Source organism: Sphingomonas sp. (assembly GCF_026460985.1).
GTDB lineage: Bacteria > Pseudomonadota > Alphaproteobacteria > Sphingomonadales > Sphingomonadaceae > Sphingomonas.
In genome coordinates, this window is the sequence record NZ_JAPKNM010000025.1 from 1 (window position 1) to 56,723 (window position 56,723).

49 protein-coding genes and 2 tRNA genes (1 of these 51 running past the window's edge) are annotated in these 56,723 nt (G+C 67.4%); 28 read left to right on the top strand and 23 right to left on the bottom strand.

The annotated features are described in order from the left end of the window. Nucleotides 1-313, bottom strand: a 313-nt coding sequence (locus tag MT490_RS04870) for an IS5 family transposase (RefSeq protein ID WP_297384768.1), incomplete at its 3' end; no start/stop codon positions are given. A gap of 106 nt (nucleotides 314-419) precedes the next feature. Here MT490_RS04870 and MT490_RS04875 point away from each other — a divergent pair. Beyond that, the gene (locus MT490_RS04875) at nucleotides 420-974 is read left to right on the top strand and encodes a recombinase family protein (protein WP_297384770.1); all 555 of its coding nucleotides are present in this window, start codon (nucleotides 420-422) and stop codon (nucleotides 972-974) included. Nucleotides 975-1,020: 46 nt separating this feature from the next. Here MT490_RS04875 and MT490_RS20345 read toward each other — a convergent pair whose 3' ends face one another. Next, nucleotides 1,021-2,277: a DUF4145 domain-containing protein gene (locus MT490_RS20345; RefSeq protein WP_363321726.1), complete on the bottom strand. Its 1,257-nt coding sequence runs from the start codon at nucleotides 2,275-2,277 to the stop codon at nucleotides 1,021-1,023. 751 nt (nucleotides 2,278-3,028) lie between these two features. On the opposite strand from MT490_RS20345, the gene MT490_RS04885 reads away from it, so the two are divergent. Both MT490_RS04885 and MT490_RS04890 read left to right on the top strand, forming a co-directional pair. Further along, entirely contained in the window at nucleotides 3,029-3,637 is a 609-nt protein-coding gene (locus tag MT490_RS04885) for a DUF6250 domain-containing protein (protein WP_297384773.1), read from the top strand. Nucleotides 3,638-3,651: 14 nt separating this feature from the next. Continuing rightward, entirely contained in the window at nucleotides 3,652-6,366 is a 2,715-nt protein-coding gene (locus tag MT490_RS04890) for a Tat pathway signal sequence domain protein (RefSeq protein WP_297384775.1), read from the top strand. Nucleotides 6,367-6,663: 297 nt separating this feature from the next. On the opposite strand, the gene rdgB is transcribed toward MT490_RS04890, so the two are convergent. Both rdgB and rph read right to left on the bottom strand, forming a co-directional pair. Then, a complete protein-coding gene (gene rdgB, locus MT490_RS04895; protein WP_297384777.1) occupies nucleotides 6,664-7,293 on the bottom strand; it encodes an RdgB/HAM1 family non-canonical purine NTP pyrophosphatase in 630 nt (209 codons plus the stop codon). Further along, nucleotides 7,290-8,003, bottom strand: coding sequence for a ribonuclease PH (rph, locus tag MT490_RS04900; protein WP_297384780.1), 714 nt, complete (start codon nucleotides 8,001-8,003; stop codon nucleotides 7,290-7,292). Before rph ends, rdgB begins: the two co-directional genes overlap by 4 nt. Nucleotides 8,004-8,072: 69 nt before the next feature. On the opposite strand from rph, the gene MT490_RS04905 reads away from it, so the two are divergent. The 9 genes from MT490_RS04905 (at nucleotide 8,073) to MT490_RS04945 (ending at nucleotide 17,697) form a co-directional block, all read left to right on the top strand. Further along, on the top strand, nucleotides 8,073-8,594 hold the full coding sequence (locus MT490_RS04905) for a DUF6438 domain-containing protein (RefSeq protein ID WP_297384781.1): 522 nt from the start codon (nucleotides 8,073-8,075) through the stop codon (nucleotides 8,592-8,594). Nucleotides 8,595-8,713: 119 nt separating this feature from the next. Then, a complete protein-coding gene (hrcA, locus tag MT490_RS04910; RefSeq protein ID WP_297384783.1) occupies nucleotides 8,714-9,757 on the top strand; it encodes a heat-inducible transcriptional repressor HrcA in 1,044 nt (347 codons plus the stop codon). 19 nt (nucleotides 9,758-9,776) lie between these two features. Further along, nucleotides 9,777-10,343, top strand: a complete 567-nt coding sequence (grpE, locus tag MT490_RS04915) for a nucleotide exchange factor GrpE (protein ID WP_297384786.1) — start codon at nucleotides 9,777-9,779, stop codon at nucleotides 10,341-10,343. A gap of 229 nt (nucleotides 10,344-10,572) precedes the next feature. Next, nucleotides 10,573-11,019: a DUF1003 domain-containing protein gene (locus MT490_RS04920; protein WP_297384788.1), complete on the top strand. Its 447-nt coding sequence runs from the start codon at nucleotides 10,573-10,575 to the stop codon at nucleotides 11,017-11,019. Nucleotides 11,020-11,312: 293 nt separating this feature from the next. Continuing rightward, complete coding sequence (locus tag MT490_RS04925; RefSeq protein ID WP_297384790.1) at nucleotides 11,313-11,711, top strand: hypothetical protein; 399 nt, start codon at nucleotides 11,313-11,315, stop codon at nucleotides 11,709-11,711. Between the two features lie 41 nt (nucleotides 11,712-11,752). Next, a complete protein-coding gene (locus tag MT490_RS04930; protein ID WP_297384791.1) occupies nucleotides 11,753-12,568 on the top strand; it encodes a ferredoxin--NADP reductase in 816 nt (271 codons plus the stop codon). Nucleotides 12,569-12,744: 176 nt separating this feature from the next. After that, the gene (locus MT490_RS04935; protein WP_297384890.1) at nucleotides 12,745-15,492 is read left to right on the top strand and encodes a [protein-PII] uridylyltransferase; all 2,748 of its coding nucleotides are present in this window, start codon (nucleotides 12,745-12,747) and stop codon (nucleotides 15,490-15,492) included. A 14-nt stretch (nucleotides 15,493-15,506) separates the two neighbouring features. After that, nucleotides 15,507-15,890 (top strand): VOC family protein, encoded by a 384-nt coding sequence (locus MT490_RS04940; protein ID WP_297384793.1) that lies wholly within the window; start codon nucleotides 15,507-15,509, stop codon nucleotides 15,888-15,890. 406 nt (nucleotides 15,891-16,296) lie between these two features. Further along, nucleotides 16,297-17,697, top strand: a complete 1,401-nt coding sequence (locus tag MT490_RS04945; RefSeq protein WP_297384794.1) for a hypothetical protein — start codon at nucleotides 16,297-16,299, stop codon at nucleotides 17,695-17,697. A 204-nt stretch (nucleotides 17,698-17,901) separates the two neighbouring features. On the opposite strand, the gene MT490_RS04950 is transcribed toward MT490_RS04945, so the two are convergent. From MT490_RS04950 to MT490_RS04965, 4 genes are all read right to left on the bottom strand, one after another. Further along, nucleotides 17,902-19,056: a cytochrome c peroxidase gene (locus MT490_RS04950; RefSeq protein WP_297384796.1), complete on the bottom strand. Its 1,155-nt coding sequence runs from the start codon at nucleotides 19,054-19,056 to the stop codon at nucleotides 17,902-17,904. 123 nt (nucleotides 19,057-19,179) lie between these two features. Next, nucleotides 19,180-20,046, bottom strand: coding sequence for a glycoside hydrolase family 16 protein (locus tag MT490_RS04955; RefSeq protein WP_297384798.1), 867 nt, complete (start codon nucleotides 20,044-20,046; stop codon nucleotides 19,180-19,182). After that, nucleotides 20,043-20,576, bottom strand: a complete 534-nt coding sequence (gene infC / locus MT490_RS04960) for a translation initiation factor IF-3 (RefSeq protein WP_297384800.1) — start codon at nucleotides 20,574-20,576, stop codon at nucleotides 20,043-20,045. Before infC ends, MT490_RS04955 begins: the two co-directional genes overlap by 4 nt. 57 nt (nucleotides 20,577-20,633) lie before the next feature. Continuing rightward, on the bottom strand, nucleotides 20,634-21,104 hold the full coding sequence (locus MT490_RS04965; RefSeq protein ID WP_297384801.1) for an acetyltransferase: 471 nt from the start codon (nucleotides 21,102-21,104) through the stop codon (nucleotides 20,634-20,636). 165 nt (nucleotides 21,105-21,269) lie between these two features. Between MT490_RS04965 and MT490_RS04970 the strand changes: the two genes are divergently transcribed. Further along, complete coding sequence (locus MT490_RS04970) at nucleotides 21,270-22,085, top strand: TorF family putative porin (RefSeq protein ID WP_297384804.1); 816 nt, start codon at nucleotides 21,270-21,272, stop codon at nucleotides 22,083-22,085. A 150-nt stretch (nucleotides 22,086-22,235) separates the two neighbouring features. Here the strand turns inward: MT490_RS04970 and thrS are convergent, their stop codons facing one another. Beyond that, nucleotides 22,236-24,236 (bottom strand): threonine--tRNA ligase, encoded by a 2,001-nt coding sequence (gene thrS / locus MT490_RS04975; RefSeq protein ID WP_297384806.1) that lies wholly within the window; start codon nucleotides 24,234-24,236, stop codon nucleotides 22,236-22,238. A gap of 162 nt (nucleotides 24,237-24,398) precedes the next feature. Between thrS and MT490_RS04980 the strand changes: the two genes are divergently transcribed. Further along, the gene (locus tag MT490_RS04980) at nucleotides 24,399-25,436 is read left to right on the top strand and encodes a glycoside hydrolase family 43 protein (protein ID WP_363321727.1); all 1,038 of its coding nucleotides are present in this window, start codon (nucleotides 24,399-24,401) and stop codon (nucleotides 25,434-25,436) included. A 210-nt stretch (nucleotides 25,437-25,646) separates the two neighbouring features. On the opposite strand, the gene MT490_RS04985 is transcribed toward MT490_RS04980, so the two are convergent. Then, nucleotides 25,647-26,465, bottom strand: a complete 819-nt coding sequence (locus MT490_RS04985; protein WP_297384808.1) for an LD-carboxypeptidase — start codon at nucleotides 26,463-26,465, stop codon at nucleotides 25,647-25,649. Nucleotides 26,466-26,638: 173 nt separating this feature from the next. Between MT490_RS04985 and MT490_RS04990 the strand changes: the two genes are divergently transcribed. Continuing rightward, nucleotides 26,639-28,084 carry a Mur ligase family protein gene (locus MT490_RS04990; protein ID WP_297384810.1) on the top strand — a complete coding sequence of 482 codons (1,446 nt, stop codon included), beginning with the start codon at nucleotides 26,639-26,641 and terminating at the stop codon, nucleotides 28,082-28,084. An 87-nt stretch (nucleotides 28,085-28,171) separates the two neighbouring features. Here MT490_RS04990 and MT490_RS04995 read toward each other — a convergent pair whose 3' ends face one another. Then, nucleotides 28,172-28,525 (bottom strand): hypothetical protein, encoded by a 354-nt coding sequence (locus MT490_RS04995; RefSeq protein ID WP_297384811.1) that lies wholly within the window; start codon nucleotides 28,523-28,525, stop codon nucleotides 28,172-28,174. 211 nt (nucleotides 28,526-28,736) lie between these two features. Here MT490_RS04995 and MT490_RS05000 point away from each other — a divergent pair, with 211 nt between their 5' ends. The 3 genes from MT490_RS05000 to MT490_RS05010 are packed head-to-tail and all read left to right on the top strand — an operon-like array spanning nucleotide 28,737 to nucleotide 30,273. Then, on the top strand, nucleotides 28,737-29,159 hold the full coding sequence (locus MT490_RS05000) for a hypothetical protein (RefSeq protein WP_297384812.1): 423 nt from the start codon (nucleotides 28,737-28,739) through the stop codon (nucleotides 29,157-29,159). Continuing rightward, a complete protein-coding gene (locus tag MT490_RS05005; protein ID WP_297384814.1) occupies nucleotides 29,156-29,362 on the top strand; it encodes a helix-turn-helix transcriptional regulator in 207 nt (68 codons plus the stop codon). Before MT490_RS05000 ends, MT490_RS05005 begins: the two co-directional genes overlap by 4 nt. Next, nucleotides 29,359-30,273, top strand: a complete 915-nt coding sequence (locus MT490_RS05010) for an alpha/beta hydrolase (protein ID WP_297384816.1) — start codon at nucleotides 29,359-29,361, stop codon at nucleotides 30,271-30,273. The genes MT490_RS05005 and MT490_RS05010 overlap by 4 nt, the downstream gene beginning before the upstream one ends. 63 nt (nucleotides 30,274-30,336) lie before the next feature. On the opposite strand, the gene MT490_RS05015 is transcribed toward MT490_RS05010, so the two are convergent. Next, nucleotides 30,337-31,191 carry a DUF2171 domain-containing protein gene (locus MT490_RS05015; RefSeq protein WP_297384818.1) on the bottom strand — a complete coding sequence of 285 codons (855 nt, stop codon included), beginning with the start codon at nucleotides 31,189-31,191 and terminating at the stop codon, nucleotides 30,337-30,339. A 230-nt stretch (nucleotides 31,192-31,421) separates the two neighbouring features. Between MT490_RS05015 and MT490_RS05020 the strand changes: the two genes are divergently transcribed. The 4 genes from MT490_RS05020 (at nucleotide 31,422) to MT490_RS05035 (ending at nucleotide 36,310) form a co-directional block, all read left to right on the top strand. Further along, nucleotides 31,422-31,497: transfer RNA gene (locus tag MT490_RS05020), tRNA-Ala, on the top strand. A 78-nt stretch (nucleotides 31,498-31,575) separates the two neighbouring features. Further along, nucleotides 31,576-31,908, top strand: coding sequence for a hypothetical protein (locus MT490_RS05025; protein WP_297384820.1), 333 nt, complete (start codon nucleotides 31,576-31,578; stop codon nucleotides 31,906-31,908). Between the two features lie 84 nt (nucleotides 31,909-31,992). Beyond that, on the top strand, nucleotides 31,993-33,117 hold the full coding sequence (locus MT490_RS05030) for an efflux RND transporter periplasmic adaptor subunit (protein ID WP_297384822.1): 1,125 nt from the start codon (nucleotides 31,993-31,995) through the stop codon (nucleotides 33,115-33,117). Between the two features lie 4 nt (nucleotides 33,118-33,121). Further along, nucleotides 33,122-36,310, top strand: coding sequence for a CusA/CzcA family heavy metal efflux RND transporter (locus MT490_RS05035; protein ID WP_297384824.1), 3,189 nt, complete (start codon nucleotides 33,122-33,124; stop codon nucleotides 36,308-36,310). Here the strand turns inward: MT490_RS05035 and MT490_RS05040 are convergent. Together MT490_RS05040 and MT490_RS05045 are read right to left on the bottom strand one after the other, a co-directional pair. After that, nucleotides 36,298-37,476, bottom strand: a complete 1,179-nt coding sequence (locus MT490_RS05040; RefSeq protein ID WP_297384826.1) for a glycoside hydrolase family 88 protein — start codon at nucleotides 37,474-37,476, stop codon at nucleotides 36,298-36,300. The two genes, MT490_RS05035 and MT490_RS05040, sit on opposite strands and share 13 nt — an antisense overlap. Continuing rightward, the gene (locus tag MT490_RS05045) at nucleotides 37,473-38,750 is read right to left on the bottom strand and encodes an oligosaccharide MFS transporter (RefSeq protein ID WP_297384828.1); all 1,278 of its coding nucleotides are present in this window, start codon (nucleotides 38,748-38,750) and stop codon (nucleotides 37,473-37,475) included. Before MT490_RS05045 ends, MT490_RS05040 begins: the two co-directional genes overlap by 4 nt. Before the next feature lie 164 nt (nucleotides 38,751-38,914). Between MT490_RS05045 and MT490_RS05050 the strand changes: the two genes are divergently transcribed. Further along, nucleotides 38,915-39,982, top strand: coding sequence for a LacI family DNA-binding transcriptional regulator (locus tag MT490_RS05050; protein WP_297384830.1), 1,068 nt, complete (start codon nucleotides 38,915-38,917; stop codon nucleotides 39,980-39,982). A gap of 172 nt (nucleotides 39,983-40,154) precedes the next feature. Here MT490_RS05050 and MT490_RS05055 read toward each other — a convergent pair whose 3' ends face one another. After that, a complete protein-coding gene (locus MT490_RS05055) occupies nucleotides 40,155-42,098 on the bottom strand; it encodes a glycoside hydrolase family 97 protein (protein WP_297384831.1) in 1,944 nt (647 codons plus the stop codon). A gap of 130 nt (nucleotides 42,099-42,228) precedes the next feature. Between MT490_RS05055 and MT490_RS05060 the strand changes: the two genes are divergently transcribed. The 3 genes from MT490_RS05060 (at nucleotide 42,229) to MT490_RS05070 (ending at nucleotide 48,668) form a co-directional block, all read left to right on the top strand. After that, nucleotides 42,229-43,965, top strand: coding sequence for a glycoside hydrolase 43 family protein (locus MT490_RS05060; RefSeq protein WP_297384832.1), 1,737 nt, complete (start codon nucleotides 42,229-42,231; stop codon nucleotides 43,963-43,965). Continuing rightward, on the top strand, nucleotides 43,962-45,368 hold the full coding sequence (locus MT490_RS05065) for a glycosyl hydrolase family 28 protein (protein WP_297384833.1): 1,407 nt from the start codon (nucleotides 43,962-43,964) through the stop codon (nucleotides 45,366-45,368). Before MT490_RS05060 ends, MT490_RS05065 begins: the two co-directional genes overlap by 4 nt. Nucleotides 45,369-45,746: 378 nt before the next feature. Next, nucleotides 45,747-48,668 carry a TonB-dependent receptor gene (locus tag MT490_RS05070; RefSeq protein WP_297384835.1) on the top strand — a complete coding sequence of 974 codons (2,922 nt, stop codon included), beginning with the start codon at nucleotides 45,747-45,749 and terminating at the stop codon, nucleotides 48,666-48,668. A 73-nt stretch (nucleotides 48,669-48,741) separates the two neighbouring features. Here MT490_RS05070 and MT490_RS05075 read toward each other — a convergent pair whose 3' ends face one another. From MT490_RS05075 to MT490_RS05105, 7 genes are all read right to left on the bottom strand, one after another. Continuing rightward, nucleotides 48,742-51,615: a TonB-dependent receptor gene (locus MT490_RS05075; RefSeq protein WP_297384837.1), complete on the bottom strand. Its 2,874-nt coding sequence runs from the start codon at nucleotides 51,613-51,615 to the stop codon at nucleotides 48,742-48,744. A gap of 446 nt (nucleotides 51,616-52,061) precedes the next feature. After that, nucleotides 52,062-52,460: a DUF1801 domain-containing protein gene (locus MT490_RS05080; RefSeq protein ID WP_297384839.1), complete on the bottom strand. Its 399-nt coding sequence runs from the start codon at nucleotides 52,458-52,460 to the stop codon at nucleotides 52,062-52,064. A 31-nt stretch (nucleotides 52,461-52,491) separates the two neighbouring features. Next, entirely contained in the window at nucleotides 52,492-52,923 is a 432-nt protein-coding gene (locus MT490_RS05085) for a DUF1801 domain-containing protein (protein WP_297384841.1), read from the bottom strand. A gap of 4 nt (nucleotides 52,924-52,927) precedes the next feature. Next, nucleotides 52,928-53,149: a hypothetical protein gene (locus tag MT490_RS05090; protein WP_297384843.1), complete on the bottom strand. Its 222-nt coding sequence runs from the start codon at nucleotides 53,147-53,149 to the stop codon at nucleotides 52,928-52,930. Nucleotides 53,150-53,182: 33 nt separating this feature from the next. Further along, nucleotides 53,183-53,614 carry an SRPBCC domain-containing protein gene (locus tag MT490_RS05095; RefSeq protein ID WP_297384844.1) on the bottom strand — a complete coding sequence of 144 codons (432 nt, stop codon included), beginning with the start codon at nucleotides 53,612-53,614 and terminating at the stop codon, nucleotides 53,183-53,185. Beyond that, nucleotides 53,611-53,934 (bottom strand): metalloregulator ArsR/SmtB family transcription factor, encoded by a 324-nt coding sequence (locus tag MT490_RS05100; RefSeq protein ID WP_297384847.1) that lies wholly within the window; start codon nucleotides 53,932-53,934, stop codon nucleotides 53,611-53,613. Before MT490_RS05100 ends, MT490_RS05095 begins: the two co-directional genes overlap by 4 nt. Nucleotides 53,935-54,118: 184 nt before the next feature. After that, on the bottom strand, nucleotides 54,119-54,961 hold the full coding sequence (locus tag MT490_RS05105; RefSeq protein ID WP_297384848.1) for a hypothetical protein: 843 nt from the start codon (nucleotides 54,959-54,961) through the stop codon (nucleotides 54,119-54,121). Nucleotides 54,962-55,070: 109 nt separating this feature from the next. On the opposite strand from MT490_RS05105, the gene MT490_RS05110 reads away from it, so the two are divergent. Continuing rightward, nucleotides 55,071-55,343, top strand: coding sequence for a hypothetical protein (locus tag MT490_RS05110; RefSeq protein ID WP_297384849.1), 273 nt, complete (start codon nucleotides 55,071-55,073; stop codon nucleotides 55,341-55,343). A 4-nt stretch (nucleotides 55,344-55,347) separates the two neighbouring features. Here the strand turns inward: MT490_RS05110 and MT490_RS05115 are convergent. Then, nucleotides 55,348-55,423, bottom strand: a tRNA-Thr gene (locus tag MT490_RS05115). Between the two features lie 208 nt (nucleotides 55,424-55,631). Here MT490_RS05115 and MT490_RS05120 point away from each other — a divergent pair. Continuing rightward, nucleotides 55,632-56,723 carry the 5' portion of a hypothetical protein gene (locus tag MT490_RS05120; protein ID WP_297384892.1) on the top strand. Its footprint extends 156 nt past the window's final position, so the window shows 1,092 of its 1,248 coding nt (coding positions 1-1,092); the start codon lies at nucleotides 55,632-55,634; its stop codon lies off the right edge, out of view.

Here is a 56,723-nt window from a genome sequence, read left to right on the forward strand (position 1 = left end):
TAGCGCCGGCTGAACAATGGTGCGCCCGGATTATTGTGCTGTCGATCATTTGCAGGCTGGGGTTGCCGCCCCCGCTTTCGTTGAGGGCTTCGAGCAGCAACTCCCACAAGCCCGACAGCGTCCAGCGCCGGAACTGGCGGTAAACCGATGACCATTTGCCAAAATGCTCGTGCAGGTCGCGCCAGGCAACGCCCGTCCGTGCGATCCAGAAAATCCCATCCAGGACAAGGCGGTGATCTCTCGGGCGCCGCCCGCTGCGCGCCCCGCGCTCAATCACGAACGGCTCAAGACACGCCCATTCCTCGTCGCTCATCAAACCCCGGATCAAGACAGCCTCCCAAAAGCTACCTTGAATCAGAGCCTACGCGATTTGGGAATCCTCTTTGTCAACACGTCCTAGAACCTATTGGGACACAGCGATGACGACCAAAATCTACGGTTACGCCCGCGTCAGCACCGAGGACCAAGACTGCTCCATACAAGAGAAGGCGCTCTACGGAGCAGGCTGCGACATCGTCCGTAGCGAGCAGAAGAGCGGAGCCACCACTGACGGTCGTCGCGAACTGGAGACGCTGCTCGACTTCATTCGCTCCGGCGACACTCTCATGATCACCCGGATCGACCGGCTAGCTCGCTCCGTCGCGGACCTTGAGGCTATCGTCGGAATCCTGAAGGAGCGTGGGGCGTTCCTGCGGGCGACCGAGCAGCCCATCGATACCTCCACGCCGGCAGGGGTAGCGTTCCTTCAAATGCTCGCAGTCTTCGCGCAGTTCGAAACAGCCATTCGACGGGAACGCCAAATGGAAGGCATCGCGAAGGCGAAGGATGCAGGTGTCTATAAGGGTCGCAAGCCCACCGTCCCTGTCGACGAGGTTCGCCGCCTCAAAGCCGAGGGACTCCGGCCCGCCGACATCGCGCGCCAGCTCAAGATCGGTCGAGGGAGTGTCTACAGGGCCCTTGAACGCGCCGCGTAGCTGCCTACGTGGGCTTGCCATGGCCTGCTTTTTTTAGCTCCCCTTCTTACTCATCTGTTCCGCGCGCGTCCCCTCGACCCCTCCTTCGAGGCCGAGAGGGACGAGGAGGAACCGCTTGGCGAAGCGTCTCGATTTTCGAAGGCATCACGGCAACTCGATTTAGGAAATCCTCAGCGGCGACTAAGATGGTCTCAAGCTGCTCCGGCTCCGGCCTCCAACCCCGATGCACAGCAGCGCTGCCCGCATCGGTGAGCACTACGAAAGTTGCATGTTCGTCCGCGCCAATGACGCCGTCGTCGCGAAGCGAGTTCAATTTCTCATCGAATCTTCCGCCTGGATCGGCACCGGCCAGCTCAAATGCGCGATCTAGCACGGCCCGAACTCCCATCCCGGCGACCGTGAATAGATTTTCATTCAAAGCCGTATACGTCTCATCAAGAAGACGACGTATCGTCTCATCCGTCAGTTCAGGAAACCAAGGTGGCCGGGAGCGCCGCGCATACGGCGGCCAGTAGGTGGTCGTTGGTCTCGATACCGTTTCCCATTCACCAGTCCTTGGGTTCTGCTCCTGCTCTTGATCCTCGGAAAAGGTTACTTCGCGTCGAGCGTACAGAGAGCCGCATCCGCCACATTTTAACACGCTCAATGTAGTTGTTTCGTAGACGTCGTCATCTGGCGGATCGCGCTCCGTATGGCTCGCTACGACCTCGGCTCGCCTCCTAGGGCCACATACTGGACATTCGCCTAACACGATCTCTGGGCGATCAGTTGTAGGAGAAGGAGGGGCCGGCTGTCTGGCTGGGGCGGGCTCCGGCTCATCGAGACGTGCCCAACCTCTTGGCGTGATCCCCCAACCGCCATCGTTCGTCATTTTGATTAGCCCGTCGCTAATCGCGTGCTCCACCAGCTCTGCCACCCGCTGCCCGTTCTTGGCGCCGACAACTGCCGAGAGATCATTGAATGGAGGCGCGCGCACGGACCCAAGGCGGTCATCGTCTAGGATCTCCGCCATCCAGTTCAAAAGATTGATCACCTGTACTGCTAGCGTTGGCAGCCGCGTGCCGATCAGGTCGTCCAAGTTGCTGCTGTTGACGTTGAGCCAATCACCTTCGGATGTCCGATGTCGCACGGCATAGCTCAACCGGGCGACGACGGCAGGATCGTCCTCAATGCGAGCGCCAAGCATAGCTCGGGCCGTTAAGGTTATGACGTAGGGCCCACAACGCGGGCAGCGCACTTGCCGGTAGTCGCCACCGCCACCCTGCTCGGAGGGCTCACGACAAATCGGGCATGGCTTAGACATGGACCATCGCTACGAGAAGAACGCGTTGGTTGGAAGAAGCACTAGGAGTTGGTCGGCTCGCAGACCAATGAGCGTTTGTAGTTTGGAGGCTTGCCGTAGGTACGGGCGCTTGGTACGGAACGCTCATCAACCGGGCAAAAAGAACCTAACAAAATCAACGTCATGATGGGCGGGCGTGACTCTCCAGCCCTGTCCACCATCGCATGAAATCGACGCTTCCCGCCGATCCCCAACCATCCGGTTGGGGCCGGGAGAGCGGTTTCCGCCGTTCCAACCATTTGGTTGGATCCGGGAATGGCGGATTTGCGCCGTTTCCGGGCATTTCGGATGGTTTGCCGGTTGACGAACTTTACCGGTGCATACGCGCGCACGGGAGCGCGAACCGAGCGTGGCGGGGTGGGGGCTCTGCGGGGCGTTCATGGAGTGAACGTAAGCAGAACAAATCCTACATTGCCAGTGGCGCTGCGTGGGGCGGGGTACACGCGTGGCTCTTCACTAGCCCCTCCCCTGAAGGGGAGGGGCTATAGTGAATGTCCCACAATATGAGCATTGATGCCACATGTCGTGAATTCGCTTCCAATCCTCCCGGACGTGGCTATTTTGCCGCCGGGCATGCCGAAGAACGGCGCTCGCGGCGGGACCGCCATTGGAGGAGGAAGCGCAGATGCTACGGCCTTGGCAGGGAATCACCCGCGCCCGAGCCGTCATGGCTGCGGGGTGCCTGCTCCTCTCCGGCTGCGCGGTGGGTACCATGGGTTCCCGACAGCTATCCCCGACCGCATCCGAATGGCGAATCGAGGCCGAGCAGCCTGCGCGGGTGACGTTCGGGGAGGGGATCGACATCGATACGCCTGCGGGCCTGTCGCTTTGGTACCGGACGCCGCTCGCCGGGCCGGTGGCGATCGAATTCGAGGCGATGGCGGTGGCCGAGGGCGGCGCCAACGATGCGGTGAGCGACCTCAACGCCTTCTGGATGGCGAGCGATGCCGCGGCGCCCGACGGTTCGGTGTTCGCGAAAGGCCGTTCAGGCGCCTTCGCCGAATATGACGACCTTCGGACCTATTATGTCGGCATCGGCGGCAACCGGAACACGACGACGCGCTTCCGCCGCTATGTCGGCATGCCCGGCAACCGGCCGCTGCTGCCCGAGCACGACCTGGCCGGCGCGGAGGATTTGCTCGTTCCCAATCGCTGGACGCGCGTGCGGCTGATCGCCGACGGGCGTCGCATCGTCGTGGAGCGCGATGGGCGGCGGATATTCGCGCTCGACGACGCCCAGCCCTATGCGCGCGGCTGGTTCGCGCTGCGCACCACCAAGAGCCATTTGCGCATCCGCAACCTGCGCATCGGCAAGCCATGAGCGGGGAGAGAGACATGCGCCTGACGCGACGGACGATGATACACGGCACGATCCTGTCGGCGGCGGTCGCAGGGGCCGGGCCAGCATTGGCGCAATCGCGGAGGGGACGGAGCGTCGAGGCGCCGGTTCGCTGGATCGACGGCGCCGCGCCCGAATTGCACAACGGCCAGACCTTCGGGGTCGCCTGGGTGCGCGGCGCCCTCTCCAAGGGACAGGCGCTGACGGTGCGCGGCGCGGGCGGCGAGGCGGTGCCCTCGCAGAGCTGGCCGACGGCGTACTGGCCCGACGGCTCGGTCAAATGGACTGCGCACGCGGTGCCGCCCGGTGTGACCGGCGAGAAGCTCGTCGTCGCCAACGGCCGTCCCGCATTGCCTGCGGCACCGGTGTCGGTGCGCGAGACCGCCGAAGCGATCTTCGTCCGCTCGGGCACGCTCGAATGGGAAATCGCGAAGTCCGGTCCGGCGGCGATCCGCTCGGCGAGGAACGGCGAGCGTGTGCTGCTCGCCAATGCCCGGCTGCTCGGCGAGATCCGCGCCGGTTCGCCCGAAGGCGAGCGTATCGCGCTGACCGGGACGATCGAGCGCGCGGTGGTCGAGCAGAAGGGGCCGGTGCGCGCGGTGGTTCGGCTCGAGGGGCATCATGTCGGCGGCGGGCGATCGGTGCTGCCGTTCGTGGTGCGGCTCTATGCCTATGCGGGGTCGGAGGCGCTGCGCGTGGTGCACAGCTTCGTGCTCGATATCGAGGCGACCGACCATGTCTCGGCGCTCGGCATCGCCACCGACGTGCCGATGCGTGGCGCGCTGCACGATCGCCATGTCCGCCTCGCCACCGCCGACGACGCGATGTTCGTCGAGGCGGTACGCCCGCTCACCGGGCTGCGGCGCGATCCGGGCAAGGCGGTGCGCGACGCGCAGATCGCCGGGCGGGCGGTCCCGGCGGAAATGCGCGATCCGGTGGGCAAGCTGCTCGAGCGTATTCCGGCCTGGAACGACTTCAGCCTCTCCCAGCTCAACGCCAACGGCTTCACGCTCACCAAGCGCACCGGCGAGGGCCATGGCTGGATCGACGCCGACGAGGGCCACCGCGCGCCCGGCTTCGGCTATGTCGGCTCGCCTGAGGGCGGTGCGGCGATCGCGGCGCGCTATTTCTGGCAGCGCCACCCGACCCAGATCGACATCCGGGATGCCGCCTCGGACACCGCCAGCCTGACCGCCTGGCTCTGGTCGCCGGATGCGAAGCCGATGGATCTGCGCCCCTATCACGGCACGATGGGGATGGAGAGCTTCGCCGCGCAGAACCAGGGGCTCGATATCACCTATGAGGATTACGAGCCCGGCTGGGACGATCCAAAAGGGATAGCGCGGACCAGCGAGCTGATGCTCTGGGCGTTCGACGCGACGCCCGAGACCCCGCGGCTCCAGGCGCTCGCTCGCGCCGCGGCGACGCCGCCCCAGCTGATGGCCGAGCCCGCGCACCTCCATGCCGCGGGGGTGTTCGGCGATTGGGGGCTGCCCGACCGCTCGACGCCGCAGCGCGCGCTGATCGAGGACCAGCTCGCCAATCTGGTCGATTTCTATGCAGGCGAGGTCGATCGGCGGAGCTGGTACGGCTTCTGGGACCATGGCGACGTGATGCACAGCTATGACAGCGACCGGCATCAGTGGAAGTACGACATCGGCGGCTTCGCCTGGGCGAACAGCGAGCTCTCGCCCGATCTCTGGCTTTGGTACACCGCGCTGCGCTCGGGCGACGCCAGGACCTGGCGGCTCGCCGAGGCGATGACGCGCCATACCGGTGAGGTCGACGTCTATCATATGGGCCGCTTCGCCGGGCTGGGCACGCGCCACGGCGTCCAGCATTGGAGTGACAGCTCGAAGCAGCCGCGCGTCAGCAACGCGGCGTACCGGCGCATCTTCTATTATCTCACCGCCGACGAGCGCGTCGGCGACCTGATGCGCGCGCTGGTGACCTCCGAGCAGACGCTCCAGCATGTCGAGATCGGGCGCAAGACCGGCGCGCCCAAGGAGCAATTGCCCGAGGGCGTGATCCAGATGGCGTTCGGCACCACCTGGGCGGTGTGCGCGGGCGCCTGGCTCACCGAATGGGAGCGGACGGGCGACACGCGCTGGCGCGACCGCATCGCCGCGGGGATGGACAGCATCGGCCGCATGCCGAACGGCTGGCTGACCGGCGGCGCGCCCTATGACTTGAAGAGCGGGCGCTTCCTGACCCGCGACACTATCGGCATCTCGCACCTCAACGCGGTGTTCGGCGCGGTCGAGATCCAGGCCGAGCTGATCCAGCTGATCGACATGCCGCGCTTCCGTGCGGCCTGGCTCGATTATTGCCGCTGGTTCAATGCGCCGCGCGCCGAATGGGCGGCGAAGTTCGACCGGCCCTATGGCGGGCGCAACCTGAGGCAGGGCCATTCGCGGCTCACTGCCTATGTCGCGAAGGCGACCGGTGATGCGGCGCTCGCCGCCCGCGCGGCGGAGGAATTCTATTCGGGCGAGGCGGGGCAGCGCATGGCCAGGGACCCGCGCGTCAAGCTGCCCGGCGGGGTGGTCGAATGGCCCGGCGTATCGACCAACGGCGCGTCGCAATGGGGCCTCGCCGCGATCCAGACGCTGGCGCTGGTGCCCGAGGCGCTCGACACGGTGCCGGTGCCCACGCGCGCGCCGCGGGCGGATCAGGCGAACCCGGAGCAGGGACCGAGTTATCGGCCGTAAAGCTCCCCTCCCTGAAAGGGAGGGGTAGGGGGTGGGTGCGCGCGTCTGCGCGCTCAAAAGACTCGCCAATCGTGCCGCAAAAGGCACCGGCCGGGGCATCGAGCCCCGGCCGGTGCCAACCCACCCCTAACCCCTCCCTTGCAGGGAGGGGGAATTTGAATGTCGATACAACCTAGTCGTCACCCCGGCCGAAGTGCCGGGGTCCACCGTGCCGCAACGGTAGGGCTGGAGGCTCCAGCTTCTCACCCATCCGCAAAGTGGACCCCGGCACTTCGGCCGGGGTGACGGTATGGGTGTTTAGAAAACCGCCGCCACCAATTGCCGGAACGCATCGGCGCGGTGGCTCATCGCGTGCTTGGCCTCGGGCTCCATCTCGCCATAGGTCACCGCGTGGCCGTTGGGCACGAACACCGGGTCGTAGCCGAACCCCTTGTCGCCGCGCGGGGGCCAGGTCAGCACGCCGTCGGCGCGGCCCTCGAACCACTCGACATGGCCGTCGGGCCAGGCGAGCGCGAGCGCGCAGACGAAATGCGCGTCGCGGCCGGTCTCGGGCGGGAGGGCTGCGAGGCGATCCTCGACCCGCTGCATCGCGACGCGGAAGTCCTTGGTCTCGCCCGCCCAGCGCGCCGAGAAGATGCCCGGCTCGCCGCCCAAAGCCTCGACGCACAGCCCGCTGTCGTCGGCCAGCGCGGGCAGGCCGGACAGGTCCGCCGCCTGCAGCGCCTTCAATTCGGCATTGGCGACGAAGGTCGTCCCCGTCTCGTCGGGCTCGGGCAAGTCGAGATCGGCCGCCGACACCGGCTCGATGCCGTACGGCCCGAGCAGCGCCCTGATCTCGCGCACCTTGCCGGCGTTGTGGCTGGCGATCACCAGCTTGCCGGGTGCAAGCTTGCGGATCGCCTGGGGGGTGTCGCCTTCGCCGCTCATTGTACGGCCTTCAACTGCGCGGCGAAGATCTGGTTGCACCCGATCCGCGCGAGGCGGAGCAGGCGGAGCAGGCCTTCCTCGTCGTAACACGCGCCCTCGGCGGTCGCCTGCGCCTCGGCGATCTTGCCGTCGGCGAGCAGCACGAAGTTGGCGTCGGCATCGGCGGCCGAGTCTTCGTCATAGTCGAGGTCGAGCACCGGATTGCCCTGATAGATGCCGGCGCTGACCGCGGCGACCTGGGTGAGGATCGGGTCCTTCTCGAGCAATCCGGCGGTGAGCAGCTTGTTGGTCGCGATGCGCAGCGCCACCCAGGCGCCCGAGATCGCCGCGGTGCGCGTGCCGCCATCGGCCTGGAGCACGTCGCAATCGAGCGTGATCTGGCGCTCGCCGAGCAGCTTGAGATCGGTCACCGCGCGCAAGGAACGCCCGATCAGTCGCTGGATCTCCTGGGTACGGCCCGATTGCTTGCCCTTGGCCGCCTCGCGCTGACCGCGGGTGTGGGTGGCGCGGGGGAGCATGCCATATTCGGCGGTGACCCAGCCCTCGCCCTTGCCGCGCAGCCAGGGCGGGATCCGCTCCTCGATGCTCGCGGTCACCAGCACGCGCGTGTCGCCGAAGCCGATCAGCACCGATCCCTCCGCGTGGCGGGTGAAATTGGGCTCGATGGTGATGCTGCGCATCTCGTCGGGGGCGCGGCCGGATGGGCGCATCGGTTCATTCTCCTGAAAAGTCGGTCGCGCCAAGTAGACGGTCGACGGCGAACGCGCCAGTGTCGGCGCATGATCCGTTGGAGGGGCGCGATGAAGCAGTGGGTGGGATTGAGCGTGGCCGCACTGGCGCTGGCGGGGTGCATCCCGGCGGGGCGCCCGCCGCAGGGCCCGATGCCGATCGAAGGCGATTCGATAACCTACGAGACCGGCCCCTGCTTCGGCCGCTGCCCGGTCTATGCGGTGACGGTGCGGCCCGACGGCACGGGCACGTTCGAGGGCAAGCGCTTCACCGCGGTGAGCGGCGCGCGCAGCTTCACGCTGAGCCGCGCCGAATATGACGCCTTCGCCGCGCGGCTCGCGCCGTACCGCCCGGCGAGCGGGGACGTGCGCTATTCGCACGGCGAGCCCAACTGCCCGAGCGCGCCGACCGACATGCCGAGCATCGACATACGCTGGTCGCGCGCAATCGGCGACAGCCAGGGGCTGTATTTCTACCTCGGCTGCCGTCGCGGCAACGAGGCGGTGGCGGAAGCGCTGGGTGGGGCGGTGGAGCTGCTGCCGGTGCACGCGTTGATTGGGGAGCGGCCGTGATTCGTCATTCCGGCGAACGCCGGGATCTCGTGCAACAGGCCGTTCGCTCGCCGCCTGAGGTCCCGGCTTTCGCCGGGATGACGGTTGGCGCAACGAGCCAGCACGCTACATAGGATCCCATGACCACCCCCCCGATCCACGAACTCACCGATCGCGCGCGCGACGTGTTCCGGATCGTCGTCGAATCCTATCTCGACAGCGGCGCGCCGGTGGGATCGCGCACCATCTCGAAGATATCGGCGCTCAACCTCTCGCCTGCCTCGATCCGCAACGTCATGCAGGATCTCGAGGAGGCCGGGCTGCTCGCCGCGCCGCATACCAGCGCGGGGCGCATGCCCACCGAGACCGGGCTGCGCCTCTTCGTCGACGGGATGATGCAAGCGAGCGCGCCCTCCGCCGAGGAGCGTGCCGCGATCGAGGCGCGCGCGGGGCAGGCGGGTCCGGTCGAGGAAGCGCTCGCCAGCACCACCGCCGCGCTCTCGGGCCTCTCCGCCTGCGCCGGGCTGGTGCTGGTGCCCAAGGCCGAGCCGGTGCTGCGCCAGTTCGGCTTCGTGCCCTTGAGCCGTGATCGCGCGCTCGCGGTGCTGGTGGGGGAGGACGGCTCGGTCGAGAATCGCGTGGTCGAACTGCCCGGCGGGATCGACCCGGTCTCGCTCCAGCAGGCGGCGAACTACATGAGCGCGATGCTCGCCGGGCTGACGCTCGCCGAGGCGCGGGCGCGGATCGAGCGCGACCTCAGCCAGCAGCGCGCGGCGCTCGACAGCGCCGCCGCGGCTTTGGTCGAGCGCGGGCTCGCGGTGTGGAGCGAGGATGGCGGCCGTCGCCCGGTGCTGATCGTGCGCGGCCAGGCGCGGCTGATCGACACCGCCGCGACCGAGGATCTCGACCGCGTCCGCCAGTTGCTCGACGAGCTCGAAGGCAAGGAGGAGATCGCCCGGCTGCTCGACAGCGCGCGCGAAGGCGAGGCAACGCGCATTTTCATCGGATCGGAGAACAAGCTCTTTGCGTTGTCCGGCTCGTCGGTGATCGCCAAGCCGGTGCGCGCGCTCGACGGGCGCGTGGTCGGCGTGGTGGGCGTGATCGGCCCGACGCGGTTGAACTATGCGCGCGTCGTGCCCATGGTGGATTTCACGGCGGCCACTTTGGCCCGGTTGCTGGCCTGAAAAATCGAAACAGGAAATCATGTCGAACGAGAACGAGAAGATGAGCGCGGACGTGCAGGACGCGGAGACCAACCTTCGCGAGGAAACCGCCGAGGGCGCGCCTGAGGTGGCCGAGCACGATCGCGCCGCCGAGCTGGAGGCGCAGCTCGCCGAGGCGCAGGCCGCGGTGCTCTATGCGCAGGCCGAGACGCAGAATGTCCGCCGCCGCGCCGAGAAGGAAGTGCAGGACGCCCGCGCTTATGCCGCGACGGGCTTCGCGCGCGACATATTGTCGGTTGCCGACAATCTCGCCCGCGCGCTGGCGGCGATCCCGGCCGAGCTGCGCGAGGACGACAAGCTCAAGGGCCTCGTCACCGGGCTCGAGGCGACGGGCCGCGAGATCGATTCGGTGTTCGCACGCCACGGCATCTCGAAGATCGTCGCGATCGGCGAGCCGCTCGACCCCAATCGCCACCAGGCGATGATGGAGCTGCCCAGCGCCGATGCCGAGCCGGGCACGATCGTCCAGGAGATCCAGACCGGCTATATGATCAAGGACCGGCTGCTGCGCCCCGCATTGGTCGGCGTCGCCAAGAAGCCCGACTGAGCCCGCCCCAAGCGGCTTTCATGACGCTTTTTTCATTTGACCTTGCCCGGCGCGATCGCCACTTCGCGCCCGGGCACGCAGCCGCGCGCCTTTTTCCGCAACGGTCCTCGAGAAGGGTCATGTCCAGCAACGATCATAGTCGATCGACCGAGCCGTCCGAGGCCGTCGCGCTGAGCTGATCCGTCACCTCGCGCCGGCCCCGGGCGGCCGGTCGGCAGTGAGGTGTATCATGAACGCAGCCATCCGTTTCCTCGCAGACCTGCGCCGCATCGGCGGCGGGCGCGATGCCCATGCGCTGTTCGACGAGCGGCTGACCTTCGGGCAGAAGCTCGCCGACCGCGTCGCCGCCGTGGGCGGCTCCTGGGGCTTCATCATCGGGTTCGGCGTCTTCCTCGGTGGTTGGGCGATCCTCAACACCGTGGTCCTCGCCGCGCACGCCTTCGATCCCTTTCCCTTCATCTTCCTCAATTTGATGCTGTCGATGCTCGCCGCGCTGCAGGCGCCGGTGATCATGATGAGCCAGAACCGCCAGGCGGCAAAGGATCGGTTCGAAGCGCGGCTCGACTATGAGACCAACCAGCGCGCCGAGGCGCAGATCGAGGCACTGCACGACAAGATCGACGCGCTGCGGGAGGAGGTAGCGCGGCTGGCGGCGCAGCCGATGGGGCGGGGGTGACGAAGAAAGAGAGGCCGGGCTGGCATTTAGCCTCCTACTTTTCCCCTCCCTGCAAGGGAGGGGCCAGGGGTGGGTTTAGCGTCGGGCGAGGCTCGATGCCTCGTCCGATGCTTTTTGCTGGGCGATGAGTCTTTTGGGCGCGCAGACGCGCGCACCCACCCCAACCCCTCCCTGCAAGCAGGGAGGGGCGTGTTGTTAGTCGAAGGTCGGCACATTCGCTATTGCGGATCATTCGCATTAAACGCTAGAGGCCGAATCGGCTCGCTATCGGGCCGGCCGCAAGCGGGGGTATCGTGTACCAGTATCTCGATCGAACGGTGTCGGACCTTGCCGCTTCGGACGCATTGCTCGTCTGGGCGATGCGCCAATGGGTCGATGCGATGCGTGGCGGGCGCTGCCCCTGCGCGGCGATCGGCCCGACGTTCGCGTCGCGGCGGCTCTCGGGGATGCTGCCCGATTTCAACATCGCGATGATGCTGCTCGATCGCGAAGGGCAGGCGCAGCTCCAGTTCGGCGCAGTCGCCTGCGGCCGCGTGAGCGACGACGAGGCGCTGCTGCTCGCGCTCCATGCTGCGGCTGCGCGCGGTGAAGAAAAGCTTGTCGCGCGAATCGCCGAAGCGCTGGTAAGGCCCGACGCGCAGCGCTCGCTCCAGTTCGCCGCTGGGCGCATCGCGCAGTTCATGGCGGCCTGAGCCGCATTCTACGCATCAACCAGGACTTTCAGGACTTTTCGATGAACATGCACGCCCGCCCGCCGCAGCTGCTCCCCGAGCATGCCGCCTTCCAGACTTGCCAGGTGCGCTGGGTGCGGCATTGGAACGAGCATCTGTTCAGCTTCGCGATCGAGCGTCCCGCCAGCTTCCGCTTCCGTTCGGGCGAGTTCGTGATGATCGGGCTCGAGGGCGAGGGGAAGCCGCTGATGCGCGCTTATTCGATCGCCAGCCCGACCTGGTCCGACGAGCTCGAATTCCTCTCGATCAAGGTGCCCGACGGGCCGCTCACCTCGCGGCTCCAGACGATCCGCGCGGGCGACCAGCTCTATCTCGGCAAGAAGCCCACCGGCACGCTCGTCGCCGACGCTTTGCTGCCCGGGCGGCGGCTGTTCCTGCTCTCGACGGGCACGGGGCTCGCGCCCTTCCTCAGCCTCGCACGCGATCCCGACATCTACGATGCCTTCGGCCAGATCGTGATCGTCCACTCGACGCGGCGCGTCAGCGACCTTGCCTATCATGACGAGCTCACCGCGCAGCTCGCCGGCGATCCGCTGGTCGCGGACCAGGCGCTGCTCCAGTTCCACTACATCCCCACCGTCACGCGCGAGCCCTTCCGCACCACCGGCCGGATCGGGCAGCTGATCGAGGATGGCTGGCTGTTCCAGCCGCCGGTCGCGGGCGATCGCGCACTCAACCCGGAGACCGACCGGGTGATGCTGTGCGGTAGCAGCGAGATGATCCGCGATTTCTCGGCGATGCTCGAGCGCCACGGCTTCGTCGAAGGCTCGAACGCCAATCCCGGCACCTTCGTGGTCGAGCGGGCGTTCGTGGGGTGAGGTGACGGTGCACTAGAATTTTCCGTTCGTGCTGAGCTTGTCGAAGCACCGTCCTTCCTCCGGCTGAAGAAAAGAACGGCCCTTCGACAAGCTCAGGGCTAACGGGGAAATGAGTCGTCGCAACCAAGACCGCGCAGGCAGTGGCATCTGCGACGCCGTTCCCCTATCTCCACGCCATGTCCTCGCGCTTCGATTCCGTCCCCCACCGCCGCGCATTGATCGACCGGCGGGCGATCGCCGAACGGCTTGCCGGGCTGGAGGCGAAGGATGCGACCGCGCTGCGCCGCGCGGCGACCGTCGAGCTCAAGGCGGCGCTCGACGCGGGACAGGCGGAGATCGCCCGCCGGCTCGCCGAGCACCCCTCGCGCGGGCACGAGATGGCGGCGGCGGGGGCGTTCCTGATCGATCAGTTGCTCCGCCTGCTCTGGGATTTCACCACCCAGCGGCTGCATCCGAACCACAACCCCACCTCGGCGGAACGGCTCACCTTGATCGCGGTCGGCGGCTATGGCCGCGGCGAGATGGCGCCGCATTCGGACATCGATATCGGCTTCCTCACCCCGTGGAAGGTCGCCAGCTGGTGCGAGCAGGTCATCGAATCCATGCTCTATTCGCTGTGGGACATGCAGCTGAAGGTCGGCCATTCGTCGCGGTCGCTCGACGACATGGTCCGCCAGGCCAAGGCCGACGTGACCGTGCGCACCGCCTTGCTCGAGGCGCGCTACGTCTGGGGCGACACCGCGCTCTATGACGAGGCCGCGGCGCGCTTCAAGGCCGAGGTCCAGGCCGATACCGCGCGCGCGTTCATCACCGAGAAGCTCGCCGAGCGCGACGCGCGGCACAAGCGCATGGGCGACAGCCGCTATGTCGTCGAGCCCAACGTCAAGGAGGGCAAGGGCGGGTTGCGCGATCTCCACGCGCTCTTCTGGATCGGCAAATATGCGTACAATGTCCGCGAGCCTGCCGAGCTGGTCGGGGCGGGGCTGCTCACCGCGCACGAATATCGCCAGTTCCGCCGCGCCGAGAATTTCCTCTGGGCGGTGCGCTGCCAGCTGCACTTGCTCACCGGCCGCGCCGAGGACCGGCTGACCTTCGACGTCCAGCGCGAGATCGCCGAGCGGATGCGCTACGCCGACCGGCCGGGCAAGTCGAAGGTCGAGCGCTTCATGCATTTCTACTTCCTCCAGGCGAAGGTGGTGGGGGACCTTACCGGCGTGTTCCTCGCGCATCTGGACGAGAAGTTCGCGGCGCGGGGCAGCCGCTTCGGCTTCCCGCGGCTGTTCAAGAGCCCGCGCAAGCTCAACGGCTTCACGCTCGAGCGCGGGCGGCTGGCGATCCCGCGCGACAGCTTCCTCCAGGAGGACCCGGTCCGGCTGATCGAACTGTTCCAGCTCGCCGACCTCCACGGGCTCGAGATCCACCCCCTCGCGATGCGCGCGGCGGCGCGCGACGCCAAGCTCGTGGACGACGTCCGCGAGAATCCGCGCGCCAACGCGCTGTTCCTCGACGTGCTGACTTCGCCGCGCACGCCCGAAATGGTGCTCCGCTGGATGAACGAGGCCGGCGTGTTCGGCCGCTTCGTGCCCGATTTCGGCCGCGTCGTCGCGCAGATGCAGTTCGACATGTACCATCATTATACGGTGGACGAGCATTCGATCCGCGCGATCGGACTGCTCAACCAGATCGAGAAGGGCGACCTCAAGGAAGACCATCCGCTCGCGACCGGCATCTTCGAGCAGGTGGTGTCGCGGCGCGTGCTGTTCGTGGCGGTGCTGCTCCACGACATCGCCAAGGGGCGCGGCGGCGACCATTCGGTGCTCGGCGCCGAAGTGGCCGAGCGGCTGTGCCCGCGGCTGGGGCTGAGCCCCGCCGAGACCGAGACCGTGGCGTGGCTGGTGCGCTGGCACCTGCTGATGGCGGCGACCGCGTTCAAGCGCGACCTCAGCGACTTCAAGACGATCCTCGACTTCGCCGAGATGGTGCAGAGCCCCGAGCGGCTGCGCATGCTGCTGGTGCTGACGATCGTCGACATCCGCGCGGTGGGCCCCGGCGTCTGGAACAGCTGGAAGCGCCAGTTGCTCACCAATCTGTTCGAGGCGGCCGAGGAAGTGCTGCGGCTCGGCCACAAGCAGAAGGGGCGCGGCGAGCGCGTCGCGGCCAAGCAGGCGGCGCTGGCGGAAGTGCTCGGCTGGGGCGAGGCGCGGATGGCGGCGCTCGAGAAGCGGCTGACCGAACCCTATTGGATCGCCGAGCCGCTCGACGTGCTCGAGCGCAACGCGCGGCAGATCGACGCGGCGGGGGAGAAGCAGCTCTCGATCGAGGCGCAGGTCTATCCCGATCGCGGCGCGACGCTGGTGACGGTCTATGCCTCGGACCATCCGGGGCTGTTCTACCGCATCGCCGGGGCGATCCATGTCGCGGGCGGCAACATCATCGACGCGCGCATCCACACCACGCGCGACGGCATGGCGCTCGACAATTTCCTCGTCCAGGACCCGCTCGGCCGCCCGTTCGACGAGGAGGCGCGGCTCAACCGGATCAAGACGAGCATCGCCGACGCGCTCGCCAACCGCGCCAAGCTGCAGGAACGGCTCAAGACCAAGCCGCTGCCCCGCCTGCGCGCCGACGCCTTCACGATCGAGCCCAACGTGCTGATCGACAACAAGGCGTCGAACCGCTTCACCGTGATCGAAGTCAATGCGCGCGACCGGCCGGCCTTGCTCTGCCACCTCGCCTATGCGCTGTTCCAGTCGAAGGTGACGATCCACTCGGCGCATGTCGCCACTTATGGCGAGCGCGCGGTCGACACCTTCTACCTGACCGATCTGATCGGTGATAAGATCGAGAGCGCGGCGCGGCTGAAGACGATCGAGCGCCGCCTGCTCGAAGCGGCGGCGGGACAGGACATCGCCCAGGCCGCCTGACAAGGGGGACATGCATGCCCGTAATTGGAATCGGCGGCTTCTTCTTTCGCGCGCAGGACCCGGAGGGGCTCGCGACCTGGTATCGCGAGACGCTGGGCGTCGGCGGCGGCTGCGGCAAGGACGAGCTGGGACAATCGAGCGAGTGGTTCTGGTATCCCGAGCCCGGCCCGGTGGTGTTCGCGCCGTTCAAGGCGAGCACCGATTATTTCGCGGCGGACAAGAGCTGCATGCTCAACCTGCGCGTGCGCGACCTCGACGGGCTGCTCGAGCAGCTCAACGCGCTGGGGATCGATATCACCACCAAGGAGGAATGGGACACGCCCGAGACGGGCCGCTTCGCGCGGATCCATGACCCCGAGGGGAATCCCATCGAATTGTGGGAGCCGCCGGCGGGGTGAGCGCGGGGTAGGGCTGGATTGCCGAAGGCGAGGGTCGCGCGACCGCTATGGATCTTGAAGCGGCATTTCATTCACGTCGCCAGTGGGTGGTTAGCGGACAAATAGCCTCGAAGCCCATCAGGGCATACGAAGCGGTGCATTCGTCGAACGAAAGGCTATGCTGGCGGCCATGAGCCACCATCCTGTCCCCCCGGGTTCCCTTTCCCCCTCTCTCGTTTCGCGTCGCACCGCGTTGGCGATGCTGTCGTCGTCCGCCGCGTTGGCCGCATGCAGCAGTGGCGGCGGTGGGTCGCCCACGCCGACCCCCGCGCCAACGCCAACTCCCACGCCTACTCCCACGGCGACGCCTACGCCGGTTTCGGGGCCCGCATGGTTCGGCTATGGCCGCGATGCGCAGCACACGGCCGTGAGCGCGATCGCGTCGCAGGATCTCGGGCGCATCGCCTGGTCGTCGCCCGTCGACCTCGCGCCGCAATATACTGCCTCCGGTGCGCTGCTTACCCATTACGGCTCGCCGGTCGTGACGACGAACAACACCGTGGTGATTCCGGTGAAGACCATGGCCACCGGCGGCTACCGCGTCGAAGGCCGCGATGGCGCGACCGGCGCGCTCTTGTGGTCGGCGGCCACCGATTATGTCATGCCCCCGCGCAACTGGTTGCCGCCATACAATCTGCTCCTCACGCAGCAGGGCCGCCTCTATGCGCCGGGTGCTGGCGGCAAGCTGATGATGCGCGCCGACGCGGACGCGGCCAACGGGACATTCGCAGCGCAGATTTTCTACGGCGCGGCGACATACAACGCCAATCCCGCCGCATTCGACGCCAGCGTCTTCATCAACACCCCGATCACCGCGGACGCGAACGGCAACCTCTTCTTCGGCTTCGTCGTGACGGGCGCGAACCCCGCGGGGCTGGTCAGCGGCATCGCGCGCGTCTCGCCCGGCGGCACGGGCATCTGGGTCGGCGCCGCCACGGCGGCGGGCGATCCTTCAGTTCAGAAGCCCGCCATGAATTGCGCGCCCGCCCTCTCGATTGACGGTGGCACCGTCTACATCGCGGTGAACAGGGGCTCGACGGGCGCGACGCAGACGGGCTTCCTGCTCGCGCTCGACAGCACGACGCTCGCGACCCGCGCCAGGGTCGCGCTGACGGACCCGAACCTGCTCACCCCCGCGCGCATCAGCGACGACGGCACGGCATCGCCGGTGATCGGCCCCGATGGTCGCGTGTTCTACGGCGTGCTGGAATCGCAGTTTCCGACGCACAATGCGCGCGGCTGGCTGCTGCAGTTCGATGCCCTGCTCAATCCGGTGGGCGTCCCGGGCAGCTTCGGCTGGGATGTGTCGCCCAGCGTGATCCCCGCTTCGATGGTGCCGTCCTATACGGGCACGTCGACCTATCTGCTTGCGCAGAAGTACAACAATTATTTCGGGGTGGGTACGGGCGACGGACTCAACCGGATGGCCGTGCTGGACCCGAAGGCGAGCCAGGCCGACCCGGTCGTGCCGGGCGTGCAGGTGATGCGCGAAGTGCTGACGATCCTCGGGCCCACGCTGGACGGAAGTTCAGCCACGGCGCGGCGCGAATGGTGCATCAACACGATGGCCGCGGATCCGCTGCGCAGGTCGGTCCTCGCGAACAACGAGGATGGCGTGCTGTACCGCTGGGACCTGGGCACGAACACGTTGTCACAGGGCGTGCGGCTCAACACCGGCCTCGGTCAGGCCTATACGCCGACGCTGGTGGGCGCCGATGGCGCGGTGTACGCGATCAGCAACGCGACCTTGTATTCGATCCGCGCCTAGGCCGTATCGACATTCAGACGAGCGAGGCCTTTCCATCCTCCCCCGCCAGGGGGAGGTGGCACGCGCAGCGTGACGGAGGGGGCGGAGCCACTGCGCTCCATTGGAGAGCGCGTCGCTTACCTCCCCCTCCGACGCCTTCGGCGCCACCTCCCCCTGGCGGGGGAGGATTTTGAATGTCGATCCGCGCCTAGGCCGGGAGTCTCCTCATCGGCGGAACGGGTCGCTGAAGCGGGCATCGGTCGTCAACGCCGAGTCGGTCAGCGTCATCAGGAAGGCGACCAGCGCGGCGCGATCCGCGGCGCTGAGGTTCAGACGCTGCGGCCTGTCCCCCCGCCGCAGGCGATCGTCGAGCGCCGGACCCTCCTGAATGCCATGGTCGTAGAAATCGACGACCTCCGCCAGCGTCGCGAAGCGGCCGTCGTGCATGTACGGCCCGGTCAGGCCGACGCTGCGCAGCGATGGCGCCTTGAACAGCCGCGTCTCGCCGGCGTCCAGGCCGTTGCTTCGCGCGTCCGCCTCCAGGGCGAAGGTCGGCGGAAGGTGGCAGGAGGAGCAGCCGGCGCCTCCTCCCCCGACACCGGTCATGAACAATTGTCGGCCGCGATTTTCTTGAGCGGTGAAGTTCGGCAGGTCAGCATTCAGCGCGCGGTTCGGCGCAGCGGCGGAGAAGACCTCCGCATAGCCCGTGTCCCACCGGCTCGAGCTCGAGACCATCGCGCGCACGAACTGGGCGAGCGCCTGCTGGATGCGCGCTTCGCCGATCTTGGGGCTGCCGAACGCCCAGGCGAACAGATCCGGGTAATAGGCCGTCGCGGCCATTTTTCGGGTCAGGGCGTCGAAGCCGCCAGCAGCCCCGCCCCATCCCATCTCGACCAGGCTGTGGAATGGCTGGCTCGCCTGCGCCTCCACGCTGGCCGCGCGCCGATCCCAAAAGGTGGAGCCCGGCCGCCAGTAACGGAGATTGCCGAGCCGCATCGCGTGAAAGTCGGTGGTGGCGGCGCCGCTGATCCCGTTGCTGAACCGCATCGAGTCGGTAAAGCCAAGCGCCTGCTGGTGGCAGGAGGCGCAGGAGGCCCTGTCATTGGTGCTCAGCCGCAGATCGTAGAACAGCACCCGCCCGAGCGTCGCCACGCGATCATTGATGGGATTGGAAGCCGGGCTGTTGTCCAGCGCCGTCACCGTCCGGTCGAAATAGGCTGGAAGCCTCGATGCGGAATAGTCGGCGATGTTTGCGAAGTCGATCGTGGTGCGCTCCGCAACGCCCGCGGGAGTGGCGGACGGCTGCGTGCTTCCGCCTCCGCACGCCGCCAACGCCAGCGTCAGGGCGCTCACGGCCAGCCTTATGCTCTCCAGCCGCAACTTTACCCCTTTGCCTGCTGCATATCGTAACGCCGCTTCATCGCTGACACGCCATCTCGTCTCAAGACCGAAGTGTAGCGGCCACTCGTCGAACCCAGCACCAATAGCAGGCGCTCGCCGACCCTACCTTTTCTGCCACACCCGCACGTAATCGACCTCCATCCGCGAAGGGAACGCCGCGGGGTCGATCCCCTTTTGCCCGCCCCAGCCGCCGACCGCGACGTTGAGGATCAGATATTGCGGGCTGGCGAAGGGCCAGGTGGCGGGATCGCCCTTGTGGTCGTTGTCGAAGCGCATATAGGCGCGGCCGTCCACGCCGATCAGGATGCGGTCCTCGTTCCAGTCGAGCTGGTAGTCGTGGAAGGCGGTGCAGGCGTCGGGCACCATCACGTTCGACCCCTTCTGGGTCTTGGCGACATGGTTGTAGCCCTTGGTGTGGACGGTGCCGTGGACGCGGCCGGGATCCCAGCCGACATGCTCCATGATGTCGATCTCGCCCATCGCGGGCCAGCCGGTCTTGCCGTCGGAGGCGAGCATCCAGATCGCCGGCCAGATCCCGCGCCCGCAGGCGAGCTTGGCGCGGACCTCGATGAAGCCGTATTTCCAGTCGCCCAGGCCCCGGGTGATGAGCTTGCCCGAGCTATAATCCTGACCGCCGAAATCGAGCTTGTCGGCGAGCCGCTCCTTGCGCGCCTCGAGGATCAGGCGGCCCTTCTCGACCCGGACGTTCTCGGGCCGCGCGGCGGCATAATATTGGAGTTCGTTGTTGTACCAGCCTTCCTTGTTGCGGCTGGTGTCGTACGCCCAATGTTTCGGGTCGGGCAGGCCGGGCGAATCGAACTCGTCGGCCCAGACCTGCTTGTAGCCCGCCGGAAGCGCGAGCTTCTCGTCGGTGCCGGCGGTGGTTGGGGGAGCAGGATCGGTCTGCGCGGAGGCGGCGACCGGCGAAAGGGCGGCGAGGGCCGCGAGCAGCCCTCGCCCCAGCCTCATTTGGGCGAGATCACCATCAGCATCTGACGGCCTTCCATGCGCGGATAGCTCTCGATCTTGGCGATTTCCGCCGTATCGTCCTGCACGCGCTTGAGCAGGTTCATGCCGAGTTGGCCGTGCGAGAGCTCGCGGCCGCGGAAGCGCAGGGTGATCTTCACCTTGTCGCCTTCGCCGATGAACTTGTGGATCGCCTTCATCTTCGTATCATAATCATGATCGTCGATGTTCGGACGCATCTTGATCTCCTTGATCTCCTGCGTCTTCTGGGTCTTCCGGGCCTGGTTGGCCTTTTTCTGGGCCTCGTACTTGAACTTGCCGACGTCGAGGAACTTGGCGACGGGCGGATCGGCGTTGGGCGACACTTCGACGAGGTCGAGCCCGACCTCGCGCGCCTGCTCCATCGCCTCGCGCGTGTACATCACGCCGAGATTCTCGCCATCCTGATCGATCACCCGCACCTTGGGCGATTGAATGAATTCATTGAAGCGCGGGCCGTTCATCGGCGGAGGTGCCAGAGGGCGCCGGGACATGGGAGGACGGATAGGTGTTTCTCCTGGGACTCGTTGGTGGTTAGCGTCGCGATATAGTCACTGACCCGAAGATTTGGAAGCCGCGCCGGTTCCATCATGGCGCAAATGCACCAGCGGGTAGGGCCGGCCCTGCGGATCGCTGGGCGAACGGCCGGTGCGGACGAAGCCGCGCGCCTCGTAAAAGGGCAATGCGTTGGTCGCCTGCTCGCTGGCATCGACGGTCGCGTTGGGGGCGAGCGACAGCGCGTGATCGAGCAATGCCGTGCCGATTCCGCGGCCATGCACCGCGGGATCGACGAACAAGGCGTCGATCATCTCGCCGTCCATCACCAGGAAGCCCTGCGGCCGATCGGTCGCGTCCACCGCCAGCCAGAGCTCGACGTTCGGCAGGAAATCCTGGGCGACCATCTCGTCGATCTCGGCGCGATCCTCGGGCGTGAGGAAGCCGTGCGTCGCGTCCACCGCGGCGCGCCAGATCTCGAACGCGCGCGGCACGTCGTCCGGCCTTCCCTTGCGGATCTCCACCATGCGCCTCCTTTGCGCCCGAGCGCGATGCGCCAGCAACACTTCATTACACACGAGGCCGTCCGGCTCGGATAGTTGGTCGGGCGTTGGACGAGAGCATGCACGCTGAGAGGCAGGCCTGATCCAGCCCGCAGGGGACCATCACCCAGAACCAAGGGGGAGTCCCGAATGAAATATGGTTTCGCGCTTGCCATCCTGCTCAGCTCGGCCACGCCGGCGTTCGCGCAGGAAGAGCCGCCCAAGGCGGTCACCGTCACGGGCAGCGTCGCGCTGGTCTCCGACTATCGCTTCCGCGGCGTCTCGCAGACCGACGAGGAAATGGCGGTCCAGGGCGGCCTCACGGTCACCCACGAGAGCGGCCTCTATGCCGGCACCTGGGCGTCGAACCTCGCCGGCTGGGGCACGTTCGGCGGCGCCAATATGGAGCTGGACCTCTATGCGGGGTACAAGTTCGCGCTGGGCGACGGCGCCGCGCTCGATGTCGGCCTGACCTGGTACATGTATCCGGGCGGCTTCCAGAACACCGACTTCGCCGAGCCCTATGCCAAGCTGAGCGGCTCGCTCGGCCCGGTCAATGGGCTGGTCGGCATCGCCTATGCGCCCAAGCAGGAAGCGCTCGGCAATTTCTCGGCGACGCCCCAGAGCAACGGCCAGTCCGAGGACAATCTCTATGTCTGGGGCGATCTCTCGTCGGGCGTGAAGGGCACGCCGGTGACGCTCAAGGCGCATCTCGGCTATTCGAACGGCAACCCCGGGCTCGGCCCCAACGGCACCAGCCTGTCGCCGACCGGCGAATATCTCGACTGGATGCTCGGCGCCGACCTGGCGATCCCCGGCACGCCGCTGACGCTCGGCGTGGCCTATACCGACACCGACATCAGCGAGAGCGAGTCGGCGTACCTGCTGCCCAATTTCTCCTCGACCAAGGACGGGTCGAGCATCGCGGGCAGCCAGGTGGTGTTCTCGGTGAGCGCCGCGTTCTAACTCGCTCCCCTCCCTGCAAGGGAGGGGCTGGGGGTGGGTGCGAGCCGAAGGCGAGCCCAACGACGCGCTGGGGAAAAAGAAAAGGCCGGGCATCGAGCCCGACCTTTTCTACCCACCCCTAACCCCTCCCTTACAGGGAGGGGAATATCGTCACCGCAGATCCGGCGCGGTCGCCTCTTCGGTCAGCTGCGCCACGACTTCGTCCAGCGACAGCATCTGTTGCCCCTGCGAGCCCAGCACGCGCAGCGCCACGGTGCCTTCCTCGGCCTCGCGCTTGCCGACCACGAGCAGATTGGGGACCTTGGCCACCGAATGCTCGCGCACCTTGTAGTTGATCTTCTCGTTGCGCAGGTCGGTCTCGACGCGGATCCCCGCGGCGCGCAGCTTCTCGGTCACCTGCAGCGCATATTCGTCCGCATCGGAGACGATCGTCGCGACCACCGCCTGGGTCGGCGCGAGCCATACGGGCAGCTTGCCGGCGAAATGCTCGATCAGGATGCCGATGAAGCGCTCGTACGAGCCGAAGATCGCGCGGTGGAGCATCACCGGGCGATGGCGCTCGCCGTCCTCGCCGACATAGGACGCGTCGAGCCGCTCGGGGAGCACGCGGTCCGACTGGATCGTGCCGACCTGCCAGGTCCGCCCGATCGCATCGGTGAGGTGCCACTCCAGCTTGGGCGCATAGAAAGCGCCTTCGCCGGGCAGCTCCTCCCAGCCATATTCTTGCGTAGCCAGCCCCGCGCGGACCACGGCGTCGCGCAGCTCCGCTTCGGCCTGGTCCCACATTGCGTCGGTGCCGAAGCGCTTGTCGGGGCGCAGCGCGAGCTTGATCGAATAGGTGAAGCCGAAGTCGCGATAGATGCGGTCGGCGAGCGCGCAGAAGTCGCGCACCTCGTCGACGATCTGGTCCTCGCGGCAGAAGATGTGCGCGTCGTCCTGGGTGAACTGGCGGACGCGCATCAGCCCGTGCAGCGCGCCGTGCGGCTCGTTGCGGTGGCAGCAGCCATTCTCGTAGAGGCGCAGGGGCAGGTCGCGGTACGACTTGATCCCTTGCTTGAAGATCAGGATGTGCGCCGGGCAGTTCATCGGCTTGAGCGCCATCCACTCGGCCGCGTCCGAGACGATCGGGCCCTCGTCCTCGACGTTCGGCACTTCGTCGGGGATGACGAACATGTTCTCGCGATACTTGCCCCAATGGCCGGACTGCTCCCACTGGCGCGCGTCCATCACCTGGGGGGTCTTCACTTCCTGATAGCCCGCGGCGTCGATCGCGCGGCGCATATAGGCCTCGAGCTGGCGCCAGATGGTGAAGCCGTGCGGGTGCCAGAAGACCGATCCGTGCGCCTCCTGCTGGAGGTGGAACAGGTCCATCTCGGCGCCGAGCTTGCGATGGTCGCGCTTGGCGGCCTCCTCGAGCCGGTGGAGATGCTCGTCGAGCTGCTTCTTGTTGAGCCAGCCGGTGCCGTAGATTCGGCTGAGCATCGCGTTCTTCTGGTCGCCGCGCCAATAGGCGCCCGAGACGCGCGTCAGCTTGAACGCGTTGGGGTCGACCTTGCCGGTCGAGGCGAGGTGCGGGCCGCGGCACATGTCGAGCCAGGCGTCGTCGTTCTTGCCGGCGCGATAGACGGTGAGCTCCTCGCCCTCGGGAAGCTCCTGTGCCCATTCGGCCTTGAAGGTCTCGCCCTGCTTCTGCCAGCGTTCGATCAGCTGGGCGCGCGACCAGACCTCCCGGATCAGCGGCGCATCGGCCGCGATGATCTTGCGCATCTCGGCCTCGATCGCGGGAAGGTCCTCCTCGGTGAAGGGGCGCTCCTTCGGCGCGAAGTCGTAATAGAAGCCGTCGTCGGTCGCGGGGCCGAAGGTGATCTGCGTGCCGGGGAAGAGGTTCTGCACCGCTTCGGCCAGGATATGCGCATAGTCGTGGCGCACCAGTTCGAGCGCGTCCTTCTCGTCCTTCGCGGTGATCAGCGCGAGCTGCGCATCGCCCTCGAACGGCCGCATGATGTCGCGCACCTCGCCGTCGACGCGCGCGGCCATGGCGGCCTTGGCGAGGCCCGGGCCGATCGCCGCGGCGATGTCCGCCGGGGTAGTCCCCGGGGCTACCTCACGGACGGAACCGTCGGGCAGCGTTATGCGGAACATCTCGGACATGGGATCTTTCAACTAAAGGTTGATTCTGGGAGCGCGGCTTATGCCCGCGCAGGCGCGATATAGGCAAGGCGCGCGGCAAGGGCCATGATCCAGAGACAGGATTTCTCGAATAGTCTGATGATTGGACTTGCGCCGCGCGCGCCGATGCGGTTCAGACAGTCCATGCTGAACCACCTAATGAACCGACGCGACCTGCTTGCCGGCGGCGCGGCGCTCACCATCGCGACCCAAGTCCCCGCCGTCGCGCAGCCGAAGGAGGCGAAGATCGAGAACCCCCTCGTGCTCCAGCGCGCCGACCCGCAGATCCTGCGGCACGACGGCTGGTTCTACTTCACCGGTTCGGTGCCCGAATATGACCGGATCGTGCTGCGCCGCGCGAAGACGATCGCGGGCCTCAAGGATGCGCCCGAGACGGTGCTCTGGCGCCGCCCGGCAAGCGGCAAGCTGGCGGGCTATATCTGGGCGCCCGAGATCCACCATTTCGACGGCGCGTGGCACGTCTATTTCGCCGCCGGCAACGGCGACGACAAGTTCCACATCCGCACCTATGTGCTGCGTGGGCAAGGGGCCAACCCGCTCGCGACGGATTGGACTTTGCTGGGCCAGTTGGAGACGCCCTGGGATACGTTCACGCTCGATAGCACGATCTTCGAGCACAAGGGCGTCCGCTACATCTGCTGGGCCCAGCATGAACCCGGCATCGCGACCAACAGCAACCTCTATCTCGCTCCCCTGAAGACGCCGACCACGCTTGCCGCGCCGCCCGCGCGGTTGACCGTGCCGACGCTCGACTGGGAAGTGCAGGGCTTCAAGGTCGCCGAGGGGCCGGCCCTGCTCGCGCGGAACGGCAAGTTGTTCCTTACCTATTCGGCAAGCGCGACCGATGCCCGCTATTGCCTGGGCATGCTCACCGCCGATGCCGATGCCGACATCATGGACCCGGCGTCCTGGACCAAGTCGCCGGTGCCGGTGTTCGCGACGTCGGAGGCCAACAAGGTGTTCGGCCCCGGCCACAACAGCTTCGTCATCGACGAGAAGGGCCGCGACCTGCTGGTCTATCACGGCCGAGACTATCGCGAGATCAAGGGCGATCCGCTGTTCGACCCGAACCGCCATGCGCGGGTCCAGCCGATCCGATACGGCGCGGACGGGACGCCTGATTTTGGGGTGCCGGTGAGGAATGGTTTGTTGAGGCGGTAGGCTTTTCAATCATCCCTCCCTGCTTGCAGGGAGGGATGATCGGGTGAACAGCGCGGGGCGCTGTTCACCCGATCATGGGTGGGTGCGCGCGTCTGCGCGCCCAAAAGATTCTCTTCAGCTCGGCAAAACAGCGGCGAGCGAGGCATCGAGCCTCGCTCGCCGCTACACCCACCCCTTAACCCACCCATTCAGGGAGGGGCATAGAGTGGGTCAGGCAACCCCGAACGGCACCACGCGGTTCAGTTCGACATGGCCGATCTCGGCGCGGCCGAGATACGGCACCTTCATGTCGCGGCACCAGCGGGTGATGATCTGCTCGATCGTCTCGCCGAACGGCTTGTCGTTCTCGACGACCGAAGTCACCGCGCCCAGCCGCACGCCGGCGATGCCCTTGAGCTGAGTCGCATGCGCCATCTGGAAGAGCATCCGGTCGATCCGGTAGAGCGGCTCGTCAACTTCCTCGATCATCAGCACATGGTCGGTCAGGTCGGGCAGCCAGGGCGTGCCGATCATCGTCGTCAGGATGGCGAGGTTGAACGCCGCGGCGGGGCGGCCGTCGGCGAGGCTCGGCTCGAGCGCGCGGCGGTCCTTGTCGATCAGCCAGCCCAACGCCCAGCCCGCGGCCTCGCCCGTATCGTTCTTGCCGATGCTGCTCGCCATCGAGGCATGGACCGAGCGGCCGATCCGCCGGGCATAGAGCGCGCCGAGCAGGAACCCCATGTCGGAGAAGCCCAGATAGGTCTTGCGCCCCGCCGCGGCGTTCAGTTGCGGCATCACCGTGTCGAGGATGCGGTTCGAGCCATAGCCGCCGCGCGCGAACCAGATCGCGTCAAAGCCGGGATCGTTGGCGAATTCGAGGAACGCCGCGGCGCGAACCGCGTCGGAGCCGGCGAAATGGCCCTCCTCGATATAGCATTGCGGGTGAAACACGATGTCGTGATCGGGGTAGGTGAGCGCCATGAACGCCGCCAGCCGCAGCGAACTCTCGCGGGTGACCGTTCTTGCTGGTGCGACGACTCCGATGCGCATTCAAATCCACCCTCGAACCAGCCGTCATGCTGAACTTGTTTCAGCATCCACCGCGCCGCAGGCGATGTCGTCGCCCGCGGCATGGTGGACCCTGAAACAAGTTCAGGGTGACGGAAAGGGGAAGGCGTGTCGCGCCTTGCTCCCCCCGACGAAACCGCCGATAGCGCGACGCCATGCACCACGGCAAACCTTACTTCTTCGTCGGCATCGGCGGCTCGGGGATGATGCCCCTGGCGATGATCCTGGCGGGGCAGGGCGCCACCGTCGCCGGATCGGACCGCAGCCTCGACGCGGGCCGGCTTCCCGCCAAGTTCGACGATCTGAAGCGCCGCGGCGTCGCGCTCTTCCCGCAGGACGGCAGCGGCGTGGCTTCTCCCGAGCAGATCGTGGTCGCCTCCGCCGCGATCGAGGCGAGCGTCCCCGACATGGTCCGCGCCGCCGCGCTCGGCAATGCGCGGATGACGCGCGCCGAGCTCAACGCCGCCCTGTTCAACGCCGCCCCGCAGTCGATCGGCGTCGCAGGCACCAGCGGCAAGTCGACCGTGACGGGCATGATCGGCTGGATCCTCCATGCGTGCGGGCGCGACCCGACGGTGATGAACGGCGCCGTGATGAAGAACTTCGTCTCGTCCGACGCGCCCTTCGCCAGCGCGCTGGTCGGCGCGGGCGATGCCTATGTGAGCGAAGTCGACGAGAGCGACGGTTCGATCGCGCTCTATCGGCCCGGGGTGGCGGTGCTCAACAATGTCAGCCTCGATCACATGCCGATGGAGAAGCTGATCGAGCTGTTTGGCGCCTTCATCGCCAAGGCGGGCAAGGCGGTGGTCAACCTCGACAATGGCGAAGGCGCGGCGCTGGCGATGACCTTGCCCGCCGATCGGCTGCTCACCTTCGCGATCGAGGGCGATGCCGATCTGGTCGCGCGCGATCTTTCGGAGCGGCCCTTCGGCATCGGCTTCGCGTTGACCGAGCGTGGCGGCGCTGCCGTGGACGTCGAATTGCGGGTGCCTGGCCGGCACAATGTGTCCAATGCCCTCGCCGCGATCGGCGCGGCGCGCGCCGCGGGGATTTCGCTCGAGGATGCCGCCCGGGCGATCCGGCAGTTCCAGGGACTGAAGCGCCGCTTCGAGCTGGTCGGCGAGGCCGGCGGCGTCGCCGTGATCGACGATTTCGGGCACAATCCCGACAAGATCGCCGCCACCCTCGACACGCTCCACGCCTTTCCCGGGCGACTGCTGCTGCTGTTCCAGCCGCACGGCTATGGTCCGCTCAAGGTGATGCGCGCCGAGTTGGTGGCGATGTTCGCGTCGAAGCTGGGCGGGGACGATCTGCTCGTGCTCCCCGATCCGGTCTATCAGGGCGGCACCGTCGCGCGCGAAGTGACCAGCGCCGACATCGTCGCCGACGTCGCCGCCACCGGCGCGCAGGCGCTGCATATTCCCGATCGCGAAGGGGCGGCGGCCCATCTCGTCGCGCAGGCCCGGCTCGGTGATCGCATCGTGGTGATGGGCGCCCGCGACGACACGCTCAGCCTGCTCGCGCAGGCGATGCTGGAGGGGCTCGGCCAGCGCCGAATCGCGACTGCGCAAGGGGGCTTGCATCCGCACCCGGGTACGTGACACCTTGTGCCGGCTTGCTTGGTTCCCTCTTCGCGAGCCAGTGCGTGGCCGGAAGTTTGTCACTACGGAGCGCGGCCTTCCGGCCACTTACCCTTCCGCTGGGATTCCAGGACCTGGCTTATGCCCGCGGGGATGTTCCACCCGGGCACGCCTGATCCGTAGTCCGATGAACAGGACGGTGGGCCAGAACACCGTGTTCAGGACGTCGCTCGTCGTATCCGGCATCCACCGCCCATGGTTTATGCGGTCGAAGACCTCGTTGGCGAACTCCGCGACATAGACCGCGAGCAACGGCCAGGGAGTCGCGAGCGAGCGGCCGGTCACCACGCGCACGAAGAGCAGGACCGCCATTCCGGCATGGATGTGGAGGACGGTATCGGGAGCGCCGGTGCCGTCGCCGACCCAGGCGATCAGGCGGCCATATAGTTCGATCGGGTTCATGCGGCGTGCCTTAGCCGATGATCTCCCTGCACGGCTATGCCCGCGTCGCAAGGGCGCGGCGTTCCTCGCGGCTCCGGAGCCAGGATACTCCCCGAGATGCAAACTCGCTTGTCTGCATGTCGTGCTAGCTTGCCGATATGTAAAACAACATTGACATTACACGCCGCGGTGCGTAAAGCTACCTTTACTGATTCGAAAGGGAGCTTGACATATGAAGATGGCTACACCCGCCGGCCGCCGCTATCTGCGGCGCTTTTTCCCGACGATGTTCGCCTATGTGGCGGTGCTGTTCGCCTGCGTCTGGGCGATCGAGGCGTGGCATCCGACCGGGCTCGAGCTGGTCGTGCTCTCGGTGCTGCCCGCCGTCCCGATCATCGGCGCGATCGTCGTCATGGGGCTCTATCTGGTCGAGGAGACCGACGAGTTCCTCCGCCAGCGGATCGCGAGCTGCATGCTGTTCGGCACCGGCGTGCTGCTGGCGGCGAGCACGGTCTACGGTTTCCTCGTCAATGGCGGCGCGATCAGCCCCAGCGCCGAGCTGCCGCTCTGGGCCTTCCCCTTGTGGTGCGCCGCATGGGGCCTGGCGCAATGCGTGGTCGGCCTGCGCGACCATGCCGCGGGAGGGGGCGAATGAAGAACCGCCTCCGCGTGCTCCGCGCCGAGCGCGAATGGAGCCAGCAGGACCTTGCCGAACGGCTCGAGGTCTCGCGCCAGAGCGTGAACGCGATCGAGACCGGCCGCTACGACCCCTCGCTGCCGCTCGCCTTCAGGATCGCCGACCTGTTCGGCCTCACCATCGAGGAAATCTTCCTCAACCCAGCAAAGGACGTCCAATGATCGCCCGCATCCTCTTCGCGCTCGCCGCGACCGCCAGCATCCCCGCCATCCTCGGCCCCCAGCCGGCCCATGCCGCGGTCGCGCCGGCAAAGCTGATCCAGATGGAGCACATCTCGGTCGAAGTGATCGGCACGGGCAGCCCGGTGATCCTGATCCCCGGCCTTTCCAGCCCGCGCGCGGTGTGGGACGGCGTGGCGCCCGAGCTCGCCAAGTCGCACAGCGTCTACCTGGTCCAGGTCAACGGCTTCGGCGGCGACGATCCGCGCGCCAACCTCAAGCCGGGCGTGCTGGAAGGCGTGGTCGCCGATCTCCACACGCTGATCGGCGACCGGAAGATCGCGGGCGCGGCGGTGATCGGGCATTCGATGGGCGGCCTGGCGGGTCTGATGCTCGCCGCGCGTCATCCGGCGAGCGTCGGGCGATTGATGGTGGTCGACGCGCTGCCGTGGTTCGGGGTGCTGATGGCGCAGCCGGGAAGCGAATTGACCGTCGCGATGGTCGAGCCCCGTGCGGCGCAGATGCGCGACACCGTGACCGCCAGCTATGGCAAGCCGCCGAGCAGGGCCGCGGCGGAAGCCAATGTCGCGTCGCTGACGCTCAAGCCCGAGAGCCGTGCAAAGGCGACCGAATGGGCGATGGCCGCCGATCCGCGCGTCACCGCACTGGCGCTCTACGAGGATTTGACCACCGACATGCGCTCCGAGCTCAAGGCGATCCGCGCGCCGGCGACCATCGTCTATGCTTGGAACAGCCAGTATCCGACGAAGGATCGCGCGGACGCCTTCTTCCGCGGCCAATATGCTTCGATCCCGAACGTCACCTATGTCGGGATCGGCGATTCGGCGCACTTCGTCATGCTCGATCAGCCCGCGGCCTTCGCCGCCGCGCTGGCCGCCTTCCTCGCCGGCTGACAAAGAAGGGCCCGGGGAGATCCCCGGGCCCAGTTGTGCTCACCTCGATTGTCCGGTGCCGGTTCAATAGGTGCCGGAGAAGCTGCGGTTGAGATTGCGCCCGGTCGACCAGTCGTCGCGATCCTCGTCGCGACCGCCGTCGCCGAACAGCGCGCCCGATCGTTCCTCGTCGCGCCAATGCGCCTGCGCCTCCGCGGCGCTCTTGCGCAGCACCACCCGGTCGTCGACCGACTGGATCCAGCGCGAGGGGATCGAATGGTGGTGCCCGCCGGCATCGCTGTCGCTCTTGGTCAGCAGGATGCGATCGCCGCGGATCTTGTCGACCGTGCCGACATGGCTGCCGTCCGAGCCGACCACTTCCATATGTTCGTTCACGCGGCGCAGCGAATCGCGCTGTCCCTGGCGCTCGCTGCGCCAGCTGGTGAACTCGTTGTGGAAGCGCTGCGAATTCTCGCGGCGATATTCGTCATAGTCGCGGTCGAGCTCGGCGATGCGCTGGCGGCGCCACGTATGATAGTGGTCGTCGCCGGCCGCGCCGCGGGCGCGCTCGCCGCGCCCGATGCGGTCGTCATAGCGCTGGTCCCGTTCGCGGCGGCGCTCGGCCTCCTCGTCGCCGAACCATGCGCGCACCTCGTCGCCGGCGCGATCGAGGAAGCCGCGGTCCTCGCCATAGCCTGCACGGCGGGCATAGCTGCGCTCGCGGCCCCTGTCGCCGCGACCCTGCCAGTCGCGTTCGTCGCGCCGGCCGGCATAGTCGCCGCGTTCGCGTCCGCCATAGCCCAGCTCGCCGGCTGCGGCGTAGTCGCGCGCGCTCGAATAGCTATGGTCGCGGCCCGAGCCGTAATCCTCGGTATAGTCCTGCGGGTCGTCGCGGTCATAGGGGTCGCGCCGCCCAAATCGGCTGTTGCGGTCGTCCATCTCGCCTCTCTCCTGATCGTTCGTCGGGCAAGGCGCGGCGAGCGTGGATCACCGCCGCGCCGACGCGGGATTCAGCGTGCGAGTGGGGTCTAAGGTTCCGGCATCCCGCCGGATTCGCGGCCGTTCTGGCGTGGTGGGAGGGCGCTCCGCCGCCGCGGTCTCAAGCCAGTTGCATCGCGGATCGGGGCCCGCTAATGGGAGCGCCTTCCGGGCAACCGGAGACCGGCGGCGGGGCTGTAGCTCAGATGGGAGAGCGCTGCAATCGCACTGCAGAGGTCAGGGGTTCGATTCCCCTCAGCTCCACCACCGCCGCCCCTTCCGAACGGAAATGCCCAGCGCAACCGCCGCGGTGACAATGCCGGCGGCATCGCCTATGGCGTCCGCATGTTGCGCCGCTGCTGGCTCGTGATGCTCTGCCTGCTCGCCTCGTCCCTGGTGGCGACGACGACGGTGCACGCGCGCGAGGCATTGACGATCGCGGAGATCTCGTGCGGCGGCGACGTGCATGTGGCCGGCGATAGCGACGAGGCGCCCGCGGACCAGGATCGCGCCGCGCCGCACCAACATGGCGCCTGTCATGGCCATGCCTATGCGATCGGATCCGATGCGGTGACGGCCGCACGCCATGCGGTCCGCTCCGGCGAGTCGGCATCGCGGCGCGCGCCCGGCCTCGCTTCGCTCTCGATCGATCCGGCCCTGAAGCCGCCAAGGAGCTGACGCCCGGCGCGCACGCGCGTGCCTCGCTCCTTGACTGCAACTTGCGTGGCGCCGGGCTTCGGCGCCACGCCGGGGAATCGTTCCATGACATCGAAGACAGCGACGCTTTCGCTCGCCCTGCTGCTCGCCGCGTGCGGCGCCGGCGAGGATATCGCGCAGAATCATCCCGAGACCGAAACGCACGGCGACGAGGGCGTCGTCACGCTCACGCCCCAACAGATCGACACCGCGGCGATCGAGCTGACCCAGCCGACGATCGGCGGCAGCGGCGGCGCGATCGCGCTTCCCGCGACGATCGAAGGCGATCCCCAGGGCACGCGCGTCGTGTCGGCGGCGATCGGCGGGCGCGTGGTGACGCTGACCCGCAACCTGGGGGAGGACGTCCGGCGCGGCGAGACGCTCGCGGTCATCGAGAGCCGCGAAGCCGCCGCGCTCAACGCCGATGTGGAGGCGGCCGCCGCGCGCGCCGAGCTCGCCCGCTCCAACCTCAAGCGCGAGGAGGCGCTGTTCGCGAGAGGCTATCGGCCCGAGCGCGAGGTGCAGGTCGCGCGCGCCGCCGCCAAGGAGGCCGAGGTCGCGCTTCGCCAGGCGCGGCAGCAAGTGGCCGCGGCGGGGATCCGGAGCGGCAGCCTCAATCGCATCGTGATCACCGCGCCGATCGGCGGGCAGGTGATCGGGCGGAGCGCCGTGCTCGGCCAGACGGTCGCGGCCGATGCCGAGCTGTTCCGGCTGGCGAACCTGTCGCAGCTGAGCGTCACGCTCTCGCTCCAGCCCGGCGATGCCGGCCGGGTGCGGCCGGGCATGACGATCGAGGTCGACGCGGCGGGCCGCCGCCAGGCCGCGCGCATCACCTTCGTCTCGCCGGTCCTCGACGCCGAGACGCGGCAGGTGCCGGTGATCGCGATGCTCGACAATCGCGCCGGCCGCTGGCGCGTGGGCGAGACCGTCTCGGCGCGCGTGATGCTGCCGTCGGACGGAGACGGCGCGATCCGCATACCCTCCACCGCGGTGCAGACCGTCGAAGGGCGGACGGTCGTCTTCGTGCGGACCCCAAGCGGCTTCCGCGCGACGCCGGTGGCGCTGGGCCGGCAGGACGGCGGCAGCGTCGTGGTGACCTCCGGCCTTACCGGGCGCGAGCAGATCGCCGCGGCCAACAGCTTCACGCTGAAATCGGCGCTCGGCGCGTCCGAAGCCGGGCACGAGGACTGATCCGATGATCGATCGCATCGTCGCCTGGTCCGTGGCCAGAAGCTGGCTGGTCCTCCTGCTCACCCTCGCCGCCGCGCTCGCCGGTGCCGTCGCGCTCTGGCGGCTGCCGATCGACGCCGTGCCCGACATCACCAACAACCAGGTCCAGGTGAACGTGCTCGCCCCGGCGCTGTCGCCCGAGCTGATCGAGAAGCAGGTCGCCTTCCCGATCGAGACCGCGCTCGCCGGGATCAAGGGACTGGAGAGCACGCGCTCGCTCAGCCGCAACGGCTTCGTCCAGGTGACGGCGATCTTCTCCGATTCGACCGACATCTATTTCGCGCGCAGCCAGGTCCAGGAGCGGCTGATCGCGGCGCAGGAAACGCTGCCCGCGGGCGCGCAGCCGGAAATGGGGCCGATCGCGACGGGCCTCGGCGAGGTCTATATCTGGACGCTGCGCTATGCCGAGCGGACGCATGACGATCATCGCCCCGGCGAACCCGGGCTGCAGCCCGACGGGAGCTACATCACGCCCGAGGGCGACCGTCTCGCGACCGAGGCGGACAAGGCGACCTATCTCCACACGGTCCAGGACTGGATCGTCGCACCGCAGATCAAGACCGTGGCGGGCGTGGCGGGAATCGACTCGCTCGGCGGCTTCGAGAAGGAATATCTCGTCGTCCCCGACGTCCAGCGCCTGGCGCAATTGCGATTGTCGCTGTCGGATCTCGCCGAGGCGCTCGAGCGCAACAACGTCGCGACCGGCGGCGGTACGGTGGACCGCAACGGAGAGGGGCTCGCCGTGCGCGCCGATGCGCGCATCCGCGGCCTCGCCGAGCTGCGCGGCACCGTGATCGCCACGCGTGAGGCCACGCCGATCACGCTCGGCCAGGTCGCCGAGGTTCGGCTGGGGCAGGGCATCCGCCTGGGCGCCGCTTCGGAGAATGGCCGCGAGGTCGTCACCGGAACCGCCATCATGCGCATCGGCGAGAACAGCCGTACGGTCTCGACCGGCGTGGGCGAGAAGCTCGCGGCGATCGCGCCCTCGCTCCCGCGCGACGTGGTGATCGAGCCGGTGCTCGATCGCACCCAATTGGTCAACGCGACGATCGCGACGGTGTCGCGCAACCTCGCCGAGGGCGCGTTGCTCGTGATCGCCGTGCTGTTCCTGCTGCTCGGCAATTTCCGGGCCGCGCTGATCGCCGCTTTGGTCATCCCGGTCACCATGCTGCTCACCGGCATCGGGATGCTCCAGGCGGGCGTGTCGGCGAACCTCATGAGCCTGGGCGCGCTCGACTTCGGCCTGATCGTCGACGGCGCGGTGATCATCGTCGAGAACGCGCTCCGGCGCATCGCGGAGCGACAGCACCAGGAGGGGCGACCGCTCGTAACCGCCGAGCGACTGGACGCGGTGTCGAGCGCGGCGCGCGAGATGATCCGCCCTTCGGTCTACGGCCAGGCGATCATCATCCTCGTCTACGTGCCCCTGCTCACGCTGACCGGGGTCGAGGGCAAGACGTTCGAGCCCATGGCGCTGACGGTGATCATCGCGCTGGCCTTCGCCTTCGTGCTCTCGCTCACCTTCGTACCCGCGGCGATCGCGGCATGGCTGTCCAGGCCGGTCGAGGAGAAGGAAGGGCGCGTCGTCGCCTGGTTGCGCGGGCGGTACGAGCCGGGGCTGGACCGCGCGATGAAACGGCCGAAGCGCACCCTCGGCGTCGCGCTCGGCGCGCTCGCGCTCGCGGGGGGCGCCTGGACCACGCTGGGGCAGGAGTTCCTGCCCCAGCTCGACGAAGGCGACGTGCTGGTCTCGGCGTTCCGCGTTCCCGGCACGTCGATCGAGCAGAGCCAGAAGATGCAGGCGCAGATCGAGCGGGCGCTGCAAGGCATGCCCGAGGTCCGCACGATCTTCTCGCGCACCGGCACCGCCGAGGTCGCCTCCGATCCGATGCCGCCCAACGCGACCGATATCTTCATCATGCTCAAGCCGCGCCGCGAATGGCCCGATCCCGGCGAGAAGAAGGCTGCGATCGTCGAGCGGATCGAGGCGCGGCTCGCCCGCGTGCCGGGCCATGCCTATGAAGTGACCCAGCCGATCCAGATGCGCTTCAACGAACTGATCGCGGGCGTCCGCTCCGACGTGGCGGTCAAGGTGTTCGGCGAGGACTTTGGCGAGATGAACGCGACCGCCGCGAGGATCGCCGCGGTGCTGCGGCGCACGCCGGGCGCGGAGGACGTGAAGGTCGAGCAGACCGAGGGGCTCCCCATGCTCGACATCGCCTTCCGCCACGACGCCGCCTCGCGGCTGGGCGTGCGCGCGCAGGACGTGGCGGACACCGTCGCCGCCGCGGTGGGCGGGCGCGAGGCGGGGGTGATCTTCGAAGGCGACCGGCGCTTCCCAGTGGTGATCCGCTTGCCGGATCGGGTTCGCGCCGATCTGGAAGCGCTCGGCCAGGTGCCGGTGCCCACGCCGGGGGGTGCGTTCGTGCCGCTGACGTCGGTGGCCGACATCCGGCTGCTCGACGGTCCGAACCAGATCAGCCGCGAGAACGGCAAGCGCCGGGTCGTCGTCCAGGCGAATGTGCGTGGGCGCGACGTTGCCGGAGTCGTGGCCGATGCGCGGGCCGCCATCGCCCGCGACGTCCAGCTTCCCGCCGGCATCTGGCTCGAATGGGGCGGCCAGTTCCAGAACCTCGCATCGGCCCGCGATCGGCTGGCCCTGGTAGTGCCGGTCTGCTTCGTGTCGATCCTGTTGCTGCTCTACGGGGCGCTCGGCAATGTCCGCGACGCCGCGATCGTGTTCACCGGCGTGCCCTTGGCGCTGGTCGGCGGGGTCCTGGCGCTCGTGCTGGGCGGGTTGCCCTTCTCGATCTCCGCCGCGGTCGGCTTCATCGCATTGTCGGGGATCGCGGTGCTCAACGGGCTGGTGATGCTCACCTCGATCCAGCAGCTCGTGGGGCAGGGCCGCGACCGCGCCACGGCCGCCCGCGAAGGCGCGCTTGCGCGCCTCAGGCCGGTCGTGATGACCGCATTGGTGGCGAGCCTGGGTTTCGTGCCGATGGCGCTCGGGCACGGCGCGGGCGCGGAGGTGCAGAAGCCGCTGGCGACCGTCGTCATCGGCGGGCTGATCTCGGCGACCTTGCTCACGCTCTTCGTGCTGCCGACGCTCTACGCCCGCTTCGGATCAGCCAAGGCCGCCCCTCAGCTCCAATAGGGAGTCCAGACGTTCCTGAGGCGCATCAGCGCCTCGAGGTAGAAATAGTCGCCCCAGATGCAGGCCTCGTCCACCCCGGCGCCGTTGGGCATGTGGTAGACGGCGTGCAGCAGCAGCGCGTTCGAGCCCTCCACCGGCGCCAGGTAGCTGGTGCCGAGCTCCTGCACGATGCGCCATGCCCAGCTGGCATAGGTGTCGCGCCGGGGGTCGGCGGCCGGCAGCGCCTTGGCGAGTTCGAGCAGTCCGCACGCCGCGATCGCCGCGGCCGAGCTGTCGCGTGGGGTACCGTTGTCGTCGGCGAAGATCAGGTCCCAGCAGCAGATCCCGTCGGTGGGCAGCCGGTTGAGGAAATGGTTGGCGAGCCGGGCCGCGAGCTCGACATAGGCCGGCTCGTTCGTGTGCAGCCCACCCAGCGCGAAGCCGTAAATGCCCCAGGCCTGGCCGCGCGCCCAACAGCTCTGGTCCGAATAGCCCTGGTGCGTGCTCCCGAAGCGCGGCTGCCCCGTCTCCGTATCGATGTAGAAGGTGTGGTAGGTCGAGGCGTCGGGCCGAACCAGATAGCGCGCCGCCTGCTCGAGATGGCGCGTCGCGGCGTCGGCGAAGGCCCGGTCGCCGGTTTCCCTGCTCGCCCAGAAGAGCAAGGGCAGGTTGAGATTGCAGTCGATGATCATGCGCCCGCGCTGCCCGGGATCGCGCATGTCGCCCCAGGCCTGGATCACGCCCGCGACGGGATCGAACCGCGCCAGCAGCAGCCGGGCGGCCTCGAGCCCGGCCGCGCGGCCGATCGTGCTGCCGGTGAGCCGGTGCGCGGCGCAGGTCGACAAAGTGTAGAGGAAGCCCAGATCGTGATGGTCGACATTCACGCGTTGCTCCACGCGATCGCGGAACGACTCGACATTGTCCTCCGCCGCCCGGCGATAGGCGTCGCGTCCGGTGAATTCCCAGCCGAGCCAGAGCATCCCGGTCCAGAAACCGTTGGTCCATTCGACATTGTCGATCGGGGCATAGGTGCCCCCCGTGCTCGACGGCGCGGGGAAATGATCGCGGAACTGTGGCATCGTCCGGTCGAGCCTGGCGAGCGCATCGGCGATCAATTTGTCGAGCTCGGCGGGTTCCGGGCGTTCCGGCACGAGCGGCGCCAGCGTCTCGTTCGCGACCTCGCTCATCGGCCCGCTCCCAGCGGCTGGACCTCGCCGCCGCCGGGCGGGTCGACCGGGCCCGCCGCCATGGGCGGATCCGCGACTTCCGGTGGCGTCGGCGACAGAGCGAACCAGGACGCGATCCAGAAGACCAATGCGAAGGCCGCGATCAGGAAATAGGTGTTCTGGAAGCCGATCAGGTCGTAGCTCTTCCCCGCAAGCGGCGAGAGGATCGCCAGCCCGAGCGAATGCCCGAAGCTGACGCCGACCATATAGACCGTCGCGGCGTGGCGCGGCTCGAAATGCCAGGCGATGTAGCGGAAGATCGACACGGCGAGGATCGGGAGCTCGATCGCGTGGAGCATCTTGCACGCGGAGATGGTGAGCGGCCCCGTCGCCAGCCCCGATCCGGCGATGCGGAGGATCATGATCGCGGTCGCGAGCATCAGCCCGCGCGTCGCGCCGATCCGGCGCACGAGGAAGGGCGCGAGGAACATGCCGCCCGCCTCGACGAAGATCTGCGCCGAGTTGAGATAGCCGAACATCGCCGCGCCGGCCTGGGGCGTGGGGAAGAGCGAGGAGAAATAGAAGGGGAATTGCTGGTCGTAGACGAGGTAGAGGTTGGTCACCCCGAGGATCAGCACCATGAAGCCCCAGAATTTGGGCTGGCCGAGCAACGCCATGGAATCGCGGGGCGTCAGCCGGTCCGACGCCGCCTGCTGGCCCGCGTCCGGTGCGATGCGCGCGAGGGCGAGCATCGGCAGCAGCAGCAGGCCCGCGGCGCTCGCCAGGAAGAAGTTGATGCCCGGGTCGACATTGTAGAGCCGGCCGGAGAACATCGCCGCGCTCGCGAAGCCGAGCGAGCCCCAGAGCCGCACGCGGCTATATTCGAACCCGTATCTGCGCCCGACGCGATCGACATAGCTTTCGAGCGCGTAGCTGCCGGCGATGAAGGTGACGCCGAGATAGAGCCCGCCCACCGCGGCGCCGATCACGAGGTTCCACCGCAAGAGCGGCGCATAGACGAAGCTGAAGAACAGGCCCGAGAGCACCACCAGCAGCGCCACGCCCAGCGGCACGACCTTGCGGAAGCCCATCCGGTCCGAAACATAGCCGTAGAGCGGCTGGGCGCACATCGCGCCGATGAAGTTGGCGGAGAACACCGTTCCCGCCTCGACTCCGTTCAGTCCGAGCGAACGGGTGAGCCAGATCGACAGCAGCGACATCGTCATCGCCTGGGCGAAGAAGAAGCAGAAGAGGAACGCGCTGAGCGTCACGTAATTCCGCCTGGTATCGGTCACCCGCCGGACCCCTCTTCCCTGTTGCTCGACCTGTTATCGATACCACATATGCCGACAAGCGGGCCCCCGGGCAAGTGCCGATTGACCGCCCTTGGATTTCTGTTACCGATATCAGGGTGCACGCGACGCGCACGAGAACATAACAAAGAACTGGGCACACACCAATGGCGGAGCGGAGCGAGGCCGAGAACGGCAACGGCGCGAAACGGAGCGTGGTCACGATCCACGACGTGGCCCGGCACGCCGGGGTGTCCTCGATGACCGTCTCGCGGGTCATCAACGGCGCCAAATATGTCAGCAAGGAGATGCAGCGGAAGGTCACTGCCTCGATCGAGGCGCTCAACTACTCGCCCAATTTGACCGCGCGCAGCCTCAAGAGCGACGTGCGCCTCGGCGCGCTGTACAGCAATCCCAGCTCCTCCAATCTCGGCGCCTTCCTGATGGGCGCGTTCCGCCAGAGCGGCGCGAGCGGATGCCAGTTCCTGATCGAGCCGGGCGTCACCGAGGAGGAGGCGCTCGAAGGGCTCGAGCGGCTGATCGAGGCGGGGATCGGGGGCGTCATCCTGCCGCCGCCCTTGTGCGATTCGGCGCGGATGCTCGAAAAGGTGAGCGCGGCGGGCGTGCTGCCGCTCTCCTTCGCCACCGCGATCCCGCGCGACGGCGTCGCCGCGATCGTGGTCGACGATTACAAGGGCGCGTTCGACATGACGCGCCACCTGATCGCCGCGGGGCACCGCGCGATCGGCTTCATCCAGGGCGACCCCAAGCACTCGCCCTCGCAGCGGCGCGAGCAGGGCTATCGCGCGGCGCTCGCCGGCGCGGGGATCCGCATCGAGCCCGAATGGATCGCGCCGGGCCTGTTCACCTACAAATCGGGGCTCGACGCCGCGCGCCAGCTGCTCGGCATATCGCCGCGCCCGACCGCGATCTTCGCGAGCAACGACGACATGGCCGCGGCGGTCTCGGCCGTCGCGCAGGGCATAGGGCTGTCGGTGCCGCGCGACATCAGTATCGCGGGGTTCGACGACGCGCCGGTGGCCTCGACGGTCTGGCCCGAGCTCACCACGATACGCCAGCCGATCGCCGAAATGGCGGCCACCGCCGTGGCGATGCTCGCCGATCAGGTGCGCAACGCGCGCAGCGGCGGCACGCCCAAGGCTCCGCATGTCCGCGAGATGCTGACCCTGGTCGAGCGCAACTCGACCGGACCTGCGCCGGGGGCTGGGGAGTAGGCGATGGCCCCTCCCTGCTTGCAGGGAGGGGTTGGGGTGGGTGCGCGCGTCTGCGCGCCCAAAGACTCATCTGCCGGCTCGGTGCAAAGCGGCGAAAGAGGCATCGAGCCTCTTTCGCCGCTAAACCCACCCCTTGATCCCCTCCCTTTCAGGGAGGGGGAGGGCTCCTGACCTACACCCGCTCGAACAGGATCGCCTGACCCCCGCTCGGCGCCAGGACCAGCTCGAGCGCGTCGCCCGCGTGCAACTCCCGGCGCGAGATCTCGACCGGCGTCAGCCGCGCCTGCGCCGCCGCCGTGCCGTCGGCATAGATCGTCGCGCGCCAGCGGCCTTCGCCCAGGAAGCCGGTCGCGATCGGCACCCGGCGGGCCTGCTCGTTGGTCATCGCGCCGAGGAACCAGCGCTCCCCGTGCCGCCGCGCCACCGCGACATATTCGCCGATCGCGCCGCCCAGCGCCACGGTCGCGCCCCAGCTGGTCGGGCATTCGTCGAACCAGCGCAGCTCCGGCCAGGCTGCATCGTCGGCATATTTGTCGGGCGCGTCGTACCAATAGAGGAAGGTCAGCGGGTTGTAATAGACCGCCGCCATCGCGAGCTGGTGCGCGTTGGTCGTCTGGTTGCGCTCGTGCGCGTAGCAGATGGTGTAGTCGATCGGCCCCGCGAGCGCGCGCGTGAAGGGCAGGGTGACGTTGTGCCGCGCGGTCGGGAACTGCTCGTTGCCGCGCACGCCCTCCAGCGCGATGTAATTGGGCAAGGTGCGCTCCAGTCCCGCCGGGCGCAGATTGTCGTGGAGGTTGACCATCAGCCGCTGCTCGCCGCAGCGCCGGACCATGTCGTAGATGAAGTCCACGTCCTCCTGGCGCCCCTCCCAGACGAAGCCGAACTTGATTCCCGCCACGCCCCAGGCGCGATAGGTGCGGACGATCGCGTCGAGCTGCCGCATCGCGGGCACGCGGTCGACATAGAGGATCATGCCGATCCCCTTGGCCTTCGCCGCGGCGATGATCCGGGCCATGTCGAGCCCGGCGATCGGCACCGTCGCGTCGCTCGGATCGGTGCCGTCGCCATACCAATGCGCGTCGAACTCGACGAATTCGAGCTTCCGCCGCGCAGCGAAGTCGACGCAGGCGAGCGCGCGCTCGGTGGTGTAGGGCTTGCGGATGCGGAAGGCGCGTCCCGGGCGGATCCACGAGACGTCGCCGAGCCGGTTCGGCGTGGCGAGCGACTGGATCAGCCCCGCTTTTTCGAGCAGCTTCGCCGGATCGCGCGAGACCAGCAGCACGCGCCACGGCGTCTCGAACGGCGCCTGCACCGCGAAGACCGGCGCGGCATGCGTGTCGCCCGGGCCCGAATAGCCGGTCGCGCGCCCGGGAAAGCGCATGAGGTGGGTGACCAGCGTGTCGCGCCCGGCCCCGCGGAACATCGTCCGCGGATAATGGAGCCGGTCCGACTCGCACAGGCTGAGCGCGATGCCCTGCGGCGTGGCGACGTAGAGCGGCGGATCGGCCAGCGCGCCCTGGTCGGTGCTCTTGGTGAGGTCCGGATGCGGCGCCGGCGCGACTGCCTCGGGCGCGGACACGACATATTCGCCTTCGTCCCGGCTGCTCCACACGCGCGAGCCCTGCGGGAAACGCAGCGACGTCGCCTCGCCGCCGAGTCGAACCTTCCGCCGTCCGAGCAGCCGGTAGCGCATGGCGATGCCATGGTCGTGCGCGGCGAGGCGGATGGCGAAGCGGAGGCCGCGCTCGGGATCGTCGAAGACCACCTCGAGTTCGTTGCGCGTGCCGTCATAGCTCTCGGCGATGCCATAGGTCGGGCGCCAGCGTTCCGCATGGCGGCGCGCGCGGTGGCTCCGATAGCGCGCGCGGGGGCCGAGCAGCTTTCCGTCCTCGAGCACCAGCGCCAGCCGCGACGGCTCGAGGATCGGCAAATCGTCGAGCGTCGCCGACCAGCAGGGAAAGGGCCCGGCCGCGTCCGGCAGCGCGAGCGTGACGCGGATGCGGCCGTCGGGCGAGTGGATCTGCAGGGGCCTGGGCGATGCCGCCGCGGGGCGGATGCCGCCCGCCGTCACCGCGGCGATCGCGCCCGAAATCAGTTCCCGTCGGCCGATGGGCATGCTTCTCTCCTCCGATGCCTGGGGATCGCCGAGCAGTTTTCGCTTGCGCTCGTCCGTCCTCCCCGGCACTCTGATATCGATAACAGATGCGCCGGCGACGGCAAGTCACAATCGGGGAGGATGGCGAGGCATGGCAACGCGCCGGTTCGAGGGTCGAGGCCATATCTGGCGTGCGCTGGCGCCCGGGCTGGCGCTCGCGCTGGTGGCGGCACCCGCGCATGCGCAATCGGCCGACGGGCGCTGGTTCGCCGATCGCGGCGACGGGACCTATGCCAATCCGGTGCTCGCGGGCGATTATTCCGATCCCGACGTGGTGCGGGTCGGCAGTGATTTCTACCTGACGGCATCCTCCTTCACCAACGCGCCCGCACTGCCGATCCTGCACTCGCGCGACTTGGTGAACTGGACGCTGATCGGCCACGCGCTCGCGGCGGTTCCGCCTGAGGCGCATTTCCGCACTCCCCGGCGCGGGGGCGGGGTCTGGGCGCCGGCGATCCGCCATCGGGGCGGACGCTTCCTGATCTATTATCCCGATCCCGATTTCGGCATCTTCGTGGTGACCGCCAAGGATCCGCGCGGGCCCTGGTCGGCGCCCGAGCTGGTCGACGCGACCAAGGGCGCGATCGATCCCGCGCCCTTCTGGGACGCGGACGGCACCGGCTGGCTGGTGCACGCCTTTGCCGGCAGCCGCGCCGGCAAGTCCAATCTGATCGTGCTCAAGCGGCTGAACGCAGACGGCACCAAGACCGTGGGCGAGGCCCGCACGATCATCGACGGCGCGGCGCTCCCGCCTGTGGCGACGAGCCTCGGCCCGCGGCCCTGGCAGACCACCGAGGGCCCCAAGCTCTACAAGCGCGACGGCTATTATTACCTGTTCGCGCCGAGCGGCAGCGTGAAGGGCGGCTGGCAGGGCGTGTTCCGCAGCCGCCGCATCGAGGGGCCCTATGAGGGTCGCAACGTCCTCGATCAGGGCAAGACCGAGATCAACGGGCCGCATCAGGGCGCCTGGGTCGACACGTCCTCGGGCGAGGACTGGTTCCTGCATTTCCAGGACCGCGACAGCTATGGCCGCGTCGTCCATCTCCAGCCGATGCGCTGGCGCAAGGGATGGCCGGTGATCGGCGCCGATCCCGATGGCGACGGGCGGGGCGAGCCCGTGCTCCGATATCGCAAGCCCGTGCCCGCGCAGTCGCGTAGCGCGCCGGTGGCGGACGACGAATTCGGCGGGCCGCTGTCGCTCGCGTGGCAATGGAACAGCAATCCGGCCGAAGACTGGATGGCGCTGGCCGACGGCCGGCTGCGCCTCAAGTCAGTGAGCGGCTCGGCCAATCTCTACGAGATGGGCAATCTGCTCTCGCAGAAGCTGCCGGCGCCGGCCTTCACCGCGACGACGTGGCTCCGCTTCCAGCCGCTCCGCTCGGGCGAGCGGGCGGGGCTGGCGATGCTCGGCCAGCATTATGCCTGGATCGGCGTCGAGCGCAGCGGCAGCGAGACGCGGCTCGTCCAGGGCTGGCGTGACGGAACCGCCCCGGCGGCGGGCGAGCAGCGCAGCGCAGGCCCGGTGGTGGCGGACGGCACGCCCTTGTGGCTGCGGCTCGAGGCGGAGCCGGTGACGATCCAGGTCCCTCCGCCGAGCTTCACGCCCTACTGGCCGTCGATGCTGCGCGAGGCGCACGCCAAAGTGCGCTTCAGCTACAGCCTCGACGGCGAGCGCTTCGTGCCGCTGGGGCCCGCGTTCGAGAGCCGGCCCGGGCGCTGGGTGGGCGCGCAGATCGGCCTGTTCGCCCAGGCGCAGGACGGCACCCCCGCCAGCGTCGCGACTTCGGTCGGCTTCGCCGATTTCGACTGGTTCAGGATCACGCGATGAACACTGCTTCCCTTTGCGCGGGCCTGTCCTGCGGCCTTGCCTTGCTGTCGCTTCCGGCCGCGGCGCAAACGCCCGACACGACGCTGCGCATCCACGCGCCGCCCGCGGGCAAGGCGTTCTGGGCCTATCTCAACGACGATTTCACCGTGCGCGTCCGCACGCCCGGCGGCGAATGGCGCGACCTCTACGAGTACAACGTCAAGGTCGATCTCGATCGGCCGCAGGACGCTTCGATGGTGACCTTCGACATGGCCGGCCCGGTGGAGGTCGCGGTCAAGAAGAACAATGGCGACGTCCGGCGCGTCGAGGTCCGGCCCGATTCGGCGGGCGTGCGCGCCAGGCTGGTCGGCAACACCGCCACTTTCCGGCTCGACAGGCCCGCGCGGATCTCGGTCGAGTTCGACGGCGATCGGCTGCACAATCTGCACCTCTTCGCCGACGCGCCCGAGGGCAATCTGCCGCCGCCCGGGCCGGGCGTGATCCATTTCGGCCCGGGCGTCCATCCGCTTCCCGAAGGGCAGAAGAGCTTCCGGATCCCCTCCAACACGACGGTCGTGATCGCCGGCGGCGCGCTGGTGCAGGGCAATATCGAGGTCCGCGACGCCGAGAATGTCCGCATCCTCGGCCACGGCATCGTCGATCGCCCGCAAGAGGGCATCACCATTGCCAATTCGCGCAACGTCACGGTGGACGGGCCGATCGTCCTCAATCCGAACCATTATTCGGTGCTGTGCGGCCAGTCGACGGGCGTCGCCATCCGCAACCTCAAGTCGGTCAGCGCCTCGAGCTGGAGCGACGGGCTCGATTTCATGAGCTGCTCCGACGTGCGCGTCGACAGCGTCTTCATGCGCAATTCGGACGATACGATCGCCATCTATGGCGGCCGCTGGGACTATAAGGGTGATGCGCGCAACTACCGGATCACCAACTCGATCCTCTGGGCGGACATCGCCCATCCGATCAACATCGGCCTGCACGGCACGCCGGGTGCCGCGGAGGTGCTCGAGGATATCGCGTTCCAGAACATCGACGTGCTCGGCCATGACGAGGACGATCGCGACTATCAGGGCGTGATGGCGATCACCGACGGCGACAACAACCTCGTGCGCGACGTCCGCTTCGAGGACATCCGGATCGACTCGGTCGAGGAGGGCATGCTGTTCAACTTCCGCGTGGTGTTCAACGCGAAGTACAGCCACGCCCCCGGCCGCGGGATCGAACGAATCAGCGTGCGCAACGTCCGCTTCAAGGGCGGCGACATCAATCGCCCGGTGATCGCCGGCCATTCGCCGGATCGAATCGTGCGCGGGGTGACGATCGAGAATCTCGCGGTCGGCGGCAAGCGACTCGGGCGGTCCGACATTGATGTAGGGCCGTTCGTGGAAGGGCTGGTCGTTCGCTAACGGCACGACTCATATCCAAAACCCGTCATCCCCGCGAAAGCGGGGACCCATCTCCGACATTATCCACGAGCGGGCCGGTGCATTTTGCCGCTCGTTCAGGAGATGGGTCCCCGCTTTCGCGGGGATGACGAAGAACGCCAACGGCGTCCACACGCCCTGTCCCGGAACAGGATTCCCCCCAAATCCCCCGCCACGCGGCGTCATGCATGCAGCCTCTTGCAAGCCTCATCTGTTATCGGTATCAGATAGCTTCTGCTATCGATAACAGACCGGCGGCAAAAGCCAGCCAGGCGGACAGGAGCGGATCAGCGTCTTTGCAGGGCGCACGGACTCTCCTTCCCGAAACCGGTCCAATGAGCAGGGAGATAGGAGGGGAGCATGAAGACAGTTTCCAAATTGGCGATCGCCCTTTTGTGCACCACGGCCGCGCTGCCGGCCTGGGCGCAGGACAGCGCGCAGACACCCGACGTGGCGCCGGCGCAGGACAATGGCGACGAGAACGACGCGATCGTCGTCACCGGCATCCGCGAGAGCCTGCAGTCCTCCGCGCAGCGCAAGAAGAACACCAATGAGGTGATGGACACGATCAGCGCCGAGGACATCGGCAAGCTGCCCGACAACAATGTCGCGGCCACGCTCTCGCGCGTTCCCGGCGTCCAGGCCTATCGCTTCGGCGGCGAATCGGCGTCGCCGGTCGGCCAGGGCAGCGGCCTCACCATCCGCGGCCTCTCCGGCCAGACCTCGTCGCAGGTCGACGGGCGCGCCTTCATCACCGCGGGCGGCCGCGAGTTCAACGTCGAGGGCGCCAGCCCCGGCCTGGTCGCCGGCATCGACGTCTACAAGAATCCCTCGGCCGAGCATATCGAGGGCGGCATCGGCGGCCTGGTCAACATCCGCACGCGCCGGCCGCTCGACTTCACCGGCACGGTGGTCTCGGGCTCGATCGGCGGCCGCTACAACGATCTCGGCAAGAAGGTGCAGCCCGAACTGTTCCTGCTCGGCTCGAGCAAGTGGAACGTCGGCGACGGCGAGATGGGCCTGCTCCTCGTCGGATCCTATTCGCGCAGCTTCAACCGCGGCGACAACAACCCGGCCGGCGGCGGCACATCGATCCGCCGCGCGATCCGCGGCAACAGCCCCGAATATGCCGCCAATGTCGGCACCGGCCTCAACCTCAACCCGGCCTATGCCGGCCGGTCGGACGTCACCTACCTCGCCGACGTCAATCCGCTGACGCTTGCGGCGGCCGACCGCGCCAACCTCGTCTCGACCGTGACCGAGGGGCACAACGTCTTCCAGGAAGACTATCTGCGCACCCGCAAGGGCCTGGCCGGATCCTTCCAGTACAAGCCGACGCCGAACCTCGAATTCTACGTCGACGGCAACTACACCTATTACCAGTATCACCAGAACTACCGCTTCCTGAACATCAGCAACTCGCGCTACGTTCAGAACGCCGCGACCATTCCGTTCACGATCGACGAGATGCTCGCCAACCGGAACAGCAACGGCGGCACCAACGAGCTGCTGTCGGGCACGCGCCTGGCCTCGGGCACCTTCCTGGGTTCCACCGCGGCCTCGATCGGCGGCGACGAGCGGAGCAACTACGTCTCCTACCTGCTCGCCGGCGGCGCCAAGTGGCAGGTGAGCGACGAGTTCGACGTCCATTTCGACTATTCGTACGTCAAGGCCGACCGCTCGACCGACAATCGCTCGGTCACCCTCACCAGCCGCGCCGGCCTGACCTGGGACGTCACGCGCGACCTCACCACCAAGCCCGCGCAGCTCGGCATCTCGGGTCCGGACCTCTCCAGCCCCGCCAACTGGGTCTTCAACAATTATTCCAACGGCAACAACCAGGCCTGGGACGACAATTCCGGGGCGGCCGCGCTCGACCTGCGCTACCGGCCGCGCGACTCCTTCATCAAGGCACTGAAGGTCGGCGCCCGCTATTCGGTGCTCGAAAGCCGGTACAACAATCATTCGTTCGGCCGGAGCCTGACCACCGACGGGGCGGGACTCGCGGCGAACCAGTCGAACGCGATCGCGGTCCTGCCTTATGCGGACATGTTCGAGACCGCCCCGAACAACGTCATGGCCGGCGAGATGGGCTATAGCGGCGGCTATCTGGTCTTCTCGCCCGATGCGCTGCTCGGCGACAATGTGCGCGCGCGCTTCCCGAACGCGGGCATCCTTCCCGAGGACAGTCTCGCCGAGAACCTGCTGAGCCGCCGCTACATCCGCGAGCGGACCTATGCGGTCTATGGCGCGGCGGACTTCGCGTTCCTCGACGATCGGATCCAGGGCAATATCGGCGTCCGCGCCGTCCGCGCGGAAGGCTTCGCGCGCGCCATGGTCAACTCGCAGGCTTCGCCCACGTCGCCCATCGTCATCATCCCCAACGAGACGGACACGTCGCGCTGGGACGTGCTGCCGAGCGCGAACCTGTCATGGCGCATCACGCCGAACACGATCCTGCGCCTCGGCTATGGCAAGGGCATCACCCGCGCCAGCACCGACGCGCTCAACCCCGCGATCTCGGTGAACACCGTCACGGGCACCGGCAACAAGGGCAATCCCGATCTCGGGCCGCAGAAGGCGGACAATTTCGACATCTCGCTCGAGCATTATTTCTCGCCGGTTAACTATGCCGCGGTCGCCCTGTTCTACAAGAACGTGAAGGGCTTCTTCAGCGGCATCTCGCAGTGCGAGACGGTGTCGACCTATCCGGCCTATACCGGCACGGTCGCCAACAACTGCACCGGCGGGCAATATTACATCAACCAGACGGTGAACGCGCAGAACGGCTGGGCCAAGGGCTTCGAGATCTCGGGCCAGACGTTCCTGGACTATGACTTCATGCCGAAGTTCCTGCACAATTTCGGCGTTTCGGGGTCGTTCACCTATGTCGACACCAAGAACCCGCTGATCCTCAACGGGATCCTGACCGACACGCCGCAGCCCTTCACCTCCAAGTACAATTGGACGGCCTCGGGCTTCTACGAGGACGATTTCCTCACCGCGCGCGTGGTCTACACCTATCGCTCGGAATCGATCCTGTTCAACGTCGCCGGCAACCCGATCGACGGGCGCTACATCCGCCCGTTCGGCCTGCTCGACGCTTCGGTCAGCTTCAAGCTCCTCCCCGAGCTGACGCTGTCGCTGAACGCCGAGAACCTGACCAAGGTTGCGGCCGATCGCTTCGTCGGCGAGCCGGGCATGATGACCGGAATCGAACGCCAGCATTTCTACAACGGCCGCAACTTCAGCGCCGCGCTGCGCTTCCGCTTCGGCAAGTAACGCCTCTTCTAGTCCCAACCTCCTCGGGGGGCGCGAAAGCGCCCCCTTTTTTTGGATGAAGGCCGATGTCCGATCAGAACCGGAACTGCGCGCCCAGATAGAATTGAGCGCCGGTGTGGCTGTAGACGAAGGTGCTGTCGCGATCGGAGTCGATATACTGGCGATAGCGCCGGTCGAACAGGTTGAGCCCCTCGAAGGTCAGCTTGATCTTGTCGGTCAGCTGGTAGGAGACCGATGCGTCGAAGATGAGCGACTTGTCGACGCCCTCGAGGTCCTGCAGCGGATTGTTGGCGGGCAGCGCGATGATGTACGGCCCGCGATACGAGCCCGAGATGCGCGCGCTCAGCTTGCTGTCCTCGTAATAGAGCGTGCCGTTGAACGCGTCGCGCGACAGGCCGAGCAGGTCGCGCTCGGTGGTGTTGGCCGAGCTCGCCGCGAGATAATAAGTGATCGTCGACTTCACGTGGGTGTAGTTCGCCAGCACGCCGAGATTCCCCAGGAAGCCCGGCAGGAAGGTGAAGGCGTGCTGGTAGTTGATCTCGAACCCTTCCAGCGGCCCGCCGGGCGTGTTGCGCGCCTGGTTGACCGTGAACACCGAGACGTTCGGATCGAGCCCGCTATTGGCGAGCAGGCTGAGCGGCAGCCCGGTCTGGGCGAAGGTCTGCTGTAGCGCCTGGTTCTGGATGTAGGACTTGATGTCCTTGCGGAAATAGGCGGCGGAGAGCAGCGAATTGGGCGCGAAATACCATTCGATCGCCGCGTCATAGGTCGTCGCGCGGATCGGCTCGAGCGTCGGGTTGCCGCTGTTGATGCTCGGCGTCCCGCTGATCACGACATTGGCGCCGGGGCTCAGGAAACCCAGCTCGGGCCGGGTGATCACCTTCGCCACCGCGCCGCGGATCAGCAGCTTGGGCGTCAGGTCGGCGACGAGGTTCACCGAGGGCAGCCAGTCCTCATATTGATGCTCGGCGGTCACGAATTGCTGGATCGACTGCGAATAGCCGGTCGAGCGCAGCTTGGTCCGCGCATAGCGCATGCCGACATTGCCGCGGACCGGCAGGCCCGTATCGCGCATGTCGAAATCGACCTGCCCGAAGGCGGAGACGATGTCCTCGCGTACCTTGCGCGTTCCGCCCAGATTCTGGATCAGCGCGAAGTCGCCGCTGTAATCGGCGAGGCCGTAGCGCTCGGCGAATGCCGGATAGTCGATCGCGACCCAGGAGGAGGGGAACACGCCCTCGCGCATCCCTTCGCCGAAGCCCTCGACCAACTTGGTCACCTCGGCGAGCTGCGCGGTGGTCAGCGTGGGCACGAGGAAGTTGTTGGCGCGCTGATAGGGCGTGACGCTGAAGTCGAAGCGATCGACATGGAGCCCGCCCTTGACCGTGAAGCCCTCGGCCGCCTTCCACGCGAAATTGCCCTCGATCATCCGGTTCTCGTTGTCGACGAAGGAGGGCGCGGTGCGGATCTCGGCGCTGCCGGGGGCGAGCGTATATTGCGCCACGTCGGTGACGTCGAAGCCGTAGCCGATCGTCGGCTGGTTGCGGTCCTCGCGGAAGTCGATCGTCTGGCGCGTATTGTTGCGGCCGAACAGGAAGGTGGTCTGCTCGGTCTGGTCGAAGTCGGTCCGGCTCTTGCCGGCGAGCAGGGTCATGCGCAGCGTGTCGGTGACGTCGAAATTGCCGTGCAGCGTATATTGCGTGAAGCGGCTGCGGAACCGGTCGTATTGCGTGTCCGATCGCACGTCGACGCCGTCGAACACGCCATAATCGATGTCGTAGACGGTCTGGCCGAAATTGGCGCCCTGGGTGTGGCTGACCCCCGCCTCGCGCAGGATCGCCTCGCGGATCGCGGTCTGCGGCTTGCCGAAATTGGGCGAGGCGATCGCGCGCGCGAAGGAGAAGCCCTCGAGCCAATTCTCCTCGCGGAACACCTTGTAATCCGAATAGAGGACGTCGCCGCCGATCTCGATGCCGGGCGCCGGCTCCCACTGCACCGATCCGGTGAGGCCCAGGCGCTTCTGGTCGTGGTGGAAGCGGCCGTAGCGCGGCAGGCGCGGCAGGAAGACCGTCGAGCGGTTGACCAGCCCGTAATTGGTGTCGTTCGCGGCGGGGCGGGGCACGCCGGCGACGCAATCGGTGGCGGTGGTCCCCTGCGCGGGGTTGAGCGCGGGCGAGACCGGCGTCACGCCGACCGGCGAGCAGAAGCCGCCGTCGACCGTCGCCGGATTCCAGCCGCCCGATCCGAACTGGTCCTCATAATAATCGCGGCGGCTATAGGCGGCCGAGGCGAGCACGCCGATCCGGCCGATCCCGGTGTCCCAGGTGTTCGAGACCAGGGCGGTCAGCTTGGGATCCACGTTCTTGGCGAGCGTATTGTATCCGGCCTGGGCGCCGATCGCGAGCGTGAAGTCCTTATAGTCGAAGGGGCGCGCGACGTTGAGGTCGACGGTGGCGCCCAGCGATCCCTCGATCGTCTCGGCGTCCGCGGTCTTGCGCACGACGAGGTTGTTGAACAGCTCGGAAGCGAAGACGTTGAAGTCGAAGCCGCGCCCGGTGTTGATGCCGCGGTCCGAAGTGGTGGCGCCCGAGATCGCCTGTGCCTCCATGCCGTTGACGCGGACGCGCGTGAAGCTGCCCGAGAGCCCGCGCACCGTGATCGCGCGGCCTTCGCCGCCGACGCGGTTGATCGACACGCCCGGCACGCGCTGCAGCGATTCGGCGAGGTTGTTGTCGGGGAAGTCGGCGATGTCCTCGGCCTTGATCATGTCGATCGCCGAGGCCTCGTTCCGCTTGGCGTTGAGCGCGCTGCCGAGGCTGGCGCGGAAGCCCTTGACGACGATCTCATCGGAAGAGTCCTGCTCGTCGACCTGCGGCGTGGGCGCGGCAGGAGCGGCCTGGTCGTCCGCCGCGGGCGCCGTCTGCGCCAGCGCCGTGCCTGCGCTCAACAATACGGCCAGCAAGGAGGAGCCCCCGATCAGCGCGCTCCGCAACCCATTTCCCTGCATGCTCTCTCCTCCTGTGCGTGGTTCTGAATCGTCAGGCGCGACGGCGCGGCCGTGCGCGGAGCCGCGGCATGCGCGGCAGCGATCGAGATGCGGAGGGGGTGGCCCGGAGGATACGCATACGCGTCACGACTGCCGGCACCCGAGACTCTCCCTGTCCGTCGGATCTTCGTCCGAAGCGAGGATCAGAAGGCGGGCTTCTGTCCTATATTATGGAACAGAGTTGCAGCAGTTGGATATGGACTGTCAAGCGGTGCGCGCCCGGCCTGCGCCAGTCCGAGGCCGGGTATCGGCGAGTTCCGTTTCGGATGGTGGGCGGAGCCGTAGCGGCATTCTCATCCTCCCCCCCTGGCGGGGGAGGATGAGAATTGGCAGGTTCGGCTGCGCGCTCAGGCCTTCTTGCGCGCGCGCACCGGCGGTTTCGCCAGGTTGAGCGCCGCCGCCTCGCGGATCAGCGCCTTCAGCGCCGTCTCATCGATCGCGTCGCCTTCGTGAAAGTCGATCGCGCGGCGCGTATTGCCCTCGAGGCTGGAATTGAAGAGCCCCGTCGGGTCGGGGAGCGAGGCGCCCTTGGCGAAGGTCAGCTTCACGGCGTTCTTGTAGGTCTCGCCGGTGGTGATGATCCCGCTGTGCGACCATACCGGGACCCCGCGCCACTTCCATTCCTCGATCACCGCGGGCTCGGCCTCGTGGATGAGCTTGCGGATCCGGGCGAGCGTCTCGCCGCGCCAGTCGTTCAGGGCCTCGATCCGCGCGTTGATCAGCTGCGAGGGGGTCTGGTCGGTCATCCTGCTTCCTTTCCAAGCGGTCGCGCGCGGATCACAGCCGCTCGCCGGGCAATCTGCTGGCCTGCTTCACCCAGTCGACGAACTGCGCCGCGTCGAACGCGTCGTCCTCGTGAATGTCGAGATAGCGGACCTGCGGGTATTTCGAGAGGCCGGCCGGGGCGGGGTCCAGCGACGCGCCCTGGAAGAAGGTCACCTTCACGTAGCGGTTGAAGCAATGGAAGCTGAGGAACCAGCCCTCGCCGGGGACGCCGTAGAAGGGCGAGTTCCACTTCACCGCCTTGTGCACCTCCGGGATCGCCTCCGCGATCAGCGCGTCGAGCCGGCGCCCGACGTCGCGCTTCCAGCCCGGCATCGCCGCGACATAGGCCTGCACCGGTGCGTCGCCCTCGCCCTTGGGGATCTGGGGATTGCCGCCCGAGAGCAGTTTCGGCGCCGCCAGCGCGTCCGATTTTGCGCGCGCCACGGCCTTAGTCCTGCACGCTGACGCGCTGCCCGGTGCGCCCGCGGACGACATAGGGCAGGGCGAACAGATAGAGCCCGGTCACCAGCAGCAGGATGAGCGGGAGCAATGCGAAGAGCCCGAGCCAATAGGGCGGCTGCCCCTGGCTCATCGCGATCATGTAGGTGATCACGCCCAGGGTGAAGGCGATGGCCGTCCAGCGATGGAATTGGCGGATCCGGATGTTCAATGCTGCCTCCTCTGTTCGGTGCCTTGCGCCTGGTCAGTCCAGCCGCGCCGTCAGTTCCTCCAGCTTGCCGAGGAATTGCTGCCACCCCAGCTTGGCGCCGCCAAAGGCCTGCTTCTGATCGGGCCGGAAGCCGGCCTGCTCGACGCGCAGCAGCGTTCCGCTGGCCGTCGGCGTGAGCGTGAAGGTCACCACGCTCTTGAGCGCGAAGGCGGGGTCGTCATGCGCGAAGTCCCAGCTGTAGGAGAGCGTCTCGTTCGGCTCGATCTCGAGGACCTCGCAGTCGAGCACGCCGCCCCATTCGCCGCGCAGATTGAAGCGGTGGCCGATCGTCGGCGCGAAGTCGTTCTTCATCAGCCACTCCTCGATCAGGTGCGGCTGGGTGAGCGCGCGCCACAGCTTTTCGGGCGGATGCGGCATCTCGCGCTCGACGGTGAGCGAGCGCGTCTCGGTCGCGGTGGCGGTCATTGGTCCATCCTTTTCAGCAGGTCTTCCAGGTCGTCGAACCGGCTCTGCCAGAAGCCGGTCATCCGGCTCGTCCAGTCGACGAGCGGGGCGAGCGCGCCGAGCTGCGCGCTGTAATGGGTCTGGCGGCCCTCTGGCCGGTCGAGCACCAGCCCGGCCGCCTTGAGCACGCCGAGATGCTTCGACACCGCCGGCTGCGACACCCCGGCCCGCGCGGTCAGCGCCGCGACCGTCTGCTCCCCCTCGCGGCACAGCCGCTCGAAGATCGCCCGCCGCGTGGGATCGGCGAGGGTCCGGAAAAGCATGTCGGGCGCGGTCTGCATCGAACACATAACTCACTGGCTATGGGTTTGATCCATAATCGCTGGGTTATGAATGCGTCAAGCGCAGCGGAATTCCGACAATCGGATCGAGCAAGGGAAAGGGAAGTTCACGGCGCCGGGCCGCCGGGAGACGCTGAAGCTGATGATGTCGTTTCTGACGATCATCCAGTCCACAGGAGCCGGCCTAGAACGGAAGCCAGGCAGCAGCTATCGCCTTGAGATCCGGCGGCAGATTGTCCGCTATTCCGAAGCCGGGAAAGCCGGCGAGCCGGGTCGACTGGCGAAGATAGTCGACGAACCAATCATAGCCGGGAAGCTGGAAATCCGCGCGTGAATCCGGAAGCAGGACGTCGGCAACGCTTCCGCTATAGCCGCCTTTGCTGTCCGCATCCGGTCCAAGGATGTAGCTGAAAGGCTGCCCCTCAACGGCCTCGTCCTCATAGGCATCCATCAGCTGGTCGGGCGGGTTGAGGACCACAGGGTCTCCCGAGCCGACACTGCCGTCCCAATTGGCCGCTTGCCCCATGAAATCGACGCCCCCCACCTCTCGCCAAAAATGGTATAACGACAAGGGAACGGGGCCAGCTTCGGCTTCGAACCGTTCAAGCTGTTCGACCGCAGCGTCATTCATCGGGGAAAATACCTGATGATCCTCGCGATCAGCGGGGCCTCTGCGCTCGAGGTCGGGGCCAATCGACGAATGCTGCCGCAGCATTGTCGCGATCATGTGACTCAAGCTTCCTACCCGCTCACTGTCGAGGCGAAATCGAAGGTCCTTGAGCGGGCCGGAGGTGTGAAGGGAGATCTTCGGCAAGGTCGGCTCTATGCTCCAGCCAAACCGATATCCTCCCGCCCTCAACTCCCGCTCGATGCGAACGAAGTTCGCGGCGGCACGCTTCATCGTAGCGGCGGCAACGGCATTTGCGTCCTCGATAATGTCCGGATCGCGCGCCTTCTCGCCCAGCGCACGAAGTTCCTCCCAGACACGGATGTAATCGCCATCGCGGTAGCGCTCTAGGAGAGACATACACCGTCCCTGTAACCAAGCGATGGCGCGAGACTCGCCACGTGTGGCCGAGGCGGGGTTACGAGAGTCAGGGCCGCTATTGCCGAAAGGATCATATCGTTCCCCGGAAATGGATGCCGCTTTGGCAAACCCGGTCATCCTGGCACCCGAAACAGGCATCCGGGCAATAGCGTACTGCGCGTATTTCGGCCGCAACGGCGACGGGTTTGCGGTGGAAGCGCACCTTGAGGCGACGAGGGGGCAAACCTGCCGGAAGCGCGAGTTGAGCCTTGTGGCGATCCATTGCGGTTTCGCCCGGGAGACGATTGTGCCTCCGAGCGTCGACGGTTCTCAGTTTGTCCTCTATGAGGTCAACCGAAACCCAGATTTCTGCGGGTTTTAGAAAATGGTGCCGCTTACAGGACTCGAACCTGTGACCCCCGCATTACGAATGCGATGCTCTACCAGCTGAGCTAAAGCGGCCCGGTCGAAGCGCTTGGCCTCGAAAGAGAGCGCGCGCTTACCAGCATGATTCGTAGCTGACAAGCGTTGCGATTTGCTTGCCGCGCCGATCCGCCGCACCCGCGCCAATACTTACCCGTCGGGCTTTACGCGTCGTTTACCACGGCCGGTGCACAAGCGGCCTCTCAAGGAGCGGGCCGTTCGCCCGCAATGGAGCACGCGTATGGACATGGCTCGCGGCGTCAATGAGCCCTTCGACTCGGCCCCCGAAGGCTCGAACGACGAGATGGTTTCCGATTCCCCGATCGAGATCGGCGCCGACGAGCGCCGCATGCACGTGCGCGCGTACAACCATTGGGTCTCGCTGCTCCACGGCCGCGCCTATCCCTCGATCGAGGACTTGGATCCCGAGAACATCGCCGATTTCGGCCCGCACAGCGTGCTGCTCGATTTCACCCGCGGGGTCGACGATCCGTCGATTCGCTATCTCGGCGAGATGCTGCGCGAGGAATGCGGCTTCACGCCGTCGATCCAGACCGTGGGCGAGGTACCAAGCCGCTCTTTGCTCTCGCGCCTGACCGACCATTATCTCCAGATCATCGCGAATCGCGCGCCGATCGGCTTCGAGGCCGAGTTCGTCGGCCAGCGCGGGCACAACACGCTCTATCGCGGCATCCTGATGCCCTTCTCGTCGGACGGCGAGACGATCGACTTCATCTACGGCGTGATCAACTGGAAGGAACTGGTCGACGCCGAGACCCAGGCACGGCTCAACGCCGAGATCGAGGAATCGCGTCGCGCGGTGCCGCAGGCCCCGGTCGCCGCCGCGGTGTGGGCCGACGGCCCCAGCGCCGGCTTCGACTCGCCCGTCGAGCCCGTCGCGCCGCTCTACGGCTCCGACCTCGCCGACCAGTTGCTGCTCGCGCGCGAATCGGCCGCGGCCGCCCGCGCGTCCGACACGCGCAGCCGCTCGGCGCTCTACCGCGCGCTCAGCCGCGCCTATGATTTCGCCCGCGCCGCCGAGGAAGCGCCCGAGGACTATCAGGCCCTGCTCCGCGATTCGGGCCTCACCGCCCAGGCCCGCGCGCCGATGACCCCGGCGGTCAAGCTCGTCTTCGGCGTGGACTACGACAAGACCCGCCTCACCGAATTCGCCGCGGTGCTCAGCCATGCCCGCCGCCAGGACGTGCCCCAGGGCGGGCTCGACGCGTTCCTCGAAGTCGCCGAGGGCGGCATCAAGGGCGTGGTCAAGGCCGAGCGCGACCATCGCCGCCCCGCGCCGAAGCGCGATGTCTTCGCGCGCGCCGCGGAGGAGCTTCGC

Bases quoted from the DNA above. Each gene is read 5' to 3' on its own strand.
- MT490_RS04875 (WP_297384770.1), top strand. From the start codon at position 420: ATGACGACCAAAATCTACGGTTACGCCCGCGTCAGCACCGAGGACCAA.
- MT490_RS20345 (WP_363321726.1), bottom strand. From the start codon at position 2,277: ATGTCTAAGCCATGCCCGATTTGTCGTGAGCCCTCCGAGCAGGGTGGC.
- MT490_RS04885 (WP_297384773.1), top strand. From the start codon at position 3,029: ATGGGTTCCCGACAGCTATCCCCGACCGCATCCGAATGGCGAATCGAG.
- MT490_RS04890 (WP_297384775.1), top strand. From the start codon at position 3,652: ATGCGCCTGACGCGACGGACGATGATACACGGCACGATCCTGTCGGCG.
- rdgB (WP_297384777.1), bottom strand. From the start codon at position 7,293: ATGAGCGGCGAAGGCGACACCCCCCAGGCGATCCGCAAGCTTGCACCC.
- rph (WP_297384780.1), bottom strand. From the start codon at position 8,003: ATGCGCCCATCCGGCCGCGCCCCCGACGAGATGCGCAGCATCACCATC.
- MT490_RS04905 (WP_297384781.1), top strand. From the start codon at position 8,073: ATGATCCGTTGGAGGGGCGCGATGAAGCAGTGGGTGGGATTGAGCGTG.
- hrcA (WP_297384783.1), top strand. From the start codon at position 8,714: ATGACCACCCCCCCGATCCACGAACTCACCGATCGCGCGCGCGACGTG.
- grpE (WP_297384786.1), top strand. From the start codon at position 9,777: ATGTCGAACGAGAACGAGAAGATGAGCGCGGACGTGCAGGACGCGGAG.
- MT490_RS04920 (WP_297384788.1), top strand. From the start codon at position 10,573: ATGAACGCAGCCATCCGTTTCCTCGCAGACCTGCGCCGCATCGGCGGC.
- MT490_RS04930 (WP_297384791.1), top strand. From the start codon at position 11,753: ATGAACATGCACGCCCGCCCGCCGCAGCTGCTCCCCGAGCATGCCGCC.
- MT490_RS04935 (WP_297384890.1), top strand. From the start codon at position 12,745: ATGTCCTCGCGCTTCGATTCCGTCCCCCACCGCCGCGCATTGATCGAC.
- MT490_RS04940 (WP_297384793.1), top strand. From the start codon at position 15,507: ATGCCCGTAATTGGAATCGGCGGCTTCTTCTTTCGCGCGCAGGACCCG.
- MT490_RS04955 (WP_297384798.1), bottom strand. From the start codon at position 20,046: ATGAGGCTGGGGCGAGGGCTGCTCGCGGCCCTCGCCGCCCTTTCGCCG.
- infC (WP_297384800.1), bottom strand. From the start codon at position 20,576: ATGTCCCGGCGCCCTCTGGCACCTCCGCCGATGAACGGCCCGCGCTTC.
- MT490_RS04965 (WP_297384801.1), bottom strand. From the start codon at position 21,104: ATGGTGGAGATCCGCAAGGGAAGGCCGGACGACGTGCCGCGCGCGTTC.
- MT490_RS04970 (WP_297384804.1), top strand. From the start codon at position 21,270: ATGAAATATGGTTTCGCGCTTGCCATCCTGCTCAGCTCGGCCACGCCG.
- thrS (WP_297384806.1), bottom strand. From the start codon at position 24,236: ATGTCCGAGATGTTCCGCATAACGCTGCCCGACGGTTCCGTCCGTGAG.
- MT490_RS04980 (WP_363321727.1), top strand. From the start codon at position 24,399: ATGCTGAACCACCTAATGAACCGACGCGACCTGCTTGCCGGCGGCGCG.
- MT490_RS04985 (WP_297384808.1), bottom strand. From the start codon at position 26,465: ATGCGCATCGGAGTCGTCGCACCAGCAAGAACGGTCACCCGCGAGAGT.
- MT490_RS04990 (WP_297384810.1), top strand. From the start codon at position 26,639: ATGCACCACGGCAAACCTTACTTCTTCGTCGGCATCGGCGGCTCGGGG.
- MT490_RS04995 (WP_297384811.1), bottom strand. From the start codon at position 28,525: ATGAACCCGATCGAACTATATGGCCGCCTGATCGCCTGGGTCGGCGAC.
- MT490_RS05000 (WP_297384812.1), top strand. From the start codon at position 28,737: ATGAAGATGGCTACACCCGCCGGCCGCCGCTATCTGCGGCGCTTTTTC.
- MT490_RS05005 (WP_297384814.1), top strand. From the start codon at position 29,156: ATGAAGAACCGCCTCCGCGTGCTCCGCGCCGAGCGCGAATGGAGCCAG.
- MT490_RS05010 (WP_297384816.1), top strand. From the start codon at position 29,359: ATGATCGCCCGCATCCTCTTCGCGCTCGCCGCGACCGCCAGCATCCCC.
- MT490_RS05015 (WP_297384818.1), bottom strand. From the start codon at position 31,191: ATGGACGACCGCAACAGCCGATTTGGGCGGCGCGACCCCTATGACCGC.
- MT490_RS05025 (WP_297384820.1), top strand. From the start codon at position 31,576: ATGTTGCGCCGCTGCTGGCTCGTGATGCTCTGCCTGCTCGCCTCGTCC.
- MT490_RS05030 (WP_297384822.1), top strand. From the start codon at position 31,993: ATGACATCGAAGACAGCGACGCTTTCGCTCGCCCTGCTGCTCGCCGCG.
- MT490_RS05035 (WP_297384824.1), top strand. From the start codon at position 33,122: ATGATCGATCGCATCGTCGCCTGGTCCGTGGCCAGAAGCTGGCTGGTC.
- MT490_RS05040 (WP_297384826.1), bottom strand. From the start codon at position 37,476: ATGAGCGAGGTCGCGAACGAGACGCTGGCGCCGCTCGTGCCGGAACGC.
- MT490_RS05050 (WP_297384830.1), top strand. From the start codon at position 38,915: ATGGCGGAGCGGAGCGAGGCCGAGAACGGCAACGGCGCGAAACGGAGC.
- MT490_RS05055 (WP_297384831.1), bottom strand. From the start codon at position 42,098: ATGCCCATCGGCCGACGGGAACTGATTTCGGGCGCGATCGCCGCGGTG.
- MT490_RS05060 (WP_297384832.1), top strand. From the start codon at position 42,229: ATGGCAACGCGCCGGTTCGAGGGTCGAGGCCATATCTGGCGTGCGCTG.
- MT490_RS05065 (WP_297384833.1), top strand. From the start codon at position 43,962: ATGAACACTGCTTCCCTTTGCGCGGGCCTGTCCTGCGGCCTTGCCTTG.
- MT490_RS05070 (WP_297384835.1), top strand. From the start codon at position 45,747: ATGAAGACAGTTTCCAAATTGGCGATCGCCCTTTTGTGCACCACGGCC.
- MT490_RS05080 (WP_297384839.1), bottom strand. From the start codon at position 52,460: ATGACCGACCAGACCCCCTCGCAGCTGATCAACGCGCGGATCGAGGCC.
- MT490_RS05095 (WP_297384844.1), bottom strand. From the start codon at position 53,614: ATGACCGCCACCGCGACCGAGACGCGCTCGCTCACCGTCGAGCGCGAG.
- MT490_RS05100 (WP_297384847.1), bottom strand. From the start codon at position 53,934: ATGCAGACCGCGCCCGACATGCTTTTCCGGACCCTCGCCGATCCCACG.
- MT490_RS05105 (WP_297384848.1), bottom strand. From the start codon at position 54,961: ATGTCTCTCCTAGAGCGCTACCGCGATGGCGATTACATCCGTGTCTGG.
- MT490_RS05110 (WP_297384849.1), top strand. From the start codon at position 55,071: ATGGATGCCGCTTTGGCAAACCCGGTCATCCTGGCACCCGAAACAGGC.